Origin of the sequence: Cohaesibacter sp. ES.047, from assembly GCF_900215505.1 — a bacterium.
GTDB lineage: Bacteria > Pseudomonadota > Alphaproteobacteria > Rhizobiales > Cohaesibacteraceae > Cohaesibacter.
The window spans coordinates 1,212,501-1,269,300 of record NZ_LT907844.1 but is presented as its reverse complement, the minus strand read 5'-3'; the positions used below and the strand labels follow the sequence as shown (position 1 = coordinate 1,269,300).

Sequence of the window (56,800 nt, the reverse complement as noted above, 5' to 3'; positions counted from 1 at the left end):
CCGCAACCCGAGACCGGATCCGCTTTCCCGGTGCAATTGGCCACCTTGCCACGCAGCCCGGAAAATCGCCCTGCACCGGCAGCCTTTTTGCCAGAGCAACCTTTGCAAGTGGCCGAAGCCGCCGACGAGATGCCCACCGATCAGCAAGGGGCTGATCTGGTTGCCGCGACAGCCGCGCTCGACGCGGCCGAAGACAGCCCTGAGCCGTTCGTGCTCGCAGCCCTGCCTCGGGTCCGGCCAGATCTCCTGCCGCAGTCAGGCTTCCAGCTTGCCAGCGCAGACCCGGCATCTGAACCCAGAACGCTGGAACAACTGGCCGCTGAACAAGATCTGACGAACGGCGCAGCCGAGCAGCCGGATGATGACACGGTTACCGGGACAACAATCACCAACGATGGGGTCGAGGTCGCCAGCAACGGTGAGCTTGGCGCAACGGCGTCCGCAGCGCCGGAAGACGGTCGTTTCGTCCTAGCGTCCCTCCCGATGGCGCGAGACGCGCTCCCCGGCAACGCACCATCCCAACCGGATGAAACAGCAGCGCAGCAGGAAAGCGCCGAAGAGGTTCTCTCCCGCATGGCGGCACAGACGAACGGCCCGGCAGAAGCGAAAGAGTCCAATCGTTTTGCTTATGCCTCGGCTGACAAGACCTTCCTGGCCGCTTTGCCGACCACCGCGCCGCGGCGTCCCGCACAGAAAGCAGACCGGACCCAAATGGCGAGCCTGTCGTCAACCATTGACGATGTGTCGCAGGCAAACGCGTCAACCCTCTCTACCTTGCCGCGCGCCGACACCAGACAGAAACAGCGCCCCAGCGCCATCAAACACCGGATCGAGCAGGGACATGACCAACTGGCCAAGCTGACCTTCTCTTATGGTCCGGCAAGCATGTCCCACTTTGTCCACATGAATCAGTCAACCAAGACTGCGACCTTTGCGCACCTGTCCCGGCCAATTCCGAACAATCTCAGAGCGCTGGTCAGCAAGCCCGAAAGCATGATCAACCAGACCTTCGGAGCGGGAAGCGGTGCGTGGGCGGAAGACATTCATTTTGCAGGACCGGCAATTGCCCGCATGGCTGTCCGGCGCTTCAACTGATACAGCGGAAAAGATGACGCAAGATTGGCAGCCTTGGTGCAGCCCAAGGCTTATCGTTGGGACTTATCGTTGGAATGTCACGCCGAGCTGCAGCTTGTTGGCGCGATAGTCGGAAGCGGGGATATTGCCTTCTCTACCTTCATGCACGGCATTGATCGTCAGCTTGGTATAGCGGCTTAGCGAATATTCCGCGCTGAGCGTCGCATCATACTCCCAATCTCTGAGGTTCGAGCCGCGATAGGTGTTGCGGGCCACTCTGCCGTCAAATCCGATTGTAAGATTGCGCCGCGCGGCGTAGTCAGCGCCAAGTCGCACCGCATGGGTCGCAACGGAAGTTGCCGCGGTGGACGTGGACGTCAGACTGGTCTCGAGACCACCAGTGAGCACCCAGAGCGCATCAGGCGACCATCTCAGGCTGGCATCGGCGAACAGAATGTTATCGTCTTTCTGCCCCTTTGCATCGGGACGCCATTGCATGGCACCGAAGGAAACCTCGCCCGATAGCTTGTCCCGATTGATGACAGCCAACCCGAGCGCCCCGCGCAGACTGTCGCCATCTTCGCTGTTAGGACGGATATCATAAATCTTGCGGCTGACTTCCACATCGACAAACGGCGTCACTTGATCGGTCGCCTTCCAACCCACACGACCACCGAGCCGATAGGTCTTGTAGTCACGGGCCGGATCATCCTCAAAATCAGCTAGATCGATGCCACCCCGGAACTGCAATTGCAGCTGACCGGCGTCATGATCGATCTGAACACCACCGTTAAGGTTTGTCGTGATAGCCGCCTGCTTGCCGGAAGTGATCAGCTCGATGCTGCTTTCTTCCTCTTTCGTCCGATCAGCGCGGCCTCTAAGGGTCACGTCGGTCTGGTCACTCAGCTCGAGCAACAATTCGCCATCGATCTGCTGCTCGTTTTCCGGCTTTCGCGCCGGTTGCTGATATCCCGTGAACCCAGTGCGCCCATTAAGCTCAAGCGCATGGCGATCCCAGTCGGAGCGGATAGAAATTGCAGCTTCCACCGTGCCCAACTGCCCCATGGTCCGATGCTCGGCGCTGTCCACGTTATCCGTCACGGTGCCAAGAAAAGTGAGCGATGGATACAGCAGGAAAGATCCAAAGCGAATGCCATCGGGTTCATAATCGCCCAATTCAGACGCTTGCCTCCTGACGCCCTGCTCAGCCATCTTCGGCTCGGCAGGCAAGGCTGGCACAACAGGATAGTCGGTTCCGGCGCTGGAATAGGACGCTCCGGACGTCGCAATCGCAGTGGGGGTTTCAATATCGGTGCTGCCGCGCAACTCAGGCAGGACCGCAGCAGAAAACAGCGGCGGACCAGTCTGTGCACTGCGAGTCGCATCGGGCCTTACAGGCGCCTGAGCCTCGGCAGCAGCGGTCGCACCGAGTGAAAGGACCGGAAAGGCAATCCCGACCATCATGGTAGAGGTGAGCAAAAGCTGCATGCAAAATAGCTCCGGTCGCGCACATGGCGCCCTTCGGGGAGACCTCCCGGTCACATGTAACAAAAATGGCCGATGCGCGATCAAACACTTTGCGCACGGCGCAGACAAACCTTTCCAGATGGTAAACAGTATTGGTTAACAGAGTGTTGCGAAACAGACCGCAGCGCCGATCCGGTGAACCGACCGTGGGCTGCCTAACCCCTTCCTTCCCCTTCGGCTTTGGTGTAGAAGTCGCTAAAGAATCGAGAAAAAGGCAGGGACACAATGTCAACTCAACCGGCGTGCGAGACCATTTCGCCCATTTGCTCCGCCCAGGCGACCATAGAGAACGAAATCGAAGGCCTCAAGGCGCTACGTGAAGCGCTTGACGGGCCATTGCGTGACCCGTTCGAGAAGGCCGTCAAGGTCATTCAGGAAGCCCAGGGACGGCTAATCGTAACCGGCATGGGCAAAAGCGGTCACATCGCACGCAAGCTCGCCGCGACCCTCGCCTCGACGGGCACTCCCGCATTTTTCGTGCACCCCGGCGAAGCGAGCCATGGCGACCTTGGCATGATCCGCCATATCGACGTTGTTCTGGCCATGTCCTGGTCAGGCGAGACAGCAGAGCTTGCCAATATCATCTCCTATACCCGCCGTTTCAAGGTGCCTCTGATCGGCATGACATCCAATCCGTTCAGCACCCTTGCCAAACAGGCCGACATCTCCCTCTGCCCCCCCAAGGTCAAGGAAGCCTGCCCGCACGGTCTGGCGCCAACGACCTCCACGACAATGCAGCTGTGTCTTGGCGATGCCCTCGCCGTTGCCCTGCTGGAAAGCCACGGCTTCACGGCATCGGATTTCCGGATTTTCCATCCCGGCGGAAGCCTTGGTGCCAGCCTCCAATATGTGCGTGAACTCATGCACAAGGGCTGGTCGATGCCTTTGGCACACGAATCCTGCCGCATGAGCGATGTCATCCTGACCATGTCCCAGAAAGGCTTTGGTTGCGTTGGCATTCAGAACGACGACGGCGTGCTGATTGGCATGGTCACTGACGGTGACTTGCGCCGCCACATCTCGGACGATCTTCTGGCTCAAACCGTTAATGACGTCATGACGCGCGATCCGAAAACGCTCAGACCGGACATGCTGGTGCCAGCTGCGATCGAAATGCTCAACAGTGCAGCCATCACGGCGATCTTCGTGATTGAGAACGACAAGCCCGTCGGCATCGTGCACATGCATGATTTCCTGCGCATTGGTGCGGCCTGATTTCCATTCACCGGCTGGCAATCCGACCCCTCAGACAGCATTCCACCCTTGGACCGGCGTTAGACCGGGCGCCCGAAGGCGCCCGTTATCCCTTTGTTAACCTTAACAAAAATTAGTGTAATTTTGGGGCTTTGAAGCGATTTCATTAGCAAACCTTTAGACCTGTTTTCATAGACTGCCAGTGACAGAAAAAAGGCAACGGACACAAGATCCGGCTTGGAAACAGGACATCAGGAATGGATATCGCAACCCTTCTCGGCATGGTCGCAGCCTTCGGCATCGTTGTTGCGGCGATTATGATGGGCGGCACACTCGGCCAGTTCATTGACATTCCATCCGTTTTCATCGTTATTGGCGGCGGCCTCTCTGCGACTCTCATCCGCTTCACCATCGGCGGCATCTTTGGGGCCATCATCACCGGCGGCAAAGTCGCGTTTGGCGGCAAAGGCTCCAATCATCGCGACATGATCGAAAAGATCACCGAACTCGCTGACGTGGCGCGCAAGAGCGGCCCTCTGGGTCTGGAAAACGTTGACGTTGACGATCCTGTGCTAGCCAAGGGCGTTCAATTCATCGCCGATGGGTATGAGCCCAATTTCATCCGCGAAAGCATGGAACGGGAACGGGACCTCTATATCGAGCGCCTGCAGGAAGGCAAACGCTTCTATAAACAATTGGGTGATGCGGCTCCAGCCTTTGGCATGATCGGCACGCTGGTCGGCCTGGTGCAGATGCTCGCAGCCATGGATGACCCGTCCGCCATCGGCCCGGCCATGGCCATCGCCCTGCTGACAACCCTTTACGGTGCTCTTATTTCAAACGTCATCTGTATCCCCATCGTTGACAAGCTGGATTCCAAGCTTGATGGCGAAGATCTCAACCAAACCCTCATCATCGACGGGATCATGCAGATCCGCGACAACAAGAGCCCGAACCTTATCCGTGAAATGTTGCTTGCCTACCTGCCCGAGAAATCCCGGGCAGAATTTGAGGAAGAAGCAGCCTGATCAGGTCTGCAGTCTAAGTCGCTCAGGCATCAAGAGGAAGCAATGGCCAAAAAGAAACAGCAAGGTGGGGGGGGCGCTCCTGATTGGCTGGTCACGTTCGCTGACCTGATGTCCCTGCTTGTCTGCTTTTTCGTGCTCATCATTTCATTTTCGATTCAGGACAATGAGAAGCTGCAGGTCGTGGCAGGCTCCATGAAGGATGCCTTCGGTGTGAAACCGGTGATGCGCAAGGCAGGCATGATCGAGATCGAAGGCATGCCGGTGCGCGAATATGTCAAGGAAGTGGCCGCCGTCGCTCAGGAAAACGATTCCGACTATGCCGAAGAGCGCCATGACCAGCGCACCAAGCAGGGACCAGAAGCCAACACGCACGACATCGAGAAAACCGAAATCGAGCGCCCGCGCATGTTCGCGACCGCAGCCGCATCCCTGCGGCAAGCATGGCAGGAACTGCCCGAGATCAGCGAAATCTCGAAACAGATCATCATTGAGGAAAACGAAGACGGCCTGAACATTCAGCTTGTCGATCAGGACGGTCGCTCGATGTTTGCAGAAGGCTCGAAATATCCCTACGACTTCACCCGTCGGCTGATCGTGCAGATGGCCCCCGTTCTTTCCCAAATGCCCAACCGCATTCAGATCACGGGGCACACCACCGCATCCAATGTTCCGATCAATTCGGGATATACGGGCTGGGAACTGTCAGCGGATCGCGCCAATGCCGTCCGCTCCATCCTGATGGAGTATGGCCTGCCAACTGACCAGATTTATTCCGTTCAGGGAAAATCGGACACCGATCCGCTGTTTCCCAATGATCCGTATCTGGCGGCCAACCGCCGCATTTCCATCCTCCTCATGGCTGAAGCCCCGCCCCTCCCGGCCACGCATCAGCCCTGATGAATGCATCTGGGAACAAGCGTCAAACAAAAGAAAAGCCGGCTTCTGCCGGCTTTTTTTGTACCTATCGAGCACTATCCCGATGCTAAAGCATATCGCAATTAATTAACCTCATACCCGGCAGCTTTGAAGTAGTTCAGACACTCCTTGGCAGAATAGAGGTCACAAATGTCACCGATCGCGTCTGAGATTGTATCGAAGCTTCTGGCTGCTCGCTTGCGCAGCAGTGTCTTGAGTTTGGAATATGCCATTTCGATGGGATTGAGGTCCGGTGAATATGGCGGAAGAAACAGCAGCCATGCTCCCTTTGATTTGACGAGCTTGTGAGCTTTCTCACTTTTGTGGAAGGCGACATTATCGAGGATGACGATATCGCCAGCAGACAGGGTCGGCAGTAGTTGAGTTTCAATCCAAGTTTCAAAGATACGTCGGTTCATCGGAGCATTGACGATCCAGGGCGCAACCATCCCACGGGATCTCAAACCAGCGATGAAGGTCTGGGATTTCCAATGACCAAAAGAAGCGTGGGCGCGATAGCGCTGTCCTTTTGGTGACCATCCAGACCGTTTGGTCAGCTTCGTGTTGGTTGATGTCTCATCGATAAAGATCAATCGGGACAATGCTTTGTTGAAGAAAGGCCGGCGCTGATTGATCCATACATACCGATCATGAGCAATCGCGGCCCGTAGCTGTTCAGTGGCTACCAGACTTTTTTTTATGGCTCAGGCCGAGCCTGTGGGGACTATGGAGAATTTTGTGCCCTGGCGTGGTAACTCTAATATGAGGAGACCCACGTATGAGCATCGACAAAGCCCTTTTGGATCATCTGATGGAAGGCCGCAAAGCGGGCGATCTGTTCGGAGAGGACGGGATTCTGCAAGAACTGACCAAGGCGCTGGCCGAACGAGCCCTGAGCGCCGAACTGGACGAGCATCTGACCGAAGAACGCGCCGATGCGCCGCCTGAAGGCGCGAACCAGGCGCCAAATCGTCGCAATGGCCGCAGCCAGAAGACGGTGACCACCGACAGCGGGAAGGTCATTCTCGACATTCCCCGTGACCGCAACGGCAGCTTTGATCCTCTGCTGATCGCCAAGTATCAGCGCCGCTTTCCCGAGTTCGATACCAAGATCATCAGCATGTACGCGCGCGGCATGACGACCCGCGAGATCCAGGGGCATATCGAGGAGATCTATGGTATAGAGGCGTCCCCGAGCCTGATTTCGGCGATCACCGATTCCGTGATGGAGGAGGTAACCGCCTGGCAGAACCGCCCGCTGGAACCGTGCTATCCGATTGTGTTCATGGACGCGATCCGGGTCAAGATCCGCACCGACGGCGTGGTTCTGAACAAGGCGGTTTTTGTGGCCCTGGCTGTTCTCCCGGATGGCACCCGCGACGTTCTGGGGCTGTGGTTCCAGGCCAATGAGGGTGCCAAGTTCTGGGCTAAAGTTCTCAGCGACCTGCGCAACCGTGGCGTTCAGGACATTCTCATCGCCGTCGTGGACGGTCTGAAGGGCTTCCCCCAGGCCATCGAGGCAGCCTTTCCTCAGACCCAGGTCCAGACCTGTATCGTGCATCTGCTGCGCCATTCCATGAGCTTTGCCAGCTACAAGGACCGCAAGGCCGTCGCCGCGGCTCTTAAGGCTGTCTACACCGCTGTAGACGCCACAGCCGCGGAGGCGGCGCTGGAGGAGTTCGAAAACAACGACCTTGCCGGCAAATACCCGGCAATCGCGCCGAGTTGGCGCCGGGCCTGGAACGAGGTGATCCCGTTCCTCGACTATCCGCCCCAGGTGCGCAGGCTGATCTACACCACGAACGCCATTGAAGCACTGAACTCGAAAATCCGCCGGGCCGTTCGCTCCCGCGGGCATTTCCCCAGTGACGAGGCAGCTGCGAAATTGATTTATCTCGCCCTGAATGCTACTTCTGTGGAATGGAAACGCTCCGTGCGCGAATGGCACTCAATGAAAAGCCAATTCGCCATAATGTTCGAAGATCGTTTCCCAATGGCGTAATTAATGCGCCAGGGCACAAAATTCTGCATAGCCACAGCCTGTGAAGCACGCGCCCAACGCTAGAGCGATGCACATGGACCCCGCGTTCAGCCAATTCCAGACAAAGCTCATCAAGCGTCAGATCGCCATTCTCAGACATGCGCCTTGTGATCCATTCATGATGCACACCCAACTTGCCTTTGTCTGGTCGGCCTTGCTTGCGAGGCTGCACAGAACCCGTCTCTTTCTTGAGAAGCATCAGGTTATTGACAAACCGTGGTGACACGCGGAAATGGCTGGCGGCCGCCCGATGCGAATGACCGGCATCAACAAATGAAGCAACACGTTCGCGCAATGCAATAGGAAGTGATTTGCCCATGATGATCCCCTTTTCTCAAAGGGAATCACAATTGGCAAAAAATGGGAATCCTGAATCTCATTAACTGCGACACGCTTTAGATGAACAACCTTAAGACAACTGGCCTCAGAGTTTTGTCACCGGTTTGACCGTAAGCATGGTCCCATCGCCCCCGACAACTTCCACTTCGCTGCCAGCCGGGCAATCCGGCCCGGTAACGCGCCAATAGCTGTCACGCACCTTCAAACGCCCCTGCCCGTGTTCAATGGCCTGATCAAGAAAGAAGGTCTTGCCAACAAGCGAAAGGACACGTTCGTTGAGCAGAGGCTTATCAGTCGAGCTTTTGGAGAAGCGATTGACAAGCAGCCGCCCCACAATGACCGACACCAGCGAGAGAACGCCGAACAGGATGGCTGCATTCTGCCAGCCAAGGTCAAAGGCGAAACTCACACCTCCGACAATCAGCGCTGCGATCCCGAACCACAGGAACATCGTCCCCGGGGCAACCAGTTCCAGCACCAGAAGAACAAGACCGAAGATCAACCAGGCCCACGGGCCCAAACCAACAAAGTATGACTGGATCATATCTGTCTCTTTCCGACCATGAAGATCATCGATTGTCACCGGCGTCAGGCACCCTTGACCCTCGCGCCATCGGGCCATCCTTGGAGAAGACCTCCTTGCTGATCTCGCCAATACCGCCAAGCGCGCCAAGAATTGAGGTCGCCTCGATCGGCAGCATCAGAACTTTCTGGTTGGGAGCCTTAACCACTTCACCAAGGGTTTCAACATATTGCTTGGCGATGAAATAGTTGACCGCCTGCATGTTGCCTTCGGAAATCGCCTTGCTGACCATCTCGGTTGCCTTGGCGTCGGCCTCCCCGGTTCGCTCACGTGCCTCTGCTTCCAAAAAGGCGGCCTGACGCGCACCTTCTGCTTCGAGGATCTGTCCCTGTTTTTCCCCTTCAGCCCTCAGAATCTCTGACTGCCGAGCGCCTTCTGCCTCCAAAATTACCGCGCGTTTCTCGCGCTCTGCCTTCATCTGCCGACCCATCGCTTCGACAAGATCCCGTGGCGGATTGATGTCCTTGATCTCGATGCGGGAAATTTTAACGCCCCACGGAGCCACCGCGGCATCCACCACATGCAGAAGCCGCACGTTGATTTCATCTCGGTTCGAGAGCAATTCGTCAAGATCCATCGAGCCCATCACCGTACGGATGTTGGTCATGGTCAGATTGAGAAGGGCCATCTCCAGATTGTTGACCTCATAGGCGGCATCCGCCGCATTCATGACCTGATAGAAGGCAACACCGTCAGACGTGATCGTGGCATTGTCCCGCGTGATCACTTCCTGTGATGGCACATCAAGCACCTGCTCCATCATGATCAACCGCGCGCCGATCCGGTCAATGAACGGTACGATCAGCGACAGCCCCGGTTTCAGGGTTCGCGTGTAGGCCCCGAAGCGTTCGACCGTATAATTGTATCCTTGAGGAACGGTCTTGATACCCGCCAGAAGAATGAGAATGAACAACACCACCAAAACGATGGCGACGATATCAAAACCCGTAATACCCATGTGAGATTACTCCATATGCCACCAGTTCAGTGACCTCAATCCGTTTGCACCCACCAAGATCATACTGGTCGGCACGCTATGTTACAGCTTCGAACCAAATGCATAAAGGCCTGCAGAGCAAGTCTGGGCAAGACGCAAAAAGGGTCGGGCAAAGGCATCAGCCGTCAATGTGACGACAGCTAAAGTTTAGCCGACAATCCAGACCATCCCATGGCAACCGAAGCAAGAACCGAGAAATATCCACTTTCAGAAACATTTGGAAAATTTTCCCGGTCAATTTACGGTTCTTTTAACAGCCAAGGGGCCAATCTTGGTTGCACCGGGGCCGTTGGGGCACCGGAGATATCAAAAACCGTTGAGGGCGCTGATGTCACAGACATTGAACGACGGCGCTGCGGTCCTCGTGGACCAGAACGCCTATCAACAAAAGATGTTACGGTCTTTGCTGCATGGCTCAGGCTTTTCGCGCATCGCCGAATTCAACGCGCTCGAGGAAGGCCTTAATGAAGCTGTGCGCATGTCATCGGACTTTTTGTTTGCCGATTTCGACACGGCGCAATCTTCGGAAATGATGCGCTGCAACGGCGATCTGAGGAAGACCTTTCTACCCGACAACACCAATCTGATCTTCTTGATGAAGCATCCGACCCGAAAGCGCGTCGAAACCGCAATCGCCAGCGGCGCGCAATGGATCATCTCGCGCCCCTACTCGCCAGCCAGCCTCTACCAGCGCATCCACGCAACCCTCGCCCCCCAGAGCGTATCGAGCATCAAACCCGACCGCAAACGCCCTGAAGTCGATGTAATCGAGCTTTCGACCTCCCAAGCGGAGACCGAAGAGGAACGGATCGAGCACTTGCTGCAAGAAATGGATTCGCTTCTGAAAAACTCTCCCTATTTCGATGCATCCTCCGAAACAATTGCGGGCGCGGCGAACAACGACGCACGCGGGCCACAACCAAATAAACACAAGCCCTCCCGTTGGGGCGAGGCACGCAGCCTGTCAGGCGAAACAGAGTCGTCCGACAAATTTTTCCTGCCCTGAAGACACACCTTCGCTCATCCGCCTCTGCCCGAAAGCTCACACCGTAAATCTATGGACAACCCCGTAAGGGGTCGCCTTCGGTGTTGTCAGGATCAAAAATATCAATTATTCATGATATATGGATAATATACAGGCAACCACGGCATTCGCCGCCCTCAGTCAACAAACCCGGCTCGAAGTCTTCCGCCTTTTGATCAAGGCAGGCAACAAGGGACTTTTGTCCGGCGAGATGGGTGACATCCTGAATGTCAAACAGAACACCATGTCAACGAACCTCAACATCCTGCTGAGAGCTGGCCTCATCCGTAACGTCAGGCAGGGCAGGACTGTGCGGTATTTCGCGGATATGACCGGCATCGGAGCACTGATTGACTATTTGCTGAAAGACTGTTGTGGCGGCGCACCCGAACAATGTCTGCCAATCATCAAATCCATCTGCCAAAGAGAGCCGGCGGAGTGACCATTGACCAGATCGAACCTTGCTTGGAAACCGACATGGGTATGACCATCTATCACAATCCGGCCTGCGGCACTTCGCGCAACACGCTGGAAATGATCCGCAAGGCGGGCATCGAACCCACCATCGTTGAATATCTAGAGACACCTCCAAGCCGCGACGAATTGATCGCGCTGATCGACGCCATGCCAATCTCCACCCGTGAGTTGCTGCGCAAGAAGGGCACGCCCTATGACGCGCTTGGGCTGGAAAACCCGGACCTGACCGACGAACAGCTGATTGATGCCATGATGGCCCATCCAATCCTGATCAACCGCCCCATCGTTGTGAGTGAAAAGGGCACAAATCTTTGCCGCCCCTCCGAGAAGGTCATGGAGCTGCTACCAGTTGATATCGGACGCTTCACCAAGGAAGACGGCGAGATTGTCTCGTCCGGCAAGGACGACTGAACCATGGACTTTGCCAATATCGATCAATATGGGGTTGTCTGGACCAAAGATGATCACCGCGCCGATCCCGCCATGCTTGCGCCGATTGACGCCGCCAGCCTATGTGCGCAAGGAGATGATGGCCACAAGCCAAGGCTGCTGCTGCTCTATGGCTCCTTGCGAAAGCGCTCATTCTCGCGCCTTGTGGCTGAAGAATCAGCCCGCCTGCTCACCTTCATGGGCGCGGAATGCAGACTGTTCAATCCCTCCGGCCTGCCACTGCCGGACGACGCGGATGCCAGCCATCCCAAGGTAGAGGAGTTGCGCCTGCTCAGCACTTGGGCCGAAGGAATGGTTTGGGTGTCCCCCGAACGTCACGGCGCCATGACCGGCATCATGAAAGCCCAAATCGACTGGATCCCGCTTTCGCTTGGTGCCGTGCGGCCCACGCAAGGCAAGACGCTCGCGCTGATGCAGGTGGAAGGTGGTTCACAGAGCTTCAACACCGTCAACCAGATGCGCCTTCTGGGCCGCTGGATGCGCATGGTGACCGTTCCGAACCAATCCTCGATCGCCAAGGTCTTCACCGAATTCGGCGATGATGATCGGATAAATCCATCTCCCTATTACAACCGTATGATTGATGTATGTGAGGAGCTGATGAAATTCACCTATATGACACGCAGTCGCTCGGACTATCTTGTCGATCGCTATTCAGAACGCGTCGAAACCGGCCAGCAGCTCATTGATCGGGTCAATTTGAAAAAGATCTAGAGATCTTTATATCCCCGCCAAAAATGATCCGGCTGCTGTGGGCAACAGACGGATCCAACACAGAGAGCAAAAAAATTTGCCAAGGACCAGAGCCACCGGCTAGCCGGTGGGTTAAAGGAAGCTCATTCTCCAAGAGGACCGGTATTGCTAGCCATCTGACAAGAGGTTTGCAGCTCCTGGGTAAAACTAAAAAGCCGGGCTAATTGCCCGGCTTTTTTTATCGCAAAATCATCGGTTATCCGTAAATCAAACTCGGCAACCATATTGCCAGACTTGGAATATACCAAAGCAGCAACAGCCCAAAAATCTGAATGAAGACAAACGGAATGATGCCTCGATAGATCTGGCTGGTGCGGACACTCGGGGGGGCCACACCGCGCAAATAGAACAGCGCAAAGCCAAATGGCGGCGTCAGGAAGGATGTCTGCAGGTTCATAGCCATCATAATACCCAGCCAAACCGGGCTCATCGGCTCACCATTGGGCATTTCCAGCTGCAGCAGAACCGGCGCAACCATCGGCACGACAACGAACACGATTTCAAGGAAATCCAGAAAGAAGCCAAGGACGAACATCAAAAGCATCACGGCGATGATCGCCCCAATGGCCCCACCGGGAATATCCTTGAGGGCCGCATGGATCATCTCCTCGCCTCCCAACCCACGGAAGACCAGAGAGAACAGGGATGCGCCGATCACGATCACGAACACCATGGCTGTGACCTGAGTAGTGCCCTGCATGACCGCCACCAGAATGCCATCGCGAAACACCCGAAGCAGCGCTGAGATGATCCCCCAAGCCAAGAGCGCAAGGCAGATGGCTGCGCCATAGATCGCGATCATGTCCCAGTGTGGAATGTCGTTGCGCGCAACACGCAAATCCATGTTGGCCGTTAGGAACAGAAGGAACACCAGAGCAACAGCCGCAAGAACAATCGGCCAGTTGCGCTTGCCACCAAGTCGATAGCCCGCCAGCAGGATCGCCCCGACAGCCCCCACAGACGCAGCTTCGGTAGGCGTGGCGATACCACCCAGAATCGAGCCCAGCACCGACAGGATGAGCAAGATGGGCGGCAGCAGGGCGTTGGTGACCTCAGAAAAGGTCACACCGGGATTGTCCTCTTTGGGAATCGAGGGAGCAGCGCTCGGATTGATGATGGCAACCACCACCTGATAGAGGATATAGAAGCCCACCAGCATCAGGCCGGGCAGCAGCGCCCCGGCAAAAAGGTCACCCACCGAGATCGTCTCGGGTGAGAAGATGCCCATGTCCAACTGTGCCTTCTGATAGGCGTTGGACAACTGATCACCAAGGATGACGAGCACGATGGAAGGCGGGATGATCTGCCCCAGCGTTCCGGCTGCCGCAATCGAGCCGCAGGCCAACTCCGAGGAGTAACCGCGCTTGAGCATGCTGGGCAAGGACAGAAGCCCCATCGTCACGACAGTGGCCCCGACAATGCCGGTCGAAGCGGCAAGCAAAGCCCCCACGATGGACACAGCAATACCAAGCCCGCCATGAACGGACCCGAGCATGCGACCCATGGTGTCGAGAAGTTCCTCGGCCACCTTGGAGCGCTCAAGCATCACACCCATGAAGATGAACAACGGCACGGCAATCAGCACCTCGTTGGTCATGGTGCCGAAAATGCGCTGCGGGAAGGCCGACAGGAACGTCATGTCGAAGGCGCCGACCACCCATCCGATCAACGCAAAGGCCAGAGCCACGCCAGCCAGCGTGAAAGCAACCGGGAAGCCCAGCATGAGCACCACGCACGCGGCTGCGAACATGGCCAGATCAAGAGAATGTGCAATGAATTCCATTAGATGCTCCCGCCTGTCTGCTGCAGGCGATCAAGTTCGATTTCATCCCCTTGCAAGGCATACCAGGAGCGCACCATGACCACGACCCCTTGCAGCCCCATCTGAATGGCAAAACCGATGATGGCGCTTTTCAGAAGAAAGCGGGCCTGAATGCCGGACGTTTCCTGACTGCCCTCCAAAATGGCCCAACTGTTGGACACATAGCCCCAGGAGACATAAACGATGAGCAGGCAAACCGGGATGAGAAGCAGAAGAGAGCCGAAGAAGTTGATCTTGGCCTTGGTGCGTGGCGCGGCCTCGCGATAAAAGATGTCGACGCGCACATGACCTTCCATCGAAAGGGTATAGGCAGCGGCCAGCATGAAGAGAAACGCATGCAGATAGACAATCAGTTCCTGCATCCAAATGGAGCCGACGCCGAACACGTAACGCATCAACACGATCGCAAATTGAATAAGAACGATGACGAGTGCGAACCAGGCAAGCCCCTTGCCTGTCGCGACATTGACCCGATCGATCAGGTTCGCCAGTGCGCGCATGAAATTTCTCCTGTCTAGCCGCGCTAAACGCTCCCTCACCTGCCACCAGGAACGCTATCGCAATTTTACGCCAAAGGCATAGGCGGTCAGGCAACATCTTGCAAGTACTGAGCACAAGATGCTTTGGAAAATTGCGAATTTGGGGGACAGAATGGATATTTGAAAGAAAAAGCTTCCCCCCGGTCGAGCCGGGGGGGAAGCAAAAACACGCATAGACTGGTAAGTTGAAACCAGTCAGCAAGCCCCGGTTAACCCAGTGCCTTGCCGCGCTTCTGAGTGAAGGTCTGTTCGGCGATGCGGTTCCAGCCACCGACTTCCCTGCGCACTGTCAGGAAGCTTTCATAGATGCGCTTGGAAATATCATCTTCATTGGAGACTTCCTTGGTGACTTCTTCAGCAACATTGAAGATCGCCTGGAACACTTCATCGGGGAAGGGCTTCAGATCGACTTTATGCTTGTTCAGCAGCGTGTTGAGAGCAGCACCATTGCGGGCATTGAATTCCGAATAGGAAAGGTTGTTCTCGGCAAGCGCTGCGCGCTTGAAGAGCTCCTGATCCGCTTTCGACAGGCTGTTGTAGAGATCCAGATTGATGCCCAGCGACGTGCTGCCGCTCGGTTCATGGAAACCCGGATAATAATAGAATTTCGCAACCTTGAAGAAGCCGAGAGCCAGATCGTTCCAAGGGCCAACGAACTCGGTCGCATCGATCGCACCGGACTGAAGCGATGCAAAGATTTCACCACCCGGCAGGTTGATCGCCGTGGCGCCAAGACGGCGCAGGATTTCACCACCCAGACCCGGCATACGGATTTTCAGACCCTTGAGGTCTTCGGGCGTGTTGATTTCCTTGTTGAACCAGCCACCCATCTGGGCGCCCGTGTTACCGGCAAGGAATGGCTTGATCTTGAAGCTGGCCAGCAACTCGTCCCACAGTTCCTGTCCACCCATATGGTTGATCCAGGCATCCGTTTCATTGGCGGTGAGGCCCATGGGCACCGAGGTGAAAAAGTTCAGTGCCTTGTGCTTGCCCTGAAAATAGTAGTCCGACGTGTGATAGAGATCAGCAGTACCGCTGGATACAGCATCGAACGCTTCAAAGGCAGGCACCAGTTCACCAGCCGCATAAAGTTTGACCGTCAGGCGGCCATCGGTCATGGTTGTGATGCTATCGGCAAGACGCTGGGCAGTCGTGCCTAGGCCGGGGAAATTTTTTGGCCAACTCGTGACCATTTTCAGTGTACGCTTGTTCTGGGCAATAGCAGGAGCTGCCAGAGAGGTCGCGGCAACAGCGCCGGACGCAAGAGTGGCCTTTTTCAGAAAGGAGCGACGATCCATCTTCTTCCTCCACAAACTTTTCGTTGTCTGTTTGAATACCGTTTGGGTCGGTTTGAACAATTCATGAGACCTCTTGGATGACGACAGATCTGAAACGCCACATTGATTCAGCGCGAAAGCCTGAAAAGCATCATCCAAAGGCACAGCATGAGCAGGATACGATCACAAAACGCCAGCAATTCCAACGGAAAATTACCGTTTAAACTAAAAATCATGCTGATTGCTGTTCTCCCTATCATAAGTGTCTCGATTCTGACCGGATCGCTTCTCCGTATTGGTACCAACAGGTTGTTGGAAAGTGAGACGCAGCTCATTCAGCAGCGCATCACGGAGTTTCACCAGAAGGAGTTGAAGAACTATATGTCACTCGCCCTCTCCGCCATAAAGGACGACTATTCGAACGAGGAGGGTGGCCGCGAGGAGGCGCAAAGGCGTGCGCGAAAAACGCTGAAAAACCTGAAATACGCGAACGATGGATATTTCTTTGCAACGGATCGTGTGGGGAACTCCCTTGTCAATCGGATCGCAAACCCGTCCGAAAAGGTCAACTACTGGAATGCCAAGGACGCCACCGGATCCTATTTCACCCAGGAACTGATGGCAAAGGCAATCAACGGCGGCGGCTTTCATGTCTATCAATGGGAAAAACCGTCCACCAATACCGCGACACTGAAAATGAGCTATGCCACCTTTCTCCCCAAATGGGGCTGGATGATCGGCACCGGTGTTTATCTTGATGACGTCAATCAACAGGTCAGTGCCTACAAGAATGACATCAGTCTGGAGACACGCAAGGCAGAAACGATCCTTTTCTTGGGCACGCTTTTCACGGTCATCCTCGCCGCAGTCGCCATCGCAGCCGTGCATTATAATGAACACAAGCTGGCAGATGCCCGGCTCAAGGCGCTAACCCGCCGGATTGTCGATGTTCAGGAGGAGGAACGCAAGCGCGTTGCCCATGATCTGCATGATGGTATCAACCAGTTGCTCGTCAGCATAAGGTACCGGCTCGAAATGGCGATTGAGCAAGTCTCTCACCCTGACAAGGCGCTGGACCTGCTCACCAAAAGCCTCGGCATTCTGGACACCACGATTTCCGATGTCAGACGGATTTCCAAGGCGCTCCATCCATCCGCTTTGGACAACATTGGCCTGTCCGTTGCCATTCGGGAATTGGCGCACGGCTTTCAGGACAGCACGTCGATCAAGACCCGAGCGCTCGTCGCAACACTCGACAATCGCCTGTCGGACCGAGCCAAAATCGCCCTTTACCGGGTTACGCAGGAAGCCCTGACCAACGTCTCCCGCCATGCGAAGGCAAGAGAGGTTGAAATCGAACTGGGCTATGATGATGACAATCGAACGGTCTTTCTGAGAATTTCAGATGACGGAGAAGGGCTGAAGCCGCCCGAGCAGACGCCTGCAACCGGTGGGCTGGGCTTGCGCAACATGCTCGAGCGGATCGAAGCTCAGGGTGGAAATCTGGAGTTTTCCAGTGGCGCTCTGGGCGGGCTCGAGTTACGCGCAATTGTGCCGCAGGAGTGATCCGTGGCCCCGCGTGCGTGTCTTGACCCGAAACAACGACATTCCCTTTAATGAATTCTCAACACAACAAGCGCAAATCGGGGTAGAGTCAGGATTGACTCGTCTTCATGACACGCTCTCTGCTTGCACCGGAGGCAAGATCAAGCCTAACTAGGGTTTCCGGTAAAGTGCACCACTGAAAAGACAGATTCAGCTTTAAAAGTTGCTCCGATGAAACAAGACGCAAACGCAAAAAAACTCAGTATAGTCATCGCGGATGACCATACGCTCGTGCGAGATGGAATCCGTTCCCGACTTGAGCTTGAGGACGATCTCGTCATCGTTGCAGAAGCAGCTGATGGTCTGGAAGCGGTAGAGATGACACGTCTGCACAAACCGGACATCCTGATGCTCGACATCTCGATGCCGCGCTGCAACGGTCTGGAGGCTGCGCGCAAGATCCGCGAGGAAAATCAGGATTGCCGCATCCTCTTTCTGTCGATGCATGACAATCCCGAGTATATTCAGGCCGCAATCAAGGTAGGAGCCAACGGCTTCCTGCTCAAAGATGTCTCGTCGACCGGCATGGCAGCCGCCATCTCATCGGTCGCAGGCGGAGGCTTTTATTTTTCCAACAGCATCTCCCTTGATACCCTCAACGAACCGCCCCAAAAGCAGGAGACGAATGTCTACAATCTCACGGATCGCGAGATTGATGTCCTCAAGGGTATTGCCGAAGGAAAGGCCAATAAGGAAATCGCGGCCAAGCTGGGCATCGGTGTGAGAACCGTGGAAAGCCATCGCCAGCGCATGCGCGAGAAAATCGGCGGCGGCAATGCGGCCCAGCTCACCCATATCGCCATGGAAATGGGGCTGCTAGACCCGACGACCGGCACCAAGCCGAGCTAAAGCGTGTCGCAGTTAATGAGATTCAGGATTCCCATTTTTTGCCAATTGTGATTCCCTTTGAGAAAAGGGGATCATCATGGGCAAATCACTTCCTATTGCATTGCGCGAACGTGTTGCTTCATTTGTTGATGCCGGTCATTCGCATCGGGCGGCCGCCAGCCATTTCCGCGTGTCACCACGGTTTGTCAATAACCTGATGCTTCTCAAGAAAGAGACGGGTTCTGTGCAGCCTCGCAAGCAAGGCCGACCAGACAAAGGCAAGTTGGGTGTGCATCATGAATGGATCACAAGGCGCATGTCTGAGAATGGCGATCTGACGCTTGATGAGCTTTGTCTGGAATTGGCTGAACGCGGGGTCCATGTGCATCGCTCTAGCGTTGGGCGCGTGCTTCACAGGCTCGGCCTGAGCCATAAAAAAAAGTCTGGTAGCCACTGAACAGCTACGGGCCGCGATTGCTCATGATCGGTATGTATGGATCAATCAGCGCCGGCCTTTCTTCAACAAAGCATTGTCCCGATTGATCTTTATCGATGAGACATCAACCAACACGAAGCTGACCAAACGGTCTGGATGGTCACCAAAAGGACAGCGCTATCGCGCTCACGCTTCTTTTGGTCATTGGAAATCCCAGACCTTCATCGCTGGTTTGAGATCCCGTGGGATGGTTGCGCCCTGGATCGTCAATGCTCCGATGAACCGACGTATCTTTGAAACTTGGATTGAAACTCAACTACTGCCGACCCTGTCAGCTGGCGACATCGTCATCCTCGATAATGTCGCCTTCCACAAAAGTGAGAAAGCTCAAAAGCTCGTCAGATCAAAGGGAGCATGGCTGCTGTTTCTTCCGCCATATTCACCGGACCTCAATCCCATCGAAATGGCATATTCCAAACTCAAGACACTGCTGCGCAAGCGAGCAGCCAGAAGCTTCGATACAATCTCAGACGCGATCGGTGACATTTGTGACCTCTATTCTGCCAAGGAGTGTCTGAACGACTTCAAAGCTGCCGGGTATGAGGTTAATTAATTGCGATATGCTTTAATAGTTTCAGCCAAACCGGAAAAGCGCCGGGCACCCGCAACCGATCCGGGTGCCGTCAGAGCAGATTGGCCAGCAACAGGATAACCCCGAAGCCTGACACGACCACCCCCGCCGCGATGAGAATAATCGCTCCGCCCCAGTCCACGATCTGGCTGTTGAGGCCACGCGCCGCAAGGCTCTGAGAGGCAGAGCGGGCATAGACGGCAAAAAGCGCAAGAAGCGCGATGCTCAGCCCGGTCCCCAGCCCCATCGCATAAGCTGACAGAATGCCCGCCCAGAAAACCCCTTGTGACAGGGCAAAAACCAGCACGATCAACGCGCCCGAACAGGGACGCAATCCCATGGAAAGCACCGCCAGCACCGTGCCGCGCATCCCGCGCGCCTGACCGACGGCATCCAGCGAGGGTGCATGCGTATGACCGCATCCACATTCTCCATCGCCGTGATGATGATCGTGGTCATGATGATGGTGGTGATCGTGATTTTCGTGGGAATGGTCATCGTGATCTGCCAGCAAGGATCGCACGGCCCGCCATGCGCGCCAGAACAGCCAAAGCCCGAGCGCGACGAACATGACATACGACGCCAGCTCGAGCATCATCGCGGTCTTGGTGATCATGACGGCAGTCATCCGCAACAGGATGGCAACAACCCCGATGATCACAACCGCGACACTTGCCTGCAGCATGGCCGCAATGAGGGCCATCAGAGCACCCTTGCGCGCCTGGGTGCCGCTGGCAAACAGATAGGTTGTCAGCACGACCTTGCCATGCCCCGGACCCGCGGCATGAAACGCGCCATAGGCAAAAGACAACAACAGCAGCAAACCAAGCGCCGACCAGCTCTCCCGCACCAGCTTCACGGCATCCTTGAGCGCGTTATAAAACTCGGATTGCCGGGCCAGAATCCAGCCCTGCACCTCACCCCAAAGCCCGGTTGTCACAAGCGGCGAGGATGTCTCGGGCAAGCCCACCCCGAACGGCGACGGCGCAGCCGAGGCAACATTCGACAAAGCGAAAAGGGCAACCAAAGCAAGCAGAAGACAAAGAATGGAGGCGACAGCCGGACGCGCCGAACCCTTACGCGACAAATCTACTTGCATGTCAGAAACACCTGATTGGCCATGGTCGACGTCATCTGCATCAGATCTGGTGGCAACTCGCGTTGATCGGCCGGAATCTGGGCCAAAAGGCCCATCGTGTCATCATCGAGCGCTTCGGCCTTCTTGACGGACACCGAACAGGATCCGGGCGCATTGGCCAGCTTGATGGGCGACGTGTCAGAAAAGGAGAAATCGACAAAAAAGGTCGGATCATAAACATCCAGAATGACCTCTTTCTGAGCATTTACCTTGGCCTTGGCTGCTTCGAGAACTGGCAAGGTGAAATGAAGCGTCAGCAAGCCCTTGTCATAGGTCAGCCAATAATCGACCGGCTCGGCAAAGATGGCCTCATCGCTGTCCGGCGCGCCTTTTTCATACAGATCGGTGAAAAAATCGAACTCGGACAGGGATTCGACATTCACCTGTGCCAGCGGCTGCAATTCCGCGCGCGAGTAGACACCATCCCCGTCTTCATCCAACCCCTGTACGGCAAAGGCGCTGAAAGCCTCGTCGAAGGTCCAGATGTGATTGACAGCATTGACCGATTTTCCGCCCATGACGATCTCGGATTGCACCGACACCCAGACGTGAGGGTGAGCCATGGCGATACCGGGTGCCAGAATTGAGCCCAGCAGGAAGGGCAAAACAAAGGTGCGAAATGGCGCTTTCATGCTGTCTCCATCATCGAGTTGAAACGGCTAAAGGCGCTTCCGATGAAACGCCTTCTCACCCCACTCAACCTGTCTGTATGCCGCAAGTTCGGCAAGAAGATGTCATATCGAAGAAGCGATTGAAACACCCAATTCGCCGCGCGACAATCAGCGACGTCACGCGCCTATTTCGGGTCGTCGAGTTTTACGGCCCAGCGCCGCAAAAGAAGCGCATTGCTGACAACAGAAACCGAGCTGAAGGCCATTGCCGCCCCCGCCAAGGCAGGGTTGAGCAGCCCCAATGCCGCCAGCGGAATACCTATGACATTGTAGATGAAGGCCCAGAAAAGATTCTGCCAGATCTTGCCATAGGTCTTCTGGGCAATCTCGAGCGCCGCCCCGACAAGGCGGACATCAGATCGCATCAGCGTGATGGCAGCAGCCCCAATGGCCACGTCCGTCCCCGAGCCCATGGCAATGCCCAGATCGGCCTTGGCCAGAGCCGGCGCATCATTGAGCCCATCCCCAACCATGGCCACGACCTGACCTTCGGCCTGAAGACGCTCCAGTTCCTTGAGCTTGTCACTCGGAGAGACACCGCCCTTGACCGCATCAAGTCCGAGCGCATCACCGACGCGCGCCACGGTGCGGGGCGCATCACCACTCAAAAGCATGGTCTTGAGACCCTTTTGCCGCAGGCTCGCAACAGCATTTCGGGATTCCATCCGCACTTCATCACGGAACCCGATGAGCGCAACCAGCACGCCATCCCAGGCGACAGCCGACAAGGACAGACCGTCACTCTCCATGCGCGCCCACGCCTCGGACGCAAAGCCAAGATCAACCCCATTCCGCTGCAGAAAGGCAAAGGTGCCGATCAGATAACGCGCACCTGAAACAACGCCCTCGACTCCCTCGCCCACATGAGCGGAAACACTTTCTGCCACACCCAGCGAAAGGCCGCGCTCATCCGCAGCAGTAACGCAGGCCCGGGCCAGCGGATGCTCGCTGCTGCGCTGGATCGTTGCAACATCGGCAATCACCGCGCCTTCGTCTGCCGCACCAAACAGCTCAATGGCAACAAGGCTCGGCTGCCCCTCGGTCAGCGTCCCGGTCTTGTCAAAGACCACATGGCTCACATGCCGTGCTCGTTCCAGAACATCAATATCGCGGATGAGAATGCCGTTTTTGGCAGCAACCCCGGTCCCGGCCACCAGCGCCGTCGGCGTTGCCAACCCCAGAGCACAGGGACAGGCAATGACAAGGACAGATACCGCCGCCACGAGCGCCGCCTCAACCGATCCACCCACGACCATCCAGCCAAGGAACGTCAAAAGGGCGAGCCCGACCACCACCGGCACGAAGATAGCGGAAATCCGGTCCGCCAGATTCTGCATCTTGGCGCGCCCCGTTTGAGCCTGATCGACCAGCCGAATGATACGCGCCAGCACCGTGTCTTCGCCTAGCGCGACAACATCAAGAACCACCGAACCGACGCCATTCACCGCCCCAGTAATCACCTTGTCGCCCGCTTCCCGCAACACAGGCTCACTCTCGCCAGAAAGGAGTGCTTCGTCAAATTCGCTTCGGCCCTCAGAGATCGTGCCATCCACCGGCACCACTTCACCGGGGAGCACCCGAACACGGTCGCCCATGCCGACCGCTTCAATTGGCACCATCCGGTCCGCTGCGCCATTCGCGCCGACCACACGCGCCTCACGCGGGCGCAGCCCCATCAATGCCCTGAGCGCATCTGCGGCACTGCGGCGGGCCCGTCCCTCAAGCCACTTGCCAAAGACAATCAGGGTGAGAATAGCCGCCGAGGCCTCAAAATAGAGATGCCCGACGGAGGCGCTGCCAAGCGCTACCACTTGATATAGCGAGAACAGAAAGGCCGCGCTCGTCCCCAGCGCCACCAGCACATCCATATTCGCAGCCTTGTTCATCAATGCCTTGATGGCACCGCGATAAAAGCGCGCCCCGACGATCACCTGAACCGGCAGCGCAAGGCCCAACTGGATCAGGGGAGGCAAATGAAGATTTTGCCCGAACCACATGGCAATCATCGGCGCAACCAGCGGCACGGTCATCACGGCGGAAAACAGGAACAGATAGAAAGAATGCCGCTCTTCCTTGCGACGATCCTCGTCAAGACGCTCCGCCTGCTCCCTGCGTTCGGAAAGGCTTCCCTCCCGCAGGCTCGCACCAAAGCCGGTCTTCTCGATCATCGCCCTGATCGCATCGGCATCTTCAGCGCCATCAACGGACACATCGGCCCGCTCAAGTGCCAGATTGACGTTGGCATGGATCCCCGGCTTGGCATTGAGCACCCGCTCGACCCGTGACGAACAGGCCGCACAATGCATGCCGGTGATATCGAAAACAAAGGAATGGGATGCGTCTTTGGCAGCGGGCGCAGATGGCACAGAGGAGGCGGAAAGCTCGGACATGACCTTCACTTCGGTAGGTTTGAAACAATACTCACAACCATATAGGGCTTCCAGTCACTGGAAGGTCAAGACCTCTCTCCCGGCACGGGCATTTGCCGCACTTCCCGCGCATAGTCGATGAATGCCTTTGTGATATGAGCAAGGAGCTTTTCGCCCTTTTCCGCAGTCGCTGCAGTGGCATTGCCTGTCACCCCTTCAGCATTCAGATCGGTTGCCATCCAGCCCATCGCCTTGCGGCCATAATAGCGCAAATGCTCGTTCTTCCCGCTGATCAAGCGTTGCGCTGAAGAAAAATCATCCGCCTTCTGCATGGACACCAGTTCCGGCGCCAGAGCGAGCATCAACGAGGTCTCCACATCACCGCCATGGATCCCGAAGGAAATCTCATCGAGATCAAACACATCAGCGGGATAGCCAAACCGCAGCCAGTTGGTTGCGGAGACAAGCATGCCGTGATGAACCCTCAGATCCTGCATCAGGATCTCCATCAGGGGCACATTGCCACCATGGCTGTTGATGAGGATGAGCCGCTGAATACCCGCGCGCTTGACCGACAGGCAGATATCGAGCCAGACCGGCAACAGATGCTTCCAGCTTGATGTCAGGGTCCCAGTTCCATCCAGATGTTCTTCGGACCAGCCGATTTGCTGCACCGGCAGAAAGATGAGATCGAGATCAGATGGCAGGTCTGCCACGACCCGCTCCATGTAGCCTTCGGCCAGAATGGCGTCAGTCCCCAGCGGCAGGTGCGGTCCATGCTGCTCGATGGCCGCGATCGGCAACACCGCCACGGCTCCCTCAAGACCCGGCTTGGAAAAATCATCACGACCCATATCGCGCCAATAGGCTTTAACCATCACAGTCTCCCGTCACATAGTGCACCTAACATATCCGCGTTCAACAAGCCTGACCAGTCCACGAGAAGACTTTGCATCGGCAGACTTTACGCGCGCCTTCAGCGCTTCTATCGTTGGCTCAGCAAAACCCAGTTTCCGGAGGCTCCCGTGCTGCGCACCATCAAGAATTTCGCCAATCTGGGCGACGAAAACGCCTTTGCCGTTCTCGCCCGCGCCAATCAACTCGCCTCGGAGGGCCGGGACATCATCAATCTGGGCATCGGTCAGCCGGATTTCAAAACACCCGATCATATCGTCAAGGCGGCAGTCGACGCCCTTGAAGCTGGTGAACACGGCTACACCCCAGCCAACGGCATTCCGCGCCTGCGCGAAGTCGTCGCAGACGAACTCAACCGCCGCCATGGGGCCGATATAAGCCCTGATTCTGTGATGATCATGCCCGGCGGCAAGGTCACCATGTATATGGCCATCACCCTGTTTGGCGAATCCGGCGCAGACATTCTCTATCCCGACCCGGGATTTCCCATCTATCGCTCGATGATCGAATTCACCGGCGCACGCCCGATCCCCGTGCCTTTGCGCGAAGAGAACGGCTTTGCCTTTTCCGCCGAGGAGCTTTTGTCGCTCATCACACCGCAGACCCGGCTGATTATTCTCAACAGTCCGTCCAACCCGACCGGCGGCGTTACGCCGAAAGAAGAAATCGACAAGCTGGTCAAGGGGCTTGAGGCGTGGCCCGATGCCGCCATCCTATCCGACGAGATCTATTCCCGCATGACCTTTGACGGTCTCGAGCATCAAAGCCTCACATCCTACCCTGAAATCAAGGATCGCCTGATTCTGCTCAACGGCTGGTCCAAGACCTATGCCATGACCGGCTGGCGGCTCGGTTTCTCCGTCTGGCCAGAGGCTCTTTATGACGACGTGCGCAAGCTTGCAGTGAACAGCTATTCCTGCGTCAACAGCGCCGCCCAGTTTGCTGGCATTGCCGCCATCACCGGTCCGCAGGACGCAGCCGATGATATGATGGCCGAATTCGACCGCCGCCGGAAAGCCGTGGTCACTGCGCTGAACGATCTGCCCAACACGTCCTGCGCCATACCCAAGGGTGCCTTCTACGCCTTCCCCAACATCTCGCAAACCGGTTTCAAGGCCAAGGACTTGTCGTCCCGCCTGCTTGAGGAAGCCGGCGTTGCCACCATCGGGGGACCGGACTTTGGCGTCTATGGCGAGGGCTATATCCGCCTCTCATACGCAAACAGCCTTGAGAATATCCTCAAGGCTGTCGAGCGTATCGGTGATTTTTTAAAGGCCAACAGCGCCTGATCGGCACGCGGGCAGGAATGAGAGACTATTCAAGGCGCTCCGCATGCCAAGCCATGTGATCGGCAAGGAAGCTGGAGATGAAATAGTAGGAATGATCATAGCCGCCATGAAGCCGCAAAGTCAGATCCACATCGGCTGCGCGGCAGGCCGCTTCGAACGCCCAGGGCTTGAGCTGGTTCTCCAGAAACGTGTCCGCCAGACCCTGATCAATCAGGATATCGCCGTCCCAACCCTTGTCTCGCATCAAGGCGCAGGCATCATGCATCGCCCATTTCTTCTCATCAGACCCGAGATAGGCTTCAAACGCCTTCTGGCCCCAAGGGCAATCAACCGGATTGGTGATCGGAGCGAAGGCCGAAAGAGAGTGAAACAGTCCCGGATGCCGCATGGCAAGGGTCAATGCACCGTGCCCGCCCATGGAATGACCGGTGATACCCAGCGCATCCTCATCAATCGGCAAGGCATCCACCAGCAGGTCCGGCAGTTCCTTGGTCAGATAGGTCTCCATCTGAAAATGCTTGGCCCAAGGGTCCTTGGTTGCATTGAGATAGAAGCTCGCCGCCTGTCCCAGATCATAGGACGGATCATTGGCCACCCCTTCACCGCGCGGGCTGGTATCGGGCGCGACAAAGATCATGCCATGTTTGGCAGCATGCATCTGCGGGCAGCCTTTGGTGGTGACATTCTCCCATGTGCAGGTCAGACCGGACAGGTAGAACAGCGTGGGGCACACGAAGCCGTCCAGCGCCTCACGCGGCAGGAAGACAGCAAACTCCATGTCTGTGCCCGTTGCACTGGATTTGTGCCGGTAGACGCGCTGCTCGCCACCAAAGGATTTCATGCTCTGGATCAGTTCCATGTGCTAAATCTCCCGCTTGGAAATAGGGTGTTTCGTCAAATTAGAGGCTGGATTTGTACGTTCCGTGACAGGACCGAATAGCGCGACCATAAACGGTTGGTGCCAAAAAGAAAGCGCCCCGGACCGGAGCGCTTTCTTTATACATGATCAAATGCCCTGACAAGATCAACGTTTCTTGCCGAGCAGTTTCAACCGGCTGGCAATCGCCGCATCGCAGCGCCCTCCTGGTCGGCGCACGATGATCTCCTGATCGAACACCACATGCTGACCAATCGGACCACCGGTGAAAGCCTTGGTTCCGGCAGGCAGGATTTGCAGAACACCATAGTCGCCACCCGCGTGGGTAAACATGGCGAACGGAGCGCCACCGACCATCAGGGCCAACTGGCCTTTGCGCAACTGCTGCATGGTTATGGTCTGCTTTTTGCCATCGAGCACCAACTGAGTTTCAGACAGCGAGAGGATTTTCTTTTTGTTCTGCACCAGTCTCCATTTGCCGAGCAGATCCTTCATCTCGGTATCAACCGCCAGACAGGATTTGTTCGCATTGGGAACGCTGAGGCGGGTCGCCTCGCCCTGCTCGATCACTTGTCCGTTGGCGCTCAAACGATAGGACATATGGGTGTCATCGATCTTGGCGACATCCACGACTGCCGCAGTCAGACCATTCACCGAAACACGGCGGGCCATGAACTGATAGCGTTGACCGGACACAAAGCCCGGTTTGAGATACATCCAGATGCCCGGTGTCTTGCCCTCGAAGATCAGCCAATCACTCATCACGAGCGGCTGCAACCCCGAAGGGGTCTTCAGTTCCCACACCCCTGTATAGAACGGTGTGTCCTCGGCCGCCTGCGCAGACAGGGCCATCGAGAACACAAGCATCAGTCCAGCAAAAACAAATTGCATCAGGCGAACGCTCGCCCTGAATGAAGAAAACAAACTCATCGTCTTACCCTCTTGGACGAGGCATTTGAAAGGGCCTCAATAGCTCACAAATACTTCGTCCGCTTCCCATTTAGCCGCGCCGCACGGCCATGCCCCACCATATCCGCATCGGCACCACCAATTTACATCGCCAAGAATGCCGAATCGCATTCTTCATGGGGATTTCAACGGAATCTCCCCGATTGCGATCAAGTGTCCCTTGCTTTTAACCCTTTGGCAATCCCCGGTTGGCGCTTCATTGAAACTAAAGGGCTTTTCTTAGGCAATATGGTTAACGTCTGGTCGCAGATACGCCCTGCCCCGTCAATTTCCCTCGAAACGCAAAGGCTTCTCCATACGAGCGGCGCGCGCACCTATCAGACAGGCTCTGACCGCAACTGCGCTTTTCATGCAACACTGCACAATGGCAACCAGAAATAGCACCGGAAATTCTTGCTCCACCGCTCTTGCGGGTTTATTGAAACGCCACTTCAACAAACGTTAGGCGGTTTTTTTGTTCAGTCTTTCATTCTTCGCGTTGAGCACCATGGAGTCTGTATCCAGCGCTGCATAGGCGAGCCATTGGCAGCCCATGCAGAACGGTCGTCCTGTGCGTCGAACAGCCGCTCTCCCAACACGCCCTGACGAGAGATCCCTCTTGTCCCGGTCATCCGGCCCAAGGGCCTATGTTTCGAGAGACTGCTGCTGTCCGTTCGTTCGGCCTTGCTGGCAGCGAAATCCCCATCACGATCTGAGATTTCAGTCTGCCCAATCATCTCTTCAAGATGTTTGGCAACACTCTCATGTTATACGACGAAGGATCCTTCGGGCGGCATTCTTGCCGCGCCGATCGAAAGAACAAAGGCACCAGAAGCAAACGCAAAAACAACCGATGGAAGGCAGCAGACGGTGAATTCCGCTGCACCCATTGCAAGCAGATGGTCTTTACGGCCACAGCCATGGGCACGGTGCATCGCAATCACTGCCCCCATTGCCTGCATTCTGTGCATGTAGACACCAAACCGGGCAACCGGGCCTCCACATGCCAATCTCGCATGATCCCGGTTGGTTTGACGATCAAACACAACGGCTTTGACAAATATGGCAAGGCTCGTTGTGGCGATGTCATGCTGGTGCACCATTGCAGCGGATGTGGCGCCGTGAATATCAACCGCATAGCCGGTGACGTTTCATGCGACCGGATCATCGACGTGTTCGAAGGCTCCCTGAGCATGGACCACGCGCAAAAGGCAACCATCGAGACCAAAGGCATCATACCAACGGCATTTAATTCTGACCTTCTTGAGCCCATTTTCTCATACCTATTGAATGGATGATGGTTGGGTTGGCGGAGAGGCTCTTCCATGCTTGGCAACCAGCATCAAGAATGGCGGCATAGTCTTCGAAGACCCGATTGGACAGGAAGGTACCGCGCAGATACTGCCAAATATTCTCAACTGGGTTCAGTTCCGGTGATTTGGAAGGCAACAGGAGGATGGTGATATTCTTGGGCACGTTGAGTCTGCTTGTCGTATGCCATCCGGCACGATCCATCAGCACCACGGCATGAGCGCCGCGCGCCACTGTCCTTGAGACTTCTTCGAGGTGCATTTGCATGGCCTGTGTATTTGCAAAAGGCATCATCAATCCCGCGCCAACGCCACGCGCTGGACATATTGCACCGAACAGATAGGCATTTTTATATCGCTGATCGGCTGGCAGACGTGGTCTGGTTCCCTTTTTTGCCCATAGTCGGGCCAGTCCATTCTTCTGACCAAGCCTAGCCTCATCTTGCCACCAAATCTCGATGGGCTTGTTCTTTGGCAAATGGCCTACATGCGCTGCCAACGTTGCGGAGAAGTTTTTTTGAAAGCATCAATGACTTCAGGCTTTTGTTCTGGATGTTGAGGTCGACCAGATATGCGCACATACCCCATGCGGCGCAAAAGATCCCGTACTCCACGTTCCTTGTAGGAGACCCCAAACCGCTCTTGGATCACACGCACCAGATCCTGGCTACGCCAGACAGAGACGCCGTCCTTCTCAGGATCAGGACCGGTTTCAACGATAGCAACAAACTCTTCGAGCTGTTCTGGGCTCAAGCGCATGGGAGCGCCGGTTGCTTTGATGTCGACAAGACCATCGGTGCCTTGCTCATTGAAGCGAAGAACCCAATCTCGCAAAGTCTGGCGGTCCATACCGCCGACTTTGGCGGCATCAGCACGGTTCATGCCGTCATAGACAGCCGCAATGGCCAGTAGGCGGCGGCCCTGTTTGGCATTGCGGCATCCTTTGGCAAGACGGCGCAAACTATCGGCGTCAAAAGCATCGCTAAGAATCAAAGCGGCAGACATGGCAAAATCTCCTTTGCCATGTTGAATCACGCCAGTGCTAAAAATGGAATCCCTAAAGAGTCAGAACTTCACGCCCTTGGTATCAGGCTATTGCGCAAACAGGACGCAGGTCAGTTGCATCAGGCACTGTTTGGCAAGACTGCGTTCCCGCCATGAGGAAGGCAACAGCTCGGCGGGGCAACCGTCCCGCCGAACTGGCAATAAAACCTCTGGCCCATCCAGACGCAAAAAACCAGCCGCCCGCGGGAAACGGACGGCTGAATAAGTGTGTCGCAAGTATTTGCCGCAAAGAATTGGGATCAGGCGTCTTGCGGTTTGAACGTCATCGCAACCCCGTTGATGCAGTGCCGCTTGCCGGTCGGCTGAGGCCCATCATTGAAAATATGACCAAGATGTCCGCCACAGTTGCTGCAATGCACCTCGGTACGGGTCATAAAAAGACTGTTGTCTTCCTGGGTTCCAACCGCATCAGGCAAAGCCTCATAGAAGCTGGGCCACCCGGTGCCACTGTCAAATTTGGTCTCTGACGAATAGACGGCCTGATCGCAGCCAGCACAATGGAAGATCCCGTCGCGCTTTTCATTGTCGAGTGGGCTGGTGAAAGCCCGCTCCGTTGCATGATCGCGCAGCACGTCATATTGCGGCTTGCTCAGACGCTCACGCCATTCCGCATCGCTTAGCTGCAGCGGAAAACTTCCGGTTTCAGTTGCAGACGAGCGCCCGCCGAGCACCAGACCATAGGTTGAGGCTCCGAGCAGGGCGGCAGCCCCTGACAAAAGAAATGTGCGTCGTTTCATCGTGACCTCCTGTTTTGAATTCGCTGGTCTTAACGTTAGGGCAAGTCTCGTGATCACCCGTTCACGGGAAGGCAAGACCATGCTGAGAAATGGCGTTTAAATCTAAACCGGTGACCCGGTGTAGATTTAAATCGCTCCAGATCGGCAAAGAGCACCGACCGGAGATGCAAGAATATCCGGTCGGTTGTTCAATCACCAATCACGATGCTGGCAACAGAACTTTATCGATGACATGGATGACGCCATTGGACTGTTTCACATCGGCAATGGTGACGTGGGCCACGTTGCCCTGTCCGTCTTTCAGCATCACGGTGCCGCCATCATACATCGCCGTGAAGGTACAGCCGCCAACGGTTTTGACCGGATGAGCGCCCTTGTCATCATCCACCATCTTCATGATGGCACCAGACATGGCATCAGCGGCAACAACATGGCAGGTCAGGATCTTTTTCAGCTGATCCTTGTTTTCCGGCTTCATCAGCGTTGCAACTGTGCCCTCGGGCAGCGCATCAAAGGCCGCATCGGTCGGCGCAAAGACCGTAAAGGGGCCATCGCTCGAAAGCGTATCAACAAGACCGGCGGCCTTGACGGCAGCAACGAGTGTCTCGTGGTCTTTTGAATTGACAGCATTCTCGACGATGGTCTTGGATTCATACATTGGCGCGCCACCGACCATCGGGTTGTCACCAGCCTGTGCGAGTCCGGCACCGAAGGTCAGTGCGATGGCAGTAGCAGCAGCAAAGGTTGTCGTACGAGCAAAAGTCATTGTGTCTCTCTCCAATTGATTTGTTTTCAAGCCCGCTTTGTTGCGGACATCAGGAGACACGAAGACACGGCAAAACAAGTTTCAGCTTTTTTCAAAAAATCAGATCACAGAAACGTTACCCGTCGCCAGCACTGGTCCGGTGACTTCGCCGGTCGGCGAGCCACCAGCCGGTTCATCACTGATTGCCAGCACACTTCCGGGAAGCTTTGCCTTCAAGCTTTCAGGCACAGTCAGAACCGCTTGGGTTTCTTCGGGCAACACACCAAGGGAGACCGGCGCATTTTCGCCCGCGATCAACCAAAGCTCGAAATCACGCTCTGGAGCAGCAACCCCTTGCGTTCGGTTAAGTCGCAATTGCCCGGTCTGCTCTTCGTAAAGAGCCACAAGCCGAACCGCACCGGCATCCCCGGACAACTCAGCCACATAGCTCGGACCGGGCGCATCCGGCATGCGCAAGGTGACGACCAGAACCGAGGTCATCAGCGCAAATCCAATCAGAGACGCGAATGTAAGACCACGCCAAAAACCAAGGCTTGACCATAGACCCGCTTTTTTCTCAGACGAGCTATCAAAAAGCTGCTCTTCGATTTTGGCATAAAGCGTGGCAGGCGGCGTCACCGGTTCGATCAAGTCGGAGAGTGGCTCATAATGAGCATCCCAGAACGCCACTTCCTGGCGCAAATCTGTCTCGCGCTCGAGCCGGGCGCTGAATACTTGTCGCTCGTCATGCGGCAGCACACCGAGGGCGTATTCCGCCGCCAGCAGCCTGTCATCACGATCCTTTTTCTCTTGCGCTGTCATGCTTCCAGACACTTTCTGAGAGAAATGAGGCTGCGCCGCAGCCACGTCCGCATTGTATTGAGGGGCACGCTGAACCGCTCAGCCAGCTCCTGATAACTGTCACCATCCAGATAAGCCCCCCGCACCGCACCCGCGCGCTGGGTTTCAAGTTCTTCAAGGCACGCCTCGATCTGGCTCCCGGTTTCTGCACTGATCAGCAATCTTTCAGGATCAGGACTTTCATCTGCCCCTGCCAAGTCCTCGTCCAGCTCCACCGGATCCGGACGCCTTGCTCGCAGTCGGTCTATGGCATGGTTACGGGCAATGGCAGCAAGCCAGGAAATCGGGCTGTTCGAGGTAATGGCAAAGCGGGAAGCACTATTCCAGATCTTTACATAGGCTTCCTGTAAAACCTCTTCAGATTCCGCCCTGTCTTTCAAGACACGCAAACAGATGCCAAAGAGTTTCGCGCTGGTCGCCTGATAAAGTGCAGCAAAGGCAGCCCGATCATGCAGAGCAACGCGGACAATAAGATCAGAAATCGCATCAGCCATTGAGTGTCCTGAGCAAAAGGCATAAGAGTTTTCGTCAGACCGTACGGCGCACCTTGTAAGCTTTGCAAGATCTTCTCGACGGATCGTTCGCGTTTGGCAACTATGCACCACAGGGACGCCCCGGTCTAGCAGAAGAAAGGGACCATCGGCCTGCATAACCTTTGACGAACGAAGGCTGGTCTAGCCAGATAGCGCCCCAACAGGGACGCCGAAAATCCAGCACCATTCAAATTCCGCAAACAGCATCAAGATCCGATCAGGAAAAGCGCTCAGATTTAGATGAGTGCATTATCACCTCCGTCGCCACAGCCATTCGCGCGCTCAACGAGGTGAAAAGAATAAATGCTTTTTTACATGGCGTATTATCGTCTAATCATTGGCCTTGCCGAGAAAATTTTTATACAATCAAGTCCAATATAAGTAGAAGACGACCACCACGCCTCAGAAAATAAAGCGAAAATCAGCACAACCACCTAACTAGAAACAGCCAAATTCAAGCAAAAGTAGCATTTTTGACTTATTCCACCAAAATCAATTGGAAACCAAATAGTATTTCCAAAGAACTGGCATAGTCAAAATTATATGGTTTATTAATTTTTATATGGAAGCTTTAAGTCTCAGGCCCCGTCCAGAAATGGTGTACAGTATGAAACTTTCAGTCACAATATTCGCATTAGCGCTCATGGCCTTCAGCTCCATCGCTTCAGCGGCACAAAAACCAGACCTGTCTGACTTGGACACGAAGAATCTATACCAGCAAATCGACCAATGGCTCGATCGCGAAATCGTGTCCATGAGCATCGAAGCCCAGAACAAGCGCTACGGAACACTGACCCAACAACAGATCACCGATCTGGATAACAAGTGGCGTACGGAAAACGAACAAGAAGACAAGCCTCTAATCTCCGCAACACTTTCCAGCCCCCTCTCTGTTTATCTGTCCCGCATGCAAGGTCAGTCCTACGGCTTGTTCGTAGAGATCTTCGTCATGGACAACAAGGGCCTCAACGTTGGCCAGTCCTCGATCACCTCTGATTTCTGGCAAGGCGACGAAGCCAAATTCCAGAAAACCTACGAAGTCAGCCCAGACGCTATTTTCGTTGATGAGCCCGAATGGGACGAAAACATCGGTATCTGGCGCGTACAGGTGAACAAGAGCCTCCGGAACCCAAAAACAAAAGAGTTGATTGGTGCGGCAACCATCGAAGTCAATCTGACTGAGTTCGCCCGCCGCCAACAGCTCGCCAGCAAGTGAGAATGGCAATGCTTAAAAATCTGTCTATTACCCTTAAGACCCTGATTTCCTTTGCCATGCTCGCCTTCATCGGCATCGCGGTTGGAGGCATGAGCTTGTATCAGGCGGGAACCGTTTCAAACGCCGTTACCGAGCTTGAAGTGATCGGAAAAAAGGTCGATGTCCTCAATGAAACCAAGACATCGATCGTCGAACAATATGCATCGCTCAAGTTCTTTCTGCTGACCGGCAACCTTACCGCCGCCGAAGAAGTCAGAGCTTCTGCCACGTCCATTGAGCAGGAATTCGACGCACTTTCAAATATCGAAGGCACCGACGAAGTCAAGATGCAATGGAAATCCTGGTACGATACCTATGTCAGCAGACAGCTGAGCTTGATGCGCAACCCGATGACAGTGGACCTGGCCCGTGTGATCGAGGTGTCTGGCGAAAGCGGCGATGCAGTCAAGACCGTGCTGGATCATCTGAACGAGCACATCGCAGAGATGTCAAGCCTGCAGAGCGAGATGAACAAGCTGCAGGACAACGCGATGAGCACGATGAAAACCTCCGCCTTGATCGGTCTTCTTCTGATCGTGGTCGCAACCACTGCTCTGCTTATCGTCAACAACTCCGCCATCTCACGTCCTCTTGGTCGTCTGGCCGCCGCGACCGAAACTCTCTCTCAGGGTGATCTGAGCGTTGAGATCGACAACGATGAACGACGCGACGAAATCGGCCGCATGTATAGTGCATTGGCGATTTTCCGCACCAATCTCGAGCACACGCGCGAGTTGGAAGCACAGGCAGAAGATCAGCGCGCAACCGCCGAGGCCCGCCGCCGTGCGGATCTTCAGAGCCTGGCTGAGCAGTTCGAAGCAACCATGGGCAAGATCGCTCAGGCCATTTCCGCAACTTGCGTAAACCTGCAGAGCAACTCCATTGAACTGTCTTCAATCTCCGATGACACGACACAGAAATCAATTTCCGTATCCTCGGCTTCTCAGGAAGCCAGCACGAACGTCGAAACGGTCGCATCGGCAACCGAAGAGTTGTCTGCCTCGATCAGCCAGATCAGTCAGCAGGTGGCAAAATCAGCTGGTCTTTCTACCGACGCCGTGCACGAAGTCGAACGCACGACGCAATCCGTCGAAGAGCTCAAGAAGGTTCTCGATGAAATCGGCGGCGTGACCCGCCTGATTAACGACATTGCCGCCCAGACCAACCTTCTGGCGCTCAACGCAACCATCGAGGCCGCCCGCGCAGGCGAAGCTGGCCGAGGCTTTGCGGTTGTTGCCAACGAAGTCAAGGATCTGGCCAGCCAGACGTCCAAGGCCACCGAACAGATCGAACAGCAGATTGCCAACATGCAGCAGGCAGCCTTCAACTCGATTGATGCGACACACAGCGTGGCAGAAAAGGTTCGGGCGATCACCAGCGAAACGACCGAAATGGCCGCCGCAGCCGATCAGCAGAACGCAGCCACCGGCGAGATTGCGCGCAATATTTCCGAGGCTGCATCCGGCACCCGCAACGTCTCCGCTTCCATGGAAGTGATGAACGGTGCCGCTCGCAAGACTGGCGAAGTCTCCAGCACCATGCGTACGATGATCGACGACGTGAACGACCAAAGCCGTTCGCTGCAGATGGAAATGGAGAAATTCCTCAAGATTCTTCTGGCAGCCTGATTGCGACAGGGTCGGGCCTGTTACTCAGATGTCCAATAAAAAAGGTCGGCATGCTCATCACGGGCATGCCGGCCTTTCTGCGTTCTGGACGCTTGAAACACCGCAAGAGACGGAAAACTTGACATCTCATGCTTTGCCAGAAGAAAACTGGCAGACAATGAGAGCAGCACAAGGCAGGCCCAATGGACACCCCGAAGCAGACAGGCATTGCGGCGCATGTCAAAAGACGCACCATCACCACCTTGGCCACCGCCTCCGCTGATCCAGACCTGATCGCTGTGCTGCTGCCGCGCCTGTCCCAAGACGAACAAAACCGGCACGCTACCTTGCGTCTATTCCCCAACCGCCGGGATTATGTGCTGGCCCATCTCCTGCTCCGCAGTGAACTCAGCCGCTGGTATCCCGACACACCGCTGACCGGTTGGGCATTCGAACGCACTGACACGGGCAAGCCGATCCTGTCCCGCGCCCGGCATCCGGCTCTGGGCGATATCGATTTCAGCCTCACACACACCGGCGAGATGGTCGCATGCGCCATCACCAATTACGGCCTTGTCGGCATTGATGCGGAACGGCGCGACCGCAAGATCAATCTTGCGCGTCTGGCAAGAGACGTTCTCACGCTCAAGGAGCGCACGCGCATCGCGCGGCAAGCCCAAGCGGCGCAGAGCGAAGTCTTCATCCGACACTGGACGCTAAAGGAAGCCTCTCTCAAGGCCATCGGCATCGGACTGAACGCCGATCTCACAACACTTCAATGTCACTTTTCCGAAGACCCGCCATCTGGGCAACCGATGATCAAGGTGGAGGGACTGGCCAAAAGCTTGACGATGCCCGATCTGGCCAATCGCCATTTCGAGCTATTCGAGATGCCTGACCATTGCATCGCGCTGGCGCATCTCATGGCACAAACGGACGTGACGGCAGAGATCAACCATCTTGAGCTTGAGGCGTTCCTTGACCAGAAAGCCTAGAGACTGGCGGCCAAGGCGGCACCAAAGCTCACCCCCCCGTCCCTTTGTTTGAGAGACCACGCAGGCTTTCAGCCACCGCTTCCATTATCTTTGCCTTTTCCTCATCATCGAAATCCGTCGGACGCGCCTTGAGCGCCTGATAGGCAAGGAACAGATTGCCGACCTGATCCACCAGTTCGAGCGCATCAACGCCGTGGGCGATGATGTAGTCCGTGATGTGCCCGGCAAACTCCCAAAGAAACAGAAGATCCGCCGGCAAAACATTGTCTGCCCGGGCCACGCCGAATTCGGGGCTCTTCTTGGGATCTCCGAAATAGGTTTCGAAGCTATCGGCCTCGTCAACGGCTTCAGCCATGTCTCTCGTCAGTCGTATACGCAGCATATCGGCATTGATCGTCATGATTTTCTACCCTGTCTCTGATTGCGTTCGATCCAGTAAAGCTTGTGCCATGCCCAGAAACACAGACACCGCAGCAGCAGATAAAAGCTTGAGGATGCAACAGCAACCTGCAGCGGCGCGCTCAAATCGGCCCCTTGGGCCATGGCTATAATATGGGCGAGGCTCGGCAGCGCCATGGCCTCTCCCCGCTCGCTTGCTGCAATCAGTTCCTGAGCACTCAATTGCAGCCCGAAGCTGAGAAGAAAAAAGACCACCACTTCCACCAGCGTAACAAGCGCCGTGCGATAGCGGCTGAAGACAAACAGGCCCTTGTATTGATTATAGAGCAGAACAAGTCCTGCCGCACAGTAGGGAATGGCCAAGGCTGCCTGCTGCCAAGGCTCATGCAGAAATTCCAGCTTGAAGAAATAGCGCAGATAGGCCGTGTCAAATGCCCCAATGAGCGCAAAGATCAGCACATATTCGATCGCAACACCGGGCAGCATCAAAAGGCGCAAGCCCAGTCGCTTGCCAAGAGCCGCAGACCACTTCCTCCGCGGTGTCCGGCCTGACAGAAGCCGCTTGCCCACCATGATCAGGCAACCAACCAGCAGACCGAGCGAAGCCATCGCCCCGGGCAAACCGATCAGTTGCGCATTGGTATTGGAGAAAAAGTCCCAGTAGAAGGACTTCAATACCCCGGCGAGCGCCGGACCGCACACTTCGACGGCCAGCACACCGAACAAGGTCAGAACCCACGGCAAAAGGGGCCGTGGCTCTGATTTGGGAGGGCGTTTGGGCAGCGTGACATAAAGGATCGCAAAGGACACGAGCGCCACGGCATCGAACCCCAGCACCCACAGGCACAGATCCTTTGGCGCCAAGAGGACATAAAGCGTGCGAATGGCAATCACCAGCCCCCAGAAGAACAGCAACAGATTCCGCCCATGCAGACTGTAGCCCTGTTGGTGCAATTGCCGCTCGAACGGCGTGATGTTCGGACTGACCGCGCTCAGCATATCTGGCCGTTCAGGATCATCACCAACGCTGTGGGGATCGAATGCATCACCGGCGAACCGAAAGGCCGCCTGATCGGCAAAGAACTCGCGCACCTTGTTATAGGAAACCAGCACCCCGTGAAATGACATGGCAATGCCAATCGAAAAGCAGCCAATGGTCAGAATCTGCAGCACGAGCTTCAGCCACAGCCCGAAAGGGCCCATCGAAAGCAGTGACGCGCTGATCAACAAGAGCGGCGAAAAAATCGACAGAACCACAAAGACATAAATACTGACGATGACAACAAAAGCCGAGTTGACGAGATTGTCCTTCATCAGGGCGTGAGCGAATTCATGCACCATGAAAAATCGCAAGATCTTCTGCTGATTCTCTGAAGGCTTTCCCTTGACGATCCGATTAACTTGTCCAGACGGCGCAAAGAGCACACGCCCCTTGGAAAGGAAATCCAGATATGCGACCTCGTCTGTATTCTTGAGCTCCGATATGGTCCGGAAATAGCCAACCTCAGCCAGCAATCGCCGAACGACCGCGCCGGCCTTTTCATCCTCCGCGAGCGATCGCCCGCGCGGGTGGGAAAATCGAAAAAAGTGCGCAAAGAACAGCAACAGTCCGAGCGACGCCAGAACCATCCAGGCAACTGGATCAAGATAGACCTGCCCACGAGCGGCCTCGAACAGGTCAACAATTTCGGGGAACCATCCAAGCAAAAGGGACGGGTTGGAATAGACCAGCTTATTAAAGACCGGCAGGAACTCGCCAAAGCCGATCACCATGTCAAAACCGTGCAGGATCGTCAGGATCAGAAAAACCGCAGTGGCCAGACCCAACATGGAAAAGGCGATCACGCTCCAGAGATTGCCCCCTCGCAGCATATGAGAGCGCACCTGATGCGACAGCGTTTCGCCCGATTGCAACTCTTTCTTCATCACAGCAAGGCCCGTTTGATCATCGCAAAGCGTGGACAGGGCGGGATCTATTCGACACTCCCAAACAAAACCATGAATATCAGGTCTACAACCTGCTGCAAACAGAAATTGCATTTCTCTTTTTAAAACCACACTGCTCTTGGCGTGCGAACATGGATCCCGTCAGGCCGGAGCAGATCAAGGCAAAATCACCAGAACGCAGCACCTCAGATTTGCATCAATTCGATCATTTGCCGCGATCACAATACAAACAGCACCGCCCACGAGCGACATCCCCTAATATAAGTCTTTGTAAAACAACATATTTTTCGGATAACGAACAATCTTTGAGCATGAACAAACAAACCCTTAACGACATCGCACACAAATTAGGCAACTGACCCTTGAAATACCATTTTCTTGATGGTGAGCAGGAACCATAGGCATCTCCCTTTTGGATGCTTCTTGTCAAAAATACATAGAAATACGTAATAGAATCAGATCATTCAGCAAAACTTCTAATGGCACTCATGGGATTGGCACACCCCTTGCAAATTGCCCTGCATCACCACACCCAGATGGAGAAGAAAAAGTGCCAATGAAATTCTCTCGCTTTGCTGCAGCGCTCGCTGTGACAACCTCACTGATTTCCGCCACGGCTGCACTGGCTGCAGACACTATCAAAGTCGGCGTGCTGCACTCTCTTTCCGGCACCATGGCCATTTCAGAGACGACCCTGAAAGACGCCATGCTGATGCTCATCGAAGAGCAGAACAAGAAAGGCGGGCTTCTTGGCAAACAGCTTGAACCCGTCGTCGTCGACCCGGCATCGGACTGGCCTTTGTTTGCGGAAAAAGCCCGCGAACTGATTGACGTCAACAAGGTCTCTGCGGTGTTTGGGTGCTGGACGTCAGTATCGCGCAAATCCGTTCTTCCGGTCTTTGAAGAGTTGAACTCCATCCTCTTCTACCCGGTTCAGTACGAGGGCGAAGAATCTCAGCGCAACGTCTTCTACACCGGAGCGGCCCCCAACCAGCAAGCCATCCCGGCCGTTGACTATCTGATGGAACAGGAAGGCGTGGAACGCTGGGTTTTGGCGGGCACTGACTATGTCTATCCGCGCACGACCAACAAGATCCTCGAAGCCTATCTGAAATCCCATGGCGTCGCGGAAGACGACATCATGATCAACTACACGCCATTCGGCCATTCCGATTGGCAGACGATCGTCTCCGACATCAAGGCATTTGGTGCCGCTGGTAAGAAGACCGCCGTGGTCTCCACCGTCAACGGCGATGCCAACGTGCCCTTCTACAAGGAACTGGCCAACCAGGGCATTGAAGCTCAGGACATTCCTGTCGTTGCCTTCTCCGTGGGTGAAGAAGAACTGGCCGGCATCGACACCAAACCACTGGTCGGTCACCTTGCTGCCTGGAACTACTTCCAGTCCGTAGACGCTGATTCCAACTACGAGTTCATCGATGCTTGGCGTGCCTTCACAGGCGATGACAACCGCGTCACCAACGACCCGATGGAGGCCCACTACATCGGCTTCAACATGTGGGTCAAGGCCGTTGAGAAAGCGGGCACCACCGAACCCGATGCCGTCATCGACGCGCTGCCCGGCATCGCCGTTCCAAACCTGACCGGCGGCTATTCTGCCATGATGCCGAACCACCACATCACCAAACCTGTCTTGATCGGCGAGATTCAGGACGATGGCCAGTTCGAAATCGTCTACGAAACAGCCGGCCTTGTTCCGGGCGACGCGTGGTCGGACTTCCTGCCGGATTCCGCCAAGTTGATCTCGGATTGGCGCGCACCGCTGTCCTGCGGCAACTTCAATACCGAAACGAACGAATGTGGCGGTAAAGGCGAGTAATCGCCCCTTGCCCTCTCCAACCCGGTGGCGGTCGATGACGGCCACCGGGGTCCAGTAAAAAGACCTGAAAGTTGAAAGCTCATGTCCCGATTGCGCGCAATGCTGGCGTGTCTTTTCGTCCTGATCACCGCAACCGGTGCATCACATGCGCAAGAGGCAGACCTCAGCGCTCCGATCGCCGCCCTCGCCGAAGGGTCATTGCGGGACCGCGAGGCCAGGGTGCAAGCGCTTCTGGCCACCGGTGATGACCGGGTCATTCCGATTCTCAACGCCCTTGCAGAGGGCGATCTCTATGTCCGCAAGGCAGACAAGCAAGTCTTCATCGCCGACCGCGATGGGCGCACTTATACGACCACCCATCCGATAACCGGCGAGATCACGACCGACGTTCCCCGGCGGTCGATGAAAAAGATCCGCGTCAACAACAGCCTCCGGCGTTCCGTTCGTGATGGGCTGAGCCTTTTCACCCTCAATGCCAAGGATCCAGCCAAACGCCTTTTCGCTGCGGAAACGATCTTCAAATCCAAGGATCCGGACGCGTTGCCTTTGATCGATGACCGACTTGGCAAGGAAGACGTCCCTGAAATCGTCTCTCTTCTGGAGCAGGCCAAGGCCGCGATCGTTCTGACCTCCGAGGACATTGCACCCGAAGCCAAGCTCGATGCCATCTCCATCCTGCGTGATCGCGGTGGCCGCGGATCCCTAACACTCCTGAACAATGTCAAAGCCGAACCGGGCAGCGAGGTTGAAAACGCAGCCGCCCGCGCCATCACGTCGGTCGAGCGCCGCATCGCCATCTGGGACGCCCTACAGAATGTCTGGTATGGCATGTCCCTCGGATCGGTCCTTCTGCTGGCCGCCATCGGCCTCGCCATCACCTTCGGCGTGATGGGGGTGATCAACATGGCCCACGGCGAGATGGTCATGATCGGTGCCTACACCACTTATGTGGTGCAACAGGTCTTTCTGATGACCGCGCCCGGGCTGGCCGATTTTTCTCTCCTCGTTGCCCTGCCTTTTGCCTTTCTCGTGGCCGGGCTGATCGGGTTTGTTCTTGAACGCAGTGTCATCCAGTTTCTGTATGGTCGCCCGCTGGAAACCCTCCTTGCCACATGGGGCGTCTCGCTGATCTTGCAGCAAACCGTCCGCACGATCTTTGGCCCCACAAACATGGAGGTGGTCAATCCCAGCTGGATGTCCGGTGCGGTTGAACTGGCAGGCCTGTCCCTGACCTGGAACCGCATCTGGATCTTCTTCTTCTCGCTTGCGGTCTTTGGGCTTCTGTTCCTGCTGCTCAAGCGCACCCCGATGGGGCTGCAGATGCGGGCCGTCACACAGAACCGCAAGATGGCGTCCTCCATGGGCATCCGAACCCCTTGGGTCGACGCCTTCACCTTCGCTCTGGGCTCCGGCATTGCTGGCATCGCCGGCGTTGCCCTCAGCCAGATCGGCAACGTCTCACCCAACCTCGGACAAGGCTACATCATCGACAGCTTCATGGTCGTGGTGTTTGGCGGTGTGGGGAACCTGTGGGGCACGCTGATTGGCGCCCTGACGCTGGGGGTTGCCAACAAGTTCCTTGAGCCCTTTGCCGGTGCCGTGCTTGGCAAGATTCTTGTGCTCGTCTTCATCATCCTCTTCATCCAGAAGCGTCCAAGAGGGCTGTTTGCACTCAAGGGAAGGGCCGTCGAATAATGCTGACCTCTTTTATCCTACGCGGCCTCAGGGGCAACATCATCTGGGTGGCGCTGATCATCGCGGCACTTGGTATCCTGATCCCGATGCTCAATCTCATGGTGCCAGTCGGCGAGACGTTCCATGTGCCCGATTACGCCGTCTCGCTGTTTGGCAAATATCTATGCTACGCGCTGCTGGCTCTCGCGCTTGATCTGGTCTGGGGCTATTGCGGCATTCTCTCGCTCGGTCACGGTGCCTTCTTTGCGCTTGGCGGCTACGCGATGGGCATGTATCTGATGCGCCAGATCGGCGCGCGCGGCGTCTATGGTGATCCCGTCCTGCCTGACTTCATGGTCTTCCTCAACTGGAAGGAGCTGCCGTGGTACTGGTATGGTTTCGATCAGTTCTGGTTTGCCGCACTGATGGTTCTGGTCGCACCCGGCCTGCTCGCCTTTGTCTTTGGCTGGTTCGCCTTCCGCTCGCGCGTCACCGGCGTCTATCTCTCGATCATCACGCAGGCCATGACCTATGCCCTGTTGCTCGCCTTCTTCCGCAATGACATGGGCTTTGGCGGCAACAATGGCCTCACCGATTTCAAGGACATCCTGGGTTTCACGCTGCAGAATGGTGGCACCCGCGCCGGTCTGTTTACTGCGACGGCCTTTGCGCTTTGTCTTTCCCTCATTCTGTGTGGGGCCATCGTGTCCTCCAAGTTCGGCAAGATCCTTCTGGCCACTCGCGATGCAGAAGCTCGCGCCCGCTTCCTTGGCTATCGGGTTGAACATGTGAAGTTATTTGTTTTCACCGTCTCGGCCATGATGGCTGGTGTCGCCGGCGCTCTTTACGTGCCACAAGTTGGCATCATCAACCCCGGCGAATTCGCACCGGCCAACTCCATCGAGGTTGTCATCTGGACGGCGGTTGGCGGCAGGGGAACGCTGATCGGCCCGATCATCGGCGCCATCACGGTCAATCTGGGCAAAAGCTGGTTCACCGCGGCCGTGCCAGAATTCTGGCTCTTTGCCCTCGGGGGCCTTTTTGTCGCGGCCACCCTCTTTTTGCCCAAGGGCATCGTCGGCGCCGTCTCTGATCTCAGCGGCCGCCTGACCAACAAAAACGGCAAGGCCAGAGCATCCGGACCGGATGAAGCGATCAAGGCGAAAGCCGCCGAACAAGGGGGAGAAGCCTGATGAACGAAGCCCTGACCCCAACCCTGCTCTATCTTGATGACGTCTCTGTCTCCTTTGATGGTTTCAAGGCCATCAACGGCCTGTCGCTGGCCATCGAGCAGGGCGAAATGCGCGCCATCATCGGCCCCAATGGCGCAGGCAAGACCACCATGCTTGACATCATCACCGGCAAGACCCGCCCCGACCACGGGGACGTTCTGTTCGAGGGCGACATGGATCTAACCAAGCATGACGAAACAGAAATCGCACAGGCTGGCATCGGTCGCAAATTCCAGAAGCCGACCGTCTTTGAAAACCAGACCGTGCGCGCCAACATCGAAATGGCCCTCTCCCGTGAGCGTGGCGTGTTCGCCTCGCTTTTCTATCAGGAAAGCGAGGCGGACAGGACGAAGATCAATGAGATCCTCGAGACCGTCCGCCTGACCGTCCGCGCCGACGAAATGGCAGCTGACCTGTCGCACGGCCAGAAGCAATGGCTCGAGATCGGCATGCTGCTGGCACAAAACCCCAAACTCCTGCTCGTCGATGAGCCGGTCGCGGGCATGACGGATGCGGAAACCATCGAGACCGCCAAACTGCTGCGCAAGATTGCCAAGACCCATTCGGTCATCGTCGTCGAGCATGACATGGGCTTCATCCGTGATCTTGATGTCAAGGTCACCGTGCTGGCCGAAGGCTCTGTCCTTGCTGAAGGGACGCTCGATCACGTCAGCGCCCATCCGGACGTCATCGAGAGCTATCTCGGCCGCTAAGAGGAAAGACAATGAGTGAAGCCATCGAATTATCTGAAGCTCCGGCCTCAAGCGCTCCCGCCACTGGCTCTGTCACGCTGAAGGTATCGGGCATAAACCTGCATTACGGCGCAGCACAGGCCTTGCGCAATGTCTCGCTGGATGCCCATAAGGCCAAGATCACCTGTGTGCTGGGCCGCAACGGAGTGGGAAAATCCTCCCTCCTGCGCGCCATTGTTGGCCAGCATCCGGTTTCATCAGGCACCATCACCCTTGGCGGCAGCGACATCACCAAAGCGGCCCCCTATGCGCGCGCGGGCAAGGGTATCGGCTATGTTCCACAGGGCCGCGAGATCTTTCCCCAGCTCACCGTGCGCGAGAATCTCGAGACTGGCTATGCCCGCCTGCCGCGCAAACACCGCTATGTCGAGGACGAAATCTTCGAGCTTTTCCCGATCCTCAAGGACATGCTGTCAAGGCGCGGCGGCGATCTGTCCGGTGGCCAGCAACAACAGTTGGCCATCGGCAGGGCGCTTGTCACCCGTCCGGACCTGTTGGTCCTCGACGAACCCACCGAAGGCATCCAGCCTTCCATCATCAAGGACATAGGCCGCGCCATTACCTACCTGAAGTCAGAAAAAGGCATGGCCATTCTGCTCGTCGAGCAGTATCTTGATTTTTGCCGGGAATTGGCCGACGTGGTCCATATCATGGATCGCGGCGAGATTACCCACACTGGCCCGGCAGAAGACTTGGACAGGGAAGATGTACGCAGCTATCTCACCGTCTGACCCCCAGACCGGGTCCATTGCACCCTCAGCGCAGCGGGCCAAGGGTCGCGGGCAGGTCAGCTTCAAGCCTGCTGAAGGCGGCGTCACGCGTCTCGATCGTCTCTACCAGCAAGGCTGCGCCAAGATCCGCCTGCCCAAGGTCTATGGGTCCAAGGCCTGCGAAGCCGTGCTGATCAACAGCTCAGGCGGCCTGACGGGAGGCGACAACCTCTCTTGGGACATTTCCTGCGGCCCGTGCACCAAGGCTCTTGCCACCACTCAGGCCTGCGAGAAGCTTTATAAATCCACTGGCAGCAACGCCGAGCTTAGCACCCGCATTGCCATCGCAGATGGGGCCCGGTTTGATTGGCTGCCGCAGGAAACCATCCTGTTCGACCGCTCGCGTCTGAACCGGTCCCTACAGGTTGATCTGGAAGGCTCGGCCCGTTTCCTTGCCGTCGAAGCAGTGCTTCTGGGACGGATCGCCATGGGCGAGACCAACCTCTTCACCAGCTTCAACGATCATTGGCAAATCCGCCGCGACGGCAAGCTCATTCATTCAGACACCATCCGGCTTGAAGGGACAACCGAAGCCCTTGGCGGCAAGGCGGCGACCTTAGCTGGCAATCTGTCCTTTGCGACCCTTTGCTATGTCGGCCCGGATGATGCCGAAAGCCTGACGCGTCTCACCAATGAAGCCCGCGAACTGATCGCAGCCGAACCGGATTGCACCGGCGGCGCGTCTTGCTTTGGCGGCAAATTGCTCATTCGGCTCATGGCCCCCGAGGGCATGATACTGCGCCGGACCCTCATTCCACTCATTTCATTGCTCAGGGCCGGGGAGCCTCTTCCCCGCGTCTGGACCACATAAGACAAGAAGAGGAATCGTCATGAATTTGACACCACGGGAGAAGGACAAGCTGCTCATCGCCATGGCGGCGATGGTGGCGCGTCGACGCCTCGAACGCGGGGTAAAGCTCAATCACCCGGAAGCCATTGCGCTGATCTCCGACTTCATCGTCGAAGGCGCGCGCGATGGTCGCTCGGTTGCCGATCTGATGGAGGCGGGTGCCCACATCATCAGCCGCGATCAGGTCATGGAAGGCATCCCCGAAATGATCCACGACATTCAGGTCGAAGCCACCTTCCCTGACGGCGTCAAGCTCGTCACCGTCCACGAACCGATCCGATAGGAGGAGCGCGCAATGATCCCTGGCGAAATCATCACGGCGGACGGCGACATCGAACTCAATGCCGGCCTCGACGTCACCGAGCTTGACGTCTCCAACACAGGCGACCGCCCCGTTCAGGTCGGCTCGCACTATCATTTCTTTGAAACAAATCCAGCGCTGACATTTGATCGCGATGCCGCGCGCGGCAAACGCCTCGACATTGCATCGGGCACGGCTGTGCGCTTCGAGCCGGGCCAGACCCGGTCGGTCAAACTGGTCCCGCTGGAAGGCAATCGTGAAGTTCACGGCTTTCGCGGCGACATCGGAGGGGCACTCTAATGGCATATTCAATTTCCCGCGCCGCCTATGCGGACATGTTCGGCCCCACCACCGGCGACAAGGTGCGCCTTGCGGACACCGAACTGTTCATCGAGGTTGAAAAAGACTTCACCTCCTATGGCGCCGAGGTCAAATTCGGCGGCGGCAAGGTCATCCGCGATGGCATGGGCCAGTCCCAGATCGCCCGCGCTGATGGAGCCGTGGACACCGTCATCACCAACGCCCTGATTGTTGACTATACCGGCATCTACAAGGCCGATATTGGCCTCAAGGATGGCACCATCTGCGGCATCGGCAAGGCAGGCAATCCGGACACCCAGAACGGCGTCAACATCATCATCGGGCCGGGCACCGAAGCCATTGCAGGCGAAGGCAAAATCATCACCGCAGGCGGCATGGACGCTCACATCCACTTCATCTGCCCCCAACAGATCGAAGAAGCCCTGATGTCCGGCATCACCACCATGCTTGGTGGCGGCACCGGTCCGGCCCACGGCACACTGGCCACCACCTGCACGCCGGGGCCATGGCACATCGCCCGCATGATCGAAGCCTCGGACGCCTTCCCCATGAACCTTGCTTATGCGGGCAAGGGCAATGCATCCCAGCCCAAGGCGCTGGAAGAAATGCTCTTGGGTGGCGCGGCAGCCCTCAAACTGCATGAAGACTGGGGCACTACACCTGCGGCCATCGACAATTGCCTGTCGGTTGCTGATGCCTTCGATGTGCAGGTCATGATCCACACCGATACGCTGAATGAATCCGGCTTTGTCGAGAGCACGGTTGATGCCTTCAAGGGCCGCACGATCCATGCCTTCCACACGGAAGGGGCTGGTGGCGGTCACGCGCCGGACATCATCAAGATCTGCGGCATGGACAATGTCATCCCCTCCTCGACCAATCCGACCCGGCCCTACACGGCCAACACAGTGGCCGAGCATCTCGACATGCTGATGGTCTGCCATCATCTGGACGCCAACATCCCCGAGGACGTGGCCTTTGCCGAAAGCCGGATCCGCAAGGAAACCATCGCGGCGGAAGACATCCTGCATGACATGGGTGCCTTCTCGATCATTTCCTCGGACAGTCAGGCCATGGGCCGCGTCGGCGAAGTGATCATCCGCACATGGCAGACCGCTGACAAAATGAAAAAGCAGCGCGGCAGCCTCTCCACCGAGACGGGCGACAATGACAATGAACGCGTCAAGCGTTACATCGCCAAATACACCATCAACCCGGCCATCGCGCAGGGCATGAACAAGCACATCGGCTCCATAGAGGTGGGCAAACGTGCCGACCTCGTCATGTGGAATCCGGCCTTCTTTGGTGCCAAGCCGGATATGGTGCTCATCGGCGGCACCATTGCAGCCGCTCCGATGGGTGACCCCAATGCATCCATCCCGACGCCCCAGCCAGTTCACTATCGTCCGATGTTCGGAGCCTTTGGCAAGTCGCTGACCAACAGCTCGGTGACTTTCATCTCCAAGGCAGCACTTGATGCCGGTCTTCAGGCAAGCCTTGGCACCGCCAAGCAGATGGTCGCGGTTGAGAACACCCGGTCTGGCATTTCCAAAGCCTCCATGATGCTCAATGACGCCACGCCAGAGATCACCGTTGATCCGGAAACCTATGAGGTGACCGCTGACGGTGAAGTGCTGACGTGTGAGCCGGCAGAAGTTCTGCCCATGGCTCAACGCTACTTCCTGTTCTAGGGCGCGCCATGTCAAACATCATTGCCTACAGAATCCTCCCCCGGTCCGAATGGCCCGGGGAGGCATTCGACCAGATCACGCTGGATGAAGAGGATCGCCACCGCAGGCGCATCCTGATGACCAGTGATGGTGGCCTCGAGTTTCTGCTCAATCTGCCAAAGGCCGAACGGCTCAACCACGGCGATGGCCTCCTGCTCGACAACGGTCATATCATCGAGGTGATTGCGCGGGAGGAACCCTTGTTAGAGGTCCGAGCGACAGACGGCCTCGCCCTCATGACCCTCGCCTGGCACCTTGGCAACCGCCATCAGCCAACCGAGATCTATGAGGACCAATTGCGCATCCGCGACGATGCGGTCATCGCCGACATGCTGGAAGGTCTGGGAGCACGCCTTGAAAAGGCCTCCGCGCCCTTCTCGCCGGTCAGTGGCGCCTATGTCAGCAAGGCCCATAGCCACGATCACGAACATGATCATGATCAGGGGCACAGTCATGACCATAGCCATGAACACAATCATACCCATGACCATGACCACCCCCATTGACACGGACCGCTCTGAAGGGATGGGCACAGACCTGGGTGTCGGCGGATCGGCTCTGATCCGCTTGCTCACCTTTCTCTCGCCTGCCTTTCCCATCGGGGCCTTCAGCTATTCGCACGGATTCGAAGTCTCCATTGCGAACGGCACCGTGCAAGATCAGGCAAGTGCCCTTCAATGGATTGATGCTCTGCTGCTCCATGGCGGCGGCTGGTCCGATGCTGTGCTTCTGGCCCAGAGCTGGAAGGCCGACGACATCGAAACCATCGTGTCGCTTAACGAGTATGCGTTAGCCATGGCCCCCTCTGCCGAGCGCCAACTGGAGACCACCCAACAGGGCAATGCCTTTCTGAAGGCGAGCCAGAGCTGGCCCCTACCCTTGCATGAAGCGCTGGAGAGCGCTGGCGTTGAAGACATCGCCCTGCCCGTCATCATTGGCGCGATAGCAAGGGCACAAGACATCCCGCTCGAAAGTGTTCTGCCAGCGAGCCTTCACGCCTTTTCCTCCAATCTCATCTCGGTTGCCATGCGCCTTGTGCCGCTGGGCCAGAGCAACGGGCTGGCACTGCAGGCTGGCCTTGAGGCCACCATTCTCAAGGCCTCTCGCGAAGCTGGCACGGCAAGTCTTGACGACATCGGCACCTGTTGCCTTGCATCGGACATCGCAGCGATGCACCATGAAATTCTGACAACTAGGATCTTTCGCTCATGACGACCTCGACCCCCGACACCCTGTCTGCACCGAGCCTTGGCGGCCCCATGCGCATCGGCATCGGCGGGCCGGTCGGTGCGGGCAAGACAACCCTCACCGAGAAGCTGTGCCTTGCCATGCGTGATCATTTCTCGATCGGCGTGGTCACCAACGATATCTACACAAAAGAAGATGCCATGGCGCTGGTGCGCAAGCAGGCCCTCTCGGAGGACCGCATCCTCGGGATTGAGACAGGCGGCTGCCCACACACCGCCATCCGCGAAGACGCCTCGATCAATCTTGCCGCCGTTGATGAACTCTGCACCCGCCACCCCGATCTGGATTTTGTCTTCATCGAATCCGGCGGGGACAATCTGGCCGCGACCTTCTCACCCGATCTTGCCGACCTGACTCTTTATGTGATTTCGGTCTGTCAGGGAGACGACATACCGCGAAAAGGCGGACCGGCCATTTCCCGCTCTGATCTGCTGATCATCAACAAGATGGACCTTGCGCCCTATGTCGGCGCGGACCTCGACCGCATGCAAGCCGATGCCACCACGGTGCGCAAAGGCAAGCCGCATCAGTTCACCGATCTGTCGCGCAATGCGGGCGTTGCCGAGATTGTCGATCTGTTGTGCAAGAAGTCTGGCTTTAAAACCCCGAGCCAACAGGTCGCGTGACGCGTGTAACAGAAGTCGGGTCTCAAAAGCCGGACGTTAGATCGCGGGGACGATCCAGTCCGGCTTGAGACCACTCTTGGCAATCGCTTCGAGCGGATCCTCTCCCTTGAGAAACCCGTGATCGGAGACAAGCACGCTGGCCCAACCGCGTGTGCGCGCACCATAGATATCCGTGTGCAGACTGTCGCCCATCATGACAATGCGGCTCGGAGCCACCGCCCCTTCGAGCCGTTCCTCGACCGCGTCATAAACCGCCCCGAACGGTTTGCCGACAAAGGTGACATCCAGCCCCGCGATACGGTCCATCAGATCATGCATCCGCCAGCCGGGCTCAACCGAAAAGCCCGCTTCGATTGGCGCGACGAGATCGGGATTGCCAGCAATGACCCGCCGCGGCCGCTCCGACAGGCTACGGGCCAGAAGCATGTGGCGATGGTCGGTCCAGCATTCGGTCGATAAATACAGAATGGCATCCGCCCGATCATAAGCTGCCTGATCATCACCAAGAGGCAAGCAGCGCACGGGCAGTTCGTCCGGGCTGAACCACGAAGGCCCGACCACACCCCAGACAATCTCGGGATCTTCCGTTTTCAGCGCCTCGTCACAAATCATCCGCGAAGAAATCAGCTCATCATCCCGAAAGGCAAAACCCAGCCGCTGAAATTTCTCGACGACCTTCGGAAAAGCATAAGACGCGGCATTGGTGAGAACAAAGATCCGTTTGCCAGCCGCGCGCAGCGTTTCAATCCGCTCGCAAGCTCCTGGAATCGGTGCATTGCCGACATTGAGCACCCCATAGGCATCAAAGACAAAGACATCATAAAGATCGGTGATGGCACCAAGATCGGCCACCTTTTCAGGATCCGCATCCGGCAGCGTTGGCAAAGGGGGAAAGCGATGCCGGACCGCTTCATACCGATCAAAAGCTTGCTGCGAGGTGGGGTTGTTCGTCATGGTTTCATCTCATCATGTGGTCATGTGCAAGCGGGGTGGGAGATCTGGCGCGCACGCCAATTTCTTTTTGCCGCTCCTTAATGCAATAGAACTGGACGATGCTCAACCAGCAAGGCTACCTTTCCCTGAGAGATTCGCCTCCTAATTGGCAAACACCGCGCCCTATTCTGGACCATCTGGACAATGACCCCTTCCAAGCGCTCAACTGGACCATCCTTTTTGCGCCGCTTTCTGGCCGCAGCGCTCAGCCGCTTTCAGCCGGCACAGAACAAGTCTCCAGACGCCACCCCTAAAGACACCATCGATGCCCCCCAGCCACCTTTGCCCGCGCGCTTCCCGATCAAAGCGGACAAGCCAATCTCGTTTCAGGGGCTTTCCAATCTAAGGGTTCTGGTGGTTGAGGATATTGACGCAAACCGTTATTCGGTTTGCACCATGCTAGACGAGTTGGGTCACCAAACCCTTGAAGCGACCGACGGATCGGAGGCCATTGCCCTTGCCGAAACGCAGCAGCCAGACATCATCCTGATGGACATCTCCCTGCCTATGATGGATGGCTGGAAGGCCACAAAATTGCTCAGAGAGCATCACAACAGCCTGCTAGCCGCCATGCCTGTCGTCGCCATGACCAATCAGCTCAGCCAGTCCAAACAGGCCCTCTCGTCAGGCATGTCCGGCTTTCTGACCAAACCGTTCGATATCGACCAACTGGCAGACGCCCTCCGTTTGGCGACGATCGAAGCCGCCTTTGTTCCCAGCGACGAGCCGAACCACGCAAGCTTTGAAGGTGCCCCGCTGTTCGATCCGTCCGTTCTTTTGCACGATACGGACCAGTCGGATCAAGACCGGGCCATCGACCTCATCAACAGCTTCTTAACCGATGCACCGAGGCTGTCAGCCGCCATTCACGACGCCACGAGTGTGGCCAACCGGTGCCAGCACGCTGAAAGACTGAAAGGTGCAGCAAACAACATCGGCCTGATGCAATTGGCAGAGATCGCATTGAGAATTGAAAAAGGTGCGCCACCATACGATCTCGAGCGCACCTTGAAAGAGAGCCTCCGGCGTCTTGAGGAATTCCAACGTTCACTGCGCTTGCGCTGATGAGCTGGCCAGAACACTACGTTTGAAACACGGCGCGCTTAAGGCCCCATAACGGCCCAATATGTAAACTAGCGCATATACCCTAAATCGAATATTCTCTTGACTGCATATACAGGTGAGCGCATACTCATGCCATGCAACAGACCAAATTCTTCCAATGCCTGAGTGACGAAACCCGCCTGCGGGCCCTGCTTCTGTTCGAGGACGAGCGGGAGTTGTGCGTCTGCGAATTGTCTCACGCGCTGGATCAGCAACAGCCCAAAATCTCCCGCCATATGGCGGCGATGCGAGAAGCGGGGATCGTCTCCTCTGAGAGAAAGGCCCAGTGGGTTTTTTATTCCCTCAACAAGACAATGCCCGTCTGGCAAAAGGAAATTCTGGTTGCCGCCATTCGCGGCAATAAGGATGACCCTCAAACCATCAAGGACAAGAAAAGGCTGGCCAACATGACCGGGCGGCCCGAACGAAACGCAGTCGCCTAGGTCGACATCACAGTCCGGTCCAGACTCTCAAGCAAACAACTGAGTGATCCGATGCTCGATCCCTTTACGCTCCTGGCTGACGGGTTGACCTTTCAAGTGCTGCACCTTGCGCCTGAGACCTCGCTCGCCAAAGCCGTTCACTTCTTCATCGAAGACATCACCAAAATCTTCTTTCTAACCAGCTTCATCATTTTCCTTGTGGGCCTGTTTCGTACGATGCTGACACCAGAAAGGGTCCGAAAGGTGATTGCCGGACGTCCCAGACATCTATCCTATCCGGTTGCCGTTGGCCTAGGATCGATCACACCCTTCTGCTCATGCTCATCAGTGCCTCTGTTCATAGGATTTCTTGAAGCTGGCATCCCTCTTGGCGTGACCATGGCCTTCCTCATCGCCTCCCCGATGATCAACGAAGTGGCGGTCGTCATCCTTGCCTCAGTTGTTGGCTGGAAGATTGCTCTCGCCTACGTCGCGGCGGGCCTCCTTTTGGGTATCGCCGGAGGTCTGCTGATCGAGAAACTAAAACTGGAAAGATGGGTGGAGGACTATGTTTGGAAGATCCGTATGGGAGAAAGCAGGATCAACAAGCCGGCGGATACCGTTGCCTCCCGTATCAGATTTGCATGGGCGCAGGTTAAAGAGATACTGGGGCGCATCTGGCTCTATGTTCTGATTGGTATCGCACTGGGGGCAATTCTGCACGGATACGTGCCAGAAGACTTCTTTGTTGCCTACACGTCAAAAAACAATCCTCTGGCGGTGCCCGCGGCAGTGCTCGCAGGCATCCCTCTTTATTCCAACGCGTCTGGGGTCATCCCGATCGTTCAGGCTCTTCTGGCGAAGGGAGTTCCAATCGGCACGTTGCTAGCTCTGATGATGTCCGTCGCAGCGATTTCCCTACCTGAAATGATCATCCTCAGAAAGGTATTGAAACCGAAACTCATCGCGACATTTACAGGCATCCTTTTTGTCGCCTTTGTTGCCATTGGCTACGGATTCAACCTGATCATCCAATAAAACAATCAAAAGAAAGGAAGCCCCATGAAGAGTTTCCAAGTCCTCGGATCCGGTTGCAGGAATTGCGTCAAGACGGCCGAACAAATCGAACAGAAAGCCGCCGAGTTGGGCATTGAGGCAAAGGTCGAGAAAGTCACTGATATGGCCGACATACTCGGCTATGGCGTCATGTCAACACCGGGCGTCGTCCTCAATGGGCAAGTCGTTCACGCTGGGGGCGTCCCGAACGTTTCCTTGATCATCAGTTGGCTTCGGGAGTAGGGGTTTTCTCGGTTACCCATGTTTCTCCGTTCGGATTTTTTCCTTATATTGAACGCAAAAACCCCCATAGCTTATAGCGATGGGGGTTTTTTGATATTGTTCTTGCGTTTAACAGGCCTGGCAGCGACCTACTCTCCCACGTCTTAAGACGGAGTACCATTGGCGCAGAGGAGTTTAACGACCGAGTTCGGGATGGGATCGGGTTTGGCCTCCTCGCCATAGCCACCAGGCCGGTTAAACGCAAGGACAATGAAGCTGGTCTTTTAGTCGACGCTTTTCAGGATTTTTGTAAAAGCGTTTGAATGGTCATAGATAAATGAGAGTAATCAAGCCTATCGAGTTATTAGTACCGGTAAGCTTCGCACATTACTGCGCTTCCACACCCGGCCTATCAACGTGGTGATCTTCCACGGCTCTCAGGGAGAACTCGTCTCAAGGGGGGCTTCCCGCTTAGATGCTTTCAGCGGTTATCCCTTCCACACGTAGCTACCCTGCAATGCGGCTGGCGCCACAACAGGTCCACCAGAGGTGTGTCCAACCCGGTCCTCTCGTACTAGGGTCAGCTCCTTTCAATTCTCCTACGCCCACGGCAGATAGGGACCGAACTGTCTCACGACGTTCTGAACCCAGCTCACGTACCGCTTTAATTGGCGAACAGCCAAACCCTTGGGACCTGCTCCAGCCCCAGGATGCGATGAGCCGACATCGAGGTGCCAAACAATGCCGTCGATATGGACTCTTGGGCATCATCAGCCTGTTATCCCCGGAGTACCTTTTATCCGTTGAGCGATGGCCCTTCCACTCGGGACCACCGGATCACTATGACCGACTTTCGTCTCTGCTCGACTTGTCAGTCTCGCAGTCAGGCTGGCTTATGCCATTGCACTCAACGACCGATTTCCGACCGGTCTGAGCCAACCATCGCGCGCCTCCGTTACTCTTTGGGAGGCGACCGCCCCAGTCAAACTACCCACCATGCGCTGTCCCGGATCCGGATAACGGACCGCGGTTAGACAGCCATGACAACAGGGGTGGTATTTCAAGGATGGCTCCATCTGAGCTGGCGCCCAAACTTCAAAGCCTACCACCTATCCTACACATGCCAACACAACTGTCAGCGCAAAGCTATAGTAAAGGTTCACGGGGTCTTTCCGTCTGACCGCAGGAACCCCGCATCTTCACGGGGAATTCAATTTCACTGAGTCTATGCTGGAGACAGCGGGGAAGTCGTTACGCCATTCGTGCAGGTCGGAACTTACCCGACAAGGAATTTCGCTACCTTAGGACCGTTATAGTTACGGCCGCCGTTTACCGGGGCTTCAATTCGCAGCTCTCACCACTCCTCTTAACCTTCCGGCACCGGGCAGGCGTCAGACCCTATACGTCGCCTTGCGGCTTCGCAGAGCCCTGTGTTTTTGATAAACAGTCGCAACCCCCTGGTCTGTGCCACCCGCTAAAAGTTGCCTTCAAACGGGTCTCCCTTCTCGCGAACTTACGGGAGCAATTTGCCGAGTTCCTTCAGCATAGTTCTCTCAAGCGCCTTGGTATTCTCTACCTGTCCACCTGTGTCGGTTTAGGGTACGGTCTAACGTGGGTGCTATTTCCTGGAACTCCTACGCTGCATCATCAATCCAATAAGACAATACAACTACCGGAATCCGTCACATCCCACTGGTTGAGGAATATTAACCTCATTCCCATCGACTACGCATTTCTGCCTCGCCTTAGGGGCCGACTAACCCTGCGCTGATTAGCATTGCACAGGAACCCTTGGACTTTCGGCGAGAGTGTCTCTCACACTCTTTATCGTTACTCATGTCAGCATTCGCACTTCTGATACCTCCAGGTGCCCTCACAGGTCACCCTTCATCGGCCTACAGAACGCTCCGCTACCGCGTGTACATAGTACACACCCGCAGCTTCGGTGCATGGCTTTAGCCCCGGTACATTTTCGGCGCAAAGACCCTTATTTAGACCAGTGAGCTGTTACGCTTTCTTTAAATGATGGCTGCTTCTAAGCCAACATCCTGGTTGTTTTGGGATCCTCACATCCTTTCCCACTTAGCCATGACTTAGGGACCTTAACTGGCGGTCAGGGTTGTTGCCCTCTCCACGACGGACGTTAGCACCCGCCGTGTGTCTGCAGGATAGTACTCTTGGGTATTCGGAGTTTGGTTAGGTTTGGTAAGTCGGTAAGACCCCCTAGCCCATCCAGTGCTCTACCCCCCAAGGTATTCATCCCACGCACTACCTAAATAGTTTTCGCGGAGAACCAGCTATCTCCGGGTTTGATTGGCCTTTCACCCCTAGCAACAAGTCATCCCCGCCTTTTTCAACAGGCGTGGGTTCGGTCCTCCAGTGCGTGTTACCGCACCTTCAACCTGCTCATAGCTAGATCACCCGGTTTCGGGTCTAATCCATCGAACTAACGCCCTAT

At 56.2% G+C, this 56,800-nt stretch carries 54 protein-coding genes, 2 rRNA genes and 1 pseudogene (2 of these 57 only partly in view); 34 read left to right on the top strand and 23 right to left on the bottom strand.

Translation table 11 applies throughout. The features are described from left to right. Positions 1-1,095, top strand: partial view of a DUF882 domain-containing protein gene (locus CPH65_RS05645; RefSeq protein ID WP_096172523.1) — the 3' portion only. The gene continues 873 nt to the left of window position 1, outside the view; only the last 1,095 of its 1,968 coding nucleotides appear in the window; the start codon falls outside the window, past its left edge; it ends in the stop codon at positions 1,093-1,095. 63 nt (positions 1,096-1,158) lie between these two features. Here the strand turns inward: CPH65_RS05645 and CPH65_RS05640 are convergent, their stop codons facing one another. Continuing rightward, complete coding sequence (locus CPH65_RS05640) at positions 1,159-2,562, bottom strand: outer membrane beta-barrel protein (RefSeq protein ID WP_096172522.1); 1,404 nt, start codon at positions 2,560-2,562, stop codon at positions 1,159-1,161. Between the two features lie 264 nt (positions 2,563-2,826). Here CPH65_RS05640 and CPH65_RS05635 point away from each other — a divergent pair, with 264 nt between their 5' ends. From CPH65_RS05635 to CPH65_RS05625, 3 genes are all read left to right on the top strand, one after another. Beyond that, positions 2,827-3,816: an SIS domain-containing protein gene (locus CPH65_RS05635; RefSeq protein ID WP_096172520.1), complete on the top strand. Its 990-nt coding sequence runs from the start codon at positions 2,827-2,829 to the stop codon at positions 3,814-3,816. Positions 3,817-4,052: 236 nt separating this feature from the next. Continuing rightward, positions 4,053-4,823: a motility protein A gene (locus CPH65_RS05630; protein WP_096172519.1), complete on the top strand. Its 771-nt coding sequence runs from the start codon at positions 4,053-4,055 to the stop codon at positions 4,821-4,823. A gap of 42 nt (positions 4,824-4,865) precedes the next feature. Then, on the top strand, positions 4,866-5,720 hold the full coding sequence (locus CPH65_RS05625) for a flagellar motor protein MotB (RefSeq protein WP_096172517.1): 855 nt from the start codon (positions 4,866-4,868) through the stop codon (positions 5,718-5,720). A 101-nt stretch (positions 5,721-5,821) separates the two neighbouring features. Here the strand turns inward: CPH65_RS05625 and CPH65_RS05620 are convergent, their stop codons facing one another. After that, positions 5,822-6,331, bottom strand: coding sequence for an IS630 family transposase (locus tag CPH65_RS05620; RefSeq protein WP_244574547.1), 510 nt, complete (start codon positions 6,329-6,331; stop codon positions 5,822-5,824). A gap of 185 nt (positions 6,332-6,516) precedes the next feature. Here CPH65_RS05620 and CPH65_RS05615 point away from each other — a divergent pair, with 185 nt between their 5' ends. Continuing rightward, on the top strand, positions 6,517-7,740 hold the full coding sequence (locus CPH65_RS05615; protein WP_096172516.1) for an IS256 family transposase: 1,224 nt from the start codon (positions 6,517-6,519) through the stop codon (positions 7,738-7,740). A gap of 463 nt (positions 7,741-8,203) precedes the next feature. Here CPH65_RS05615 and CPH65_RS05605 read toward each other — a convergent pair whose 3' ends face one another. Further along, complete coding sequence (locus CPH65_RS05605) at positions 8,204-8,662, bottom strand: NfeD family protein (protein WP_096172514.1); 459 nt, start codon at positions 8,660-8,662, stop codon at positions 8,204-8,206. A 25-nt stretch (positions 8,663-8,687) separates the two neighbouring features. Beyond that, the gene (locus CPH65_RS05600) at positions 8,688-9,659 is read right to left on the bottom strand and encodes an SPFH domain-containing protein (RefSeq protein WP_096172513.1); all 972 of its coding nucleotides are present in this window, start codon (positions 9,657-9,659) and stop codon (positions 8,688-8,690) included. 367 nt (positions 9,660-10,026) lie between these two features. On the opposite strand from CPH65_RS05600, the gene CPH65_RS05595 reads away from it, so the two are divergent. From CPH65_RS05595 to arsH, 4 genes are all read left to right on the top strand, one after another. Continuing rightward, entirely contained in the window at positions 10,027-10,704 is a 678-nt protein-coding gene (locus CPH65_RS05595) for a response regulator (RefSeq protein WP_096172512.1), read from the top strand. Between the two features lie 118 nt (positions 10,705-10,822). Further along, positions 10,823-11,164 carry a helix-turn-helix transcriptional regulator gene (locus CPH65_RS05590; protein ID WP_096172511.1) on the top strand — a complete coding sequence of 114 codons (342 nt, stop codon included), beginning with the start codon at positions 10,823-10,825 and terminating at the stop codon, positions 11,162-11,164. Positions 11,165-11,199: 35 nt separating this feature from the next. Further along, positions 11,200-11,610: an arsenate reductase (glutaredoxin) gene (gene arsC / locus CPH65_RS24230; RefSeq protein WP_197704042.1), complete on the top strand. Its 411-nt coding sequence runs from the start codon at positions 11,200-11,202 to the stop codon at positions 11,608-11,610. Positions 11,611-11,613: 3 nt separating this feature from the next. Next, on the top strand, positions 11,614-12,363 hold the full coding sequence (gene arsH / locus CPH65_RS24225; protein ID WP_371359435.1) for an arsenical resistance protein ArsH: 750 nt from the start codon (positions 11,614-11,616) through the stop codon (positions 12,361-12,363). A gap of 235 nt (positions 12,364-12,598) precedes the next feature. Here the strand turns inward: arsH and CPH65_RS05580 are convergent, their stop codons facing one another. The 3 genes from CPH65_RS05580 to CPH65_RS05570 form a co-directional block, all read right to left on the bottom strand. After that, positions 12,599-14,185 carry a TRAP transporter large permease subunit gene (locus CPH65_RS05580; RefSeq protein ID WP_096172510.1) on the bottom strand — a complete coding sequence of 529 codons (1,587 nt, stop codon included), beginning with the start codon at positions 14,183-14,185 and terminating at the stop codon, positions 12,599-12,601. Continuing rightward, the gene (locus tag CPH65_RS05575; protein WP_096172509.1) at positions 14,185-14,724 is read right to left on the bottom strand and encodes a TRAP transporter small permease subunit; all 540 of its coding nucleotides are present in this window, start codon (positions 14,722-14,724) and stop codon (positions 14,185-14,187) included. Before CPH65_RS05575 ends, CPH65_RS05580 begins: the two co-directional genes overlap by 1 nt. Before the next feature lie 248 nt (positions 14,725-14,972). After that, complete coding sequence (locus CPH65_RS05570; protein ID WP_096172508.1) at positions 14,973-16,061, bottom strand: TRAP transporter substrate-binding protein; 1,089 nt, start codon at positions 16,059-16,061, stop codon at positions 14,973-14,975. A gap of 291 nt (positions 16,062-16,352) precedes the next feature. On the opposite strand from CPH65_RS05570, the gene CPH65_RS05565 reads away from it, so the two are divergent. The 3 genes and pseudogenes from CPH65_RS05565 to CPH65_RS24950 all read left to right on the top strand — a co-directional run bounded on the left by CPH65_RS05565 (position 16,353) and on the right by CPH65_RS24950 (position 19,522). Continuing rightward, the gene (locus tag CPH65_RS05565; RefSeq protein ID WP_172891461.1) at positions 16,353-17,606 is read left to right on the top strand and encodes a cache domain-containing protein; all 1,254 of its coding nucleotides are present in this window, start codon (positions 16,353-16,355) and stop codon (positions 17,604-17,606) included. A gap of 210 nt (positions 17,607-17,816) precedes the next feature. Next, complete coding sequence (locus CPH65_RS05560) at positions 17,817-18,494, top strand: response regulator transcription factor (RefSeq protein ID WP_096172505.1); 678 nt, start codon at positions 17,817-17,819, stop codon at positions 18,492-18,494. Positions 18,495-18,570: 76 nt separating this feature from the next. Then, positions 18,571-19,522, top strand: a pseudogene (locus tag CPH65_RS24950) (IS630 family transposase). A 70-nt stretch (positions 19,523-19,592) separates the two neighbouring features. On the opposite strand, the gene CPH65_RS05550 reads toward CPH65_RS24950, so the two are convergent. The 4 genes from CPH65_RS05550 to CPH65_RS05535 all read right to left on the bottom strand — a co-directional run bounded on the left by CPH65_RS05550 (position 19,593) and on the right by CPH65_RS05535 (position 24,596). Continuing rightward, on the bottom strand, positions 19,593-20,639 hold the full coding sequence (locus CPH65_RS05550) for a nickel/cobalt transporter (protein WP_096172504.1): 1,047 nt from the start codon (positions 20,637-20,639) through the stop codon (positions 19,593-19,595). After that, positions 20,630-21,310: a DUF1007 family protein gene (locus CPH65_RS05545; RefSeq protein WP_096172502.1), complete on the bottom strand. Its 681-nt coding sequence runs from the start codon at positions 21,308-21,310 to the stop codon at positions 20,630-20,632. The genes CPH65_RS05550 and CPH65_RS05545 overlap by 10 nt, the downstream gene beginning before the upstream one ends. Before the next feature lie 164 nt (positions 21,311-21,474). Then, positions 21,475-23,739 (bottom strand): cation-translocating P-type ATPase, encoded by a 2,265-nt coding sequence (locus CPH65_RS05540; RefSeq protein WP_096176256.1) that lies wholly within the window; start codon positions 23,737-23,739, stop codon positions 21,475-21,477. Between the two features lie 65 nt (positions 23,740-23,804). After that, positions 23,805-24,596 carry a creatininase family protein gene (locus CPH65_RS05535; RefSeq protein ID WP_197703963.1) on the bottom strand — a complete coding sequence of 264 codons (792 nt, stop codon included), beginning with the start codon at positions 24,594-24,596 and terminating at the stop codon, positions 23,805-23,807. A gap of 147 nt (positions 24,597-24,743) precedes the next feature. On the opposite strand from CPH65_RS05535, the gene CPH65_RS05530 reads away from it, so the two are divergent. Further along, positions 24,744-25,922, top strand: a complete 1,179-nt coding sequence (locus CPH65_RS05530; RefSeq protein WP_096172500.1) for a pyridoxal phosphate-dependent aminotransferase — start codon at positions 24,744-24,746, stop codon at positions 25,920-25,922. 25 nt (positions 25,923-25,947) lie between these two features. Here the strand turns inward: CPH65_RS05530 and fghA are convergent, their stop codons facing one another. Both fghA and CPH65_RS05520 read right to left on the bottom strand, forming a co-directional pair. Further along, positions 25,948-26,781 (bottom strand): S-formylglutathione hydrolase, encoded by an 834-nt coding sequence (gene fghA, locus CPH65_RS05525; RefSeq protein WP_096172499.1) that lies wholly within the window; start codon positions 26,779-26,781, stop codon positions 25,948-25,950. 165 nt (positions 26,782-26,946) lie between these two features. Next, complete coding sequence (locus CPH65_RS05520) at positions 26,947-27,690, bottom strand: hypothetical protein (protein WP_157747520.1); 744 nt, start codon at positions 27,688-27,690, stop codon at positions 26,947-26,949. Between the two features lie 51 nt (positions 27,691-27,741). Between CPH65_RS05520 and CPH65_RS23760 the strand changes: the two genes are divergently transcribed. Both CPH65_RS23760 and CPH65_RS05515 read left to right on the top strand, forming a co-directional pair. Continuing rightward, positions 27,742-28,149, top strand: coding sequence for a hypothetical protein (locus tag CPH65_RS23760; protein ID WP_157747519.1), 408 nt, complete (start codon positions 27,742-27,744; stop codon positions 28,147-28,149). A 362-nt stretch (positions 28,150-28,511) separates the two neighbouring features. Further along, positions 28,512-29,045, top strand: coding sequence for an RNHCP domain-containing protein (locus tag CPH65_RS05515; protein ID WP_157747518.1), 534 nt, complete (start codon positions 28,512-28,514; stop codon positions 29,043-29,045). On the opposite strand, the gene CPH65_RS05510 is transcribed toward CPH65_RS05515, so the two are convergent. From CPH65_RS05510 to CPH65_RS05490, 5 genes are all read right to left on the bottom strand, one after another. Further along, positions 28,996-30,062 (bottom strand): IS630 family transposase gene (locus CPH65_RS05510; protein WP_096172496.1). Its coding sequence is split into 2 segments (ribosomal slippage): positions 28,996-29,558 and positions 29,558-30,062, totalling 1,068 coding nucleotides; the frame shifts between segments, so codons are not numbered across the junction. The genes CPH65_RS05515 and CPH65_RS05510 overlap by 50 nt on opposite strands. 299 nt (positions 30,063-30,361) lie before the next feature. Beyond that, positions 30,362-30,859, bottom strand: a complete 498-nt coding sequence (gene msrB / locus CPH65_RS05505; protein ID WP_096172494.1) for a peptide-methionine (R)-S-oxide reductase MsrB — start codon at positions 30,857-30,859, stop codon at positions 30,362-30,364. A gap of 199 nt (positions 30,860-31,058) precedes the next feature. Then, positions 31,059-31,625 carry a fasciclin domain-containing protein gene (locus CPH65_RS05500; protein WP_096176255.1) on the bottom strand — a complete coding sequence of 189 codons (567 nt, stop codon included), beginning with the start codon at positions 31,623-31,625 and terminating at the stop codon, positions 31,059-31,061. A 99-nt stretch (positions 31,626-31,724) separates the two neighbouring features. After that, the gene (locus CPH65_RS05495; protein WP_096172493.1) at positions 31,725-32,426 is read right to left on the bottom strand and encodes an anti-sigma factor domain-containing protein; all 702 of its coding nucleotides are present in this window, start codon (positions 32,424-32,426) and stop codon (positions 31,725-31,727) included. Continuing rightward, on the bottom strand, positions 32,423-32,959 hold the full coding sequence (locus CPH65_RS05490; protein ID WP_096172492.1) for a sigma-70 family RNA polymerase sigma factor: 537 nt from the start codon (positions 32,957-32,959) through the stop codon (positions 32,423-32,425). The genes CPH65_RS05495 and CPH65_RS05490 overlap by 4 nt, the downstream gene beginning before the upstream one ends. A gap of 601 nt (positions 32,960-33,560) precedes the next feature. On the opposite strand from CPH65_RS05490, the gene CPH65_RS05485 reads away from it, so the two are divergent. The 3 genes from CPH65_RS05485 to CPH65_RS05470 all read left to right on the top strand — a co-directional run bounded on the left by CPH65_RS05485 (position 33,561) and on the right by CPH65_RS05470 (position 36,855). Beyond that, positions 33,561-34,214, top strand: coding sequence for a hypothetical protein (locus tag CPH65_RS05485; protein ID WP_244574545.1), 654 nt, complete (start codon positions 33,561-33,563; stop codon positions 34,212-34,214). 2 nt (positions 34,215-34,216) lie between these two features. After that, complete coding sequence (locus CPH65_RS05480) at positions 34,217-35,881, top strand: methyl-accepting chemotaxis protein (protein ID WP_096172490.1); 1,665 nt, start codon at positions 34,217-34,219, stop codon at positions 35,879-35,881. Between the two features lie 182 nt (positions 35,882-36,063). Then, a complete protein-coding gene (locus tag CPH65_RS05470) occupies positions 36,064-36,855 on the top strand; it encodes a 4'-phosphopantetheinyl transferase superfamily protein (RefSeq protein ID WP_096172487.1) in 792 nt (263 codons plus the stop codon). A 28-nt stretch (positions 36,856-36,883) separates the two neighbouring features. Here the strand turns inward: CPH65_RS05470 and CPH65_RS05465 are convergent, their stop codons facing one another. Together CPH65_RS05465 and CPH65_RS05460 are read right to left on the bottom strand one after the other, a co-directional pair. After that, complete coding sequence (locus CPH65_RS05465) at positions 36,884-37,255, bottom strand: hypothetical protein (RefSeq protein WP_096172486.1); 372 nt, start codon at positions 37,253-37,255, stop codon at positions 36,884-36,886. Then, the gene (locus CPH65_RS05460) at positions 37,252-39,180 is read right to left on the bottom strand and encodes a M48 family metalloprotease (RefSeq protein ID WP_096172485.1); all 1,929 of its coding nucleotides are present in this window, start codon (positions 39,178-39,180) and stop codon (positions 37,252-37,254) included. The genes CPH65_RS05465 and CPH65_RS05460 overlap by 4 nt, the downstream gene beginning before the upstream one ends. Positions 39,181-39,757: 577 nt before the next feature. Between CPH65_RS05460 and urtA the strand changes: the two genes are divergently transcribed. From urtA to ureG, 12 genes are all read left to right on the top strand, one after another. Continuing rightward, positions 39,758-41,041 (top strand): urea ABC transporter substrate-binding protein, encoded by a 1,284-nt coding sequence (urtA, locus tag CPH65_RS05455; protein WP_096172484.1) that lies wholly within the window; start codon positions 39,758-39,760, stop codon positions 41,039-41,041. Positions 41,042-41,122: 81 nt separating this feature from the next. After that, positions 41,123-42,736 (top strand): urea ABC transporter permease subunit UrtB, encoded by a 1,614-nt coding sequence (gene urtB / locus CPH65_RS05450; RefSeq protein ID WP_096172483.1) that lies wholly within the window; start codon positions 41,123-41,125, stop codon positions 42,734-42,736. Further along, entirely contained in the window at positions 42,736-43,908 is a 1,173-nt protein-coding gene (urtC, locus tag CPH65_RS05445) for an urea ABC transporter permease subunit UrtC (protein WP_096172481.1), read from the top strand. Before urtB ends, urtC begins: the two co-directional genes overlap by 1 nt. Next, positions 43,908-44,660, top strand: a complete 753-nt coding sequence (gene urtD, locus CPH65_RS05440) for an urea ABC transporter ATP-binding protein UrtD (RefSeq protein ID WP_096172480.1) — start codon at positions 43,908-43,910, stop codon at positions 44,658-44,660. Before urtC ends, urtD begins: the two co-directional genes overlap by 1 nt. A gap of 11 nt (positions 44,661-44,671) precedes the next feature. Further along, positions 44,672-45,430: an urea ABC transporter ATP-binding subunit UrtE gene (gene urtE / locus CPH65_RS05435; RefSeq protein WP_096172479.1), complete on the top strand. Its 759-nt coding sequence runs from the start codon at positions 44,672-44,674 to the stop codon at positions 45,428-45,430. Then, entirely contained in the window at positions 45,405-46,280 is an 876-nt protein-coding gene (locus tag CPH65_RS05430) for an urease accessory protein UreD (RefSeq protein WP_096172478.1), read from the top strand. Before urtE ends, CPH65_RS05430 begins: the two co-directional genes overlap by 26 nt. Positions 46,281-46,299: 19 nt before the next feature. Continuing rightward, positions 46,300-46,602, top strand: a complete 303-nt coding sequence (locus CPH65_RS05425; protein WP_096172477.1) for an urease subunit gamma — start codon at positions 46,300-46,302, stop codon at positions 46,600-46,602. 12 nt (positions 46,603-46,614) lie between these two features. Then, a complete protein-coding gene (locus CPH65_RS05420) occupies positions 46,615-46,920 on the top strand; it encodes an urease subunit beta (RefSeq protein WP_096172476.1) in 306 nt (101 codons plus the stop codon). After that, positions 46,920-48,632, top strand: a complete 1,713-nt coding sequence (gene ureC, locus CPH65_RS05415; protein WP_096172475.1) for an urease subunit alpha — start codon at positions 46,920-46,922, stop codon at positions 48,630-48,632. The genes CPH65_RS05420 and ureC overlap by 1 nt, the downstream gene beginning before the upstream one ends. 8 nt (positions 48,633-48,640) lie before the next feature. Next, positions 48,641-49,177 carry an urease accessory protein UreE gene (locus CPH65_RS05410; protein ID WP_096172474.1) on the top strand — a complete coding sequence of 179 codons (537 nt, stop codon included), beginning with the start codon at positions 48,641-48,643 and terminating at the stop codon, positions 49,175-49,177. Next, a complete protein-coding gene (locus tag CPH65_RS05405) occupies positions 49,155-49,883 on the top strand; it encodes an urease accessory protein UreF (RefSeq protein WP_157747517.1) in 729 nt (242 codons plus the stop codon). Before CPH65_RS05410 ends, CPH65_RS05405 begins: the two co-directional genes overlap by 23 nt. Continuing rightward, entirely contained in the window at positions 49,880-50,545 is a 666-nt protein-coding gene (gene ureG, locus CPH65_RS05400; RefSeq protein WP_172891460.1) for an urease accessory protein UreG, read from the top strand. Before CPH65_RS05405 ends, ureG begins: the two co-directional genes overlap by 4 nt. A 36-nt stretch (positions 50,546-50,581) precedes the next feature. On the opposite strand, the gene CPH65_RS05395 is transcribed toward ureG, so the two are convergent. Next, positions 50,582-51,499: an HAD-IIA family hydrolase gene (locus CPH65_RS05395; RefSeq protein ID WP_096172472.1), complete on the bottom strand. Its 918-nt coding sequence runs from the start codon at positions 51,497-51,499 to the stop codon at positions 50,582-50,584. Between the two features lie 183 nt (positions 51,500-51,682). On the opposite strand from CPH65_RS05395, the gene CPH65_RS05390 reads away from it, so the two are divergent. The 4 genes from CPH65_RS05390 to CPH65_RS05375 all read left to right on the top strand — a co-directional run bounded on the left by CPH65_RS05390 (position 51,683) and on the right by CPH65_RS05375 (position 54,363). Beyond that, positions 51,683-52,603, top strand: coding sequence for a response regulator (locus tag CPH65_RS05390; protein WP_096172471.1), 921 nt, complete (start codon positions 51,683-51,685; stop codon positions 52,601-52,603). 134 nt (positions 52,604-52,737) lie between these two features. Beyond that, on the top strand, positions 52,738-53,085 hold the full coding sequence (locus CPH65_RS05385) for a metalloregulator ArsR/SmtB family transcription factor (protein ID WP_096172470.1): 348 nt from the start codon (positions 52,738-52,740) through the stop codon (positions 53,083-53,085). A gap of 51 nt (positions 53,086-53,136) precedes the next feature. Further along, positions 53,137-54,102, top strand: a complete 966-nt coding sequence (locus CPH65_RS05380; RefSeq protein WP_096172468.1) for a permease — start codon at positions 53,137-53,139, stop codon at positions 54,100-54,102. 24 nt (positions 54,103-54,126) lie between these two features. After that, complete coding sequence (locus CPH65_RS05375; protein ID WP_096172467.1) at positions 54,127-54,363, top strand: thioredoxin family protein; 237 nt, start codon at positions 54,127-54,129, stop codon at positions 54,361-54,363. A gap of 115 nt (positions 54,364-54,478) precedes the next feature. Here the strand turns inward: CPH65_RS05375 and rrf are convergent. Continuing rightward, positions 54,479-54,593 (bottom strand): 5S ribosomal RNA (gene rrf, locus CPH65_RS05370). Between the two features lie 92 nt (positions 54,594-54,685). Continuing rightward, a 23S ribosomal RNA gene (locus CPH65_RS05365) occupies positions 54,686-56,800 on the bottom strand; it runs 616 nt beyond the window's last position.

Excerpts from the sequence above, each read along its gene's own strand:
- CPH65_RS05640 (WP_096172522.1), bottom strand. The coding sequence starts at position 2,562 with ATGCAGCTTTTGCTCACCTCTACCATGATGGTCGGGATTGCCTTTCCG.
- CPH65_RS05635 (WP_096172520.1), top strand. The coding sequence starts at position 2,827 with ATGTCAACTCAACCGGCGTGCGAGACCATTTCGCCCATTTGCTCCGCC.
- CPH65_RS05630 (WP_096172519.1), top strand. The coding sequence starts at position 4,053 with ATGGATATCGCAACCCTTCTCGGCATGGTCGCAGCCTTCGGCATCGTT.
- CPH65_RS05625 (WP_096172517.1), top strand. The coding sequence starts at position 4,866 with ATGGCCAAAAAGAAACAGCAAGGTGGGGGGGGCGCTCCTGATTGGCTG.
- CPH65_RS05615 (WP_096172516.1), top strand. The coding sequence starts at position 6,517 with ATGAGCATCGACAAAGCCCTTTTGGATCATCTGATGGAAGGCCGCAAA.
- CPH65_RS05605 (WP_096172514.1), bottom strand. The coding sequence starts at position 8,662 with ATGATCCAGTCATACTTTGTTGGTTTGGGCCCGTGGGCCTGGTTGATC.
- CPH65_RS05600 (WP_096172513.1), bottom strand. The coding sequence starts at position 9,659 with ATGGGTATTACGGGTTTTGATATCGTCGCCATCGTTTTGGTGGTGTTG.
- CPH65_RS05595 (WP_096172512.1), top strand. The coding sequence starts at position 10,027 with ATGTCACAGACATTGAACGACGGCGCTGCGGTCCTCGTGGACCAGAAC.
- CPH65_RS05590 (WP_096172511.1), top strand. The coding sequence starts at position 10,823 with ATGGATAATATACAGGCAACCACGGCATTCGCCGCCCTCAGTCAACAA.
- arsC (WP_197704042.1), top strand. The coding sequence starts at position 11,200 with ATGGGTATGACCATCTATCACAATCCGGCCTGCGGCACTTCGCGCAAC.
- arsH (WP_371359435.1), top strand. The coding sequence starts at position 11,614 with ATGGACTTTGCCAATATCGATCAATATGGGGTTGTCTGGACCAAAGAT.
- CPH65_RS05580 (WP_096172510.1), bottom strand. The coding sequence starts at position 14,185 with ATGGAATTCATTGCACATTCTCTTGATCTGGCCATGTTCGCAGCCGCG.
- CPH65_RS05575 (WP_096172509.1), bottom strand. The coding sequence starts at position 14,724 with ATGCGCGCACTGGCGAACCTGATCGATCGGGTCAATGTCGCGACAGGC.
- CPH65_RS05570 (WP_096172508.1), bottom strand. The coding sequence starts at position 16,061 with ATGGATCGTCGCTCCTTTCTGAAAAAGGCCACTCTTGCGTCCGGCGCT.
- CPH65_RS05560 (WP_096172505.1), top strand. The coding sequence starts at position 17,817 with ATGAAACAAGACGCAAACGCAAAAAAACTCAGTATAGTCATCGCGGAT.
- CPH65_RS05550 (WP_096172504.1), bottom strand. The coding sequence starts at position 20,639 with ATGCAAGTAGATTTGTCGCGTAAGGGTTCGGCGCGTCCGGCTGTCGCC.
- CPH65_RS05545 (WP_096172502.1), bottom strand. The coding sequence starts at position 21,310 with ATGAAAGCGCCATTTCGCACCTTTGTTTTGCCCTTCCTGCTGGGCTCA.
- CPH65_RS05540 (WP_096176256.1), bottom strand. The coding sequence starts at position 23,739 with ATGTCCGAGCTTTCCGCCTCCTCTGTGCCATCTGCGCCCGCTGCCAAA.
- CPH65_RS05535 (WP_197703963.1), bottom strand. The coding sequence starts at position 24,596 with ATGGTTAAAGCCTATTGGCGCGATATGGGTCGTGATGATTTTTCCAAG.
- fghA (WP_096172499.1), bottom strand. The coding sequence starts at position 26,781 with ATGGAACTGATCCAGAGCATGAAATCCTTTGGTGGCGAGCAGCGCGTC.
- CPH65_RS05520 (WP_157747520.1), bottom strand. The coding sequence starts at position 27,690 with ATGCAATTTGTTTTTGCTGGACTGATGCTTGTGTTCTCGATGGCCCTG.
- CPH65_RS05515 (WP_157747518.1), top strand. The coding sequence starts at position 28,512 with ATGTTATACGACGAAGGATCCTTCGGGCGGCATTCTTGCCGCGCCGAT.
- msrB (WP_096172494.1), bottom strand. The coding sequence starts at position 30,859 with ATGAAACGACGCACATTTCTTTTGTCAGGGGCTGCCGCCCTGCTCGGA.
- CPH65_RS05500 (WP_096176255.1), bottom strand. The coding sequence starts at position 31,625 with ATGACTTTTGCTCGTACGACAACCTTTGCTGCTGCTACTGCCATCGCA.
- CPH65_RS05495 (WP_096172493.1), bottom strand. The coding sequence starts at position 32,426 with ATGACAGCGCAAGAGAAAAAGGATCGTGATGACAGGCTGCTGGCGGCG.
- CPH65_RS05490 (WP_096172492.1), bottom strand. The coding sequence starts at position 32,959 with ATGGCTGATGCGATTTCTGATCTTATTGTCCGCGTTGCTCTGCATGAT.
- CPH65_RS05485 (WP_244574545.1), top strand. The coding sequence starts at position 33,561 with ATGGAAGCTTTAAGTCTCAGGCCCCGTCCAGAAATGGTGTACAGTATG.
- CPH65_RS05480 (WP_096172490.1), top strand. The coding sequence starts at position 34,217 with ATGGCAATGCTTAAAAATCTGTCTATTACCCTTAAGACCCTGATTTCC.
- CPH65_RS05470 (WP_096172487.1), top strand. The coding sequence starts at position 36,064 with ATGGACACCCCGAAGCAGACAGGCATTGCGGCGCATGTCAAAAGACGC.
- CPH65_RS05465 (WP_096172486.1), bottom strand. The coding sequence starts at position 37,255 with ATGACGATCAATGCCGATATGCTGCGTATACGACTGACGAGAGACATG.
- CPH65_RS05460 (WP_096172485.1), bottom strand. The coding sequence starts at position 39,180 with ATGAAGAAAGAGTTGCAATCGGGCGAAACGCTGTCGCATCAGGTGCGC.
- urtA (WP_096172484.1), top strand. The coding sequence starts at position 39,758 with ATGAAATTCTCTCGCTTTGCTGCAGCGCTCGCTGTGACAACCTCACTG.
- urtB (WP_096172483.1), top strand. The coding sequence starts at position 41,123 with ATGTCCCGATTGCGCGCAATGCTGGCGTGTCTTTTCGTCCTGATCACC.
- urtC (WP_096172481.1), top strand. The coding sequence starts at position 42,736 with ATGCTGACCTCTTTTATCCTACGCGGCCTCAGGGGCAACATCATCTGG.
- urtD (WP_096172480.1), top strand. The coding sequence starts at position 43,908 with ATGAACGAAGCCCTGACCCCAACCCTGCTCTATCTTGATGACGTCTCT.
- urtE (WP_096172479.1), top strand. The coding sequence starts at position 44,672 with ATGAGTGAAGCCATCGAATTATCTGAAGCTCCGGCCTCAAGCGCTCCC.
- CPH65_RS05430 (WP_096172478.1), top strand. The coding sequence starts at position 45,405 with ATGTACGCAGCTATCTCACCGTCTGACCCCCAGACCGGGTCCATTGCA.
- CPH65_RS05425 (WP_096172477.1), top strand. The coding sequence starts at position 46,300 with ATGAATTTGACACCACGGGAGAAGGACAAGCTGCTCATCGCCATGGCG.
- CPH65_RS05420 (WP_096172476.1), top strand. The coding sequence starts at position 46,615 with ATGATCCCTGGCGAAATCATCACGGCGGACGGCGACATCGAACTCAAT.
- ureC (WP_096172475.1), top strand. The coding sequence starts at position 46,920 with ATGGCATATTCAATTTCCCGCGCCGCCTATGCGGACATGTTCGGCCCC.
- CPH65_RS05410 (WP_096172474.1), top strand. The coding sequence starts at position 48,641 with ATGTCAAACATCATTGCCTACAGAATCCTCCCCCGGTCCGAATGGCCC.
- CPH65_RS05405 (WP_157747517.1), top strand. The coding sequence starts at position 49,155 with ATGACCATGACCACCCCCATTGACACGGACCGCTCTGAAGGGATGGGC.
- ureG (WP_172891460.1), top strand. The coding sequence starts at position 49,880 with ATGACGACCTCGACCCCCGACACCCTGTCTGCACCGAGCCTTGGCGGC.
- CPH65_RS05395 (WP_096172472.1), bottom strand. The coding sequence starts at position 51,499 with ATGACGAACAACCCCACCTCGCAGCAAGCTTTTGATCGGTATGAAGCG.
- CPH65_RS05390 (WP_096172471.1), top strand. The coding sequence starts at position 51,683 with ATGACCCCTTCCAAGCGCTCAACTGGACCATCCTTTTTGCGCCGCTTT.
- CPH65_RS05385 (WP_096172470.1), top strand. The coding sequence starts at position 52,738 with ATGCAACAGACCAAATTCTTCCAATGCCTGAGTGACGAAACCCGCCTG.
- CPH65_RS05380 (WP_096172468.1), top strand. The coding sequence starts at position 53,137 with ATGCTCGATCCCTTTACGCTCCTGGCTGACGGGTTGACCTTTCAAGTG.
- CPH65_RS05375 (WP_096172467.1), top strand. The coding sequence starts at position 54,127 with ATGAAGAGTTTCCAAGTCCTCGGATCCGGTTGCAGGAATTGCGTCAAG.